At 40.6% G+C, this 41,490-nt stretch carries 46 protein-coding genes (1 of these 46 cut by a window edge); 31 read left to right on the top strand and 15 right to left on the bottom strand.

What is annotated here, in order from left to right; genetic code table 11:
• The 6 genes in view from ACIQXR_RS09225 to ACIQXR_RS09250 are tightly spaced (at most 35 nt apart) and all read left to right on the top strand, a layout consistent with a single transcriptional unit that may run on beyond the window.
• On the top strand, window positions 1–373 hold the 3' portion of the coding sequence (locus tag ACIQXR_RS09225) for an acyl-CoA thioesterase (RefSeq protein ID WP_402867940.1). It extends 29 nt beyond the left edge of the window; 373 of the gene's 402 nt are visible here — the last part of the coding sequence; the start codon falls outside the window, past its left edge; its stop codon occupies window positions 371–373.
• A 30-nt stretch (window positions 374–403) separates the two neighbouring features.
• The gene (locus tag ACIQXR_RS09230; RefSeq protein WP_402956084.1) at window positions 404–1,462 is read left to right on the top strand and encodes a phosphotransferase family protein; all 1,059 of its coding nucleotides are present in this window, start codon (window positions 404–406) and stop codon (window positions 1,460–1,462) included.
• A 4-nt stretch (window positions 1,463–1,466) separates the two neighbouring features.
• On the top strand, window positions 1,467–2,228 hold the full coding sequence (locus ACIQXR_RS09235; RefSeq protein ID WP_402956086.1) for a 2-phosphosulfolactate phosphatase: 762 nt from the start codon (window positions 1,467–1,469) through the stop codon (window positions 2,226–2,228).
• A 35-nt stretch (window positions 2,229–2,263) separates the two neighbouring features.
• Complete coding sequence (locus tag ACIQXR_RS09240; RefSeq protein ID WP_402867943.1) at window positions 2,264–3,043, top strand: SDR family NAD(P)-dependent oxidoreductase; 780 nt, start codon at window positions 2,264–2,266, stop codon at window positions 3,041–3,043.
• 14 nt (window positions 3,044–3,057) lie between these two features.
• Complete coding sequence (locus ACIQXR_RS09245; RefSeq protein WP_402867944.1) at window positions 3,058–3,837, top strand: enoyl-CoA hydratase/isomerase family protein; 780 nt, start codon at window positions 3,058–3,060, stop codon at window positions 3,835–3,837.
• A 15-nt stretch (window positions 3,838–3,852) separates the two neighbouring features.
• Window positions 3,853–4,830 (top strand): quinone oxidoreductase family protein, encoded by a 978-nt coding sequence (locus ACIQXR_RS09250; RefSeq protein ID WP_402867946.1) that lies wholly within the window; start codon window positions 3,853–3,855, stop codon window positions 4,828–4,830.
• A gap of 50 nt (window positions 4,831–4,880) precedes the next feature.
• Here ACIQXR_RS09250 and ACIQXR_RS09255 read toward each other — a convergent pair whose 3' ends face one another.
• Window positions 4,881–5,216, bottom strand: coding sequence for a DUF3905 domain-containing protein (locus ACIQXR_RS09255; protein ID WP_402867948.1), 336 nt, complete (start codon window positions 5,214–5,216; stop codon window positions 4,881–4,883).
• Window positions 5,217–5,336: 120 nt separating this feature from the next.
• Here ACIQXR_RS09255 and ACIQXR_RS09260 point away from each other — a divergent pair, with 120 nt between their 5' ends.
• Together ACIQXR_RS09260 and ACIQXR_RS09265 are read left to right on the top strand one after the other, a co-directional pair.
• Window positions 5,337–5,495, top strand: coding sequence for a hypothetical protein (locus tag ACIQXR_RS09260; protein WP_402867950.1), 159 nt, complete (start codon window positions 5,337–5,339; stop codon window positions 5,493–5,495).
• Window positions 5,496–5,636: a hypothetical protein gene (locus ACIQXR_RS09265; RefSeq protein ID WP_402867952.1), complete on the top strand. Its 141-nt coding sequence runs from the start codon at window positions 5,496–5,498 to the stop codon at window positions 5,634–5,636.
• Between the two features lie 39 nt (window positions 5,637–5,675).
• Here ACIQXR_RS09265 and ACIQXR_RS09270 read toward each other — a convergent pair whose 3' ends face one another.
• Together ACIQXR_RS09270 and ACIQXR_RS09275 are read right to left on the bottom strand one after the other, a co-directional pair.
• The gene (locus tag ACIQXR_RS09270; protein WP_402867954.1) at window positions 5,676–7,436 is read right to left on the bottom strand and encodes a B12-binding domain-containing radical SAM protein; all 1,761 of its coding nucleotides are present in this window, start codon (window positions 7,434–7,436) and stop codon (window positions 5,676–5,678) included.
• Between the two features lie 172 nt (window positions 7,437–7,608).
• The gene (locus tag ACIQXR_RS09275) at window positions 7,609–8,661 is read right to left on the bottom strand and encodes an acyltransferase family protein (protein WP_402867956.1); all 1,053 of its coding nucleotides are present in this window, start codon (window positions 8,659–8,661) and stop codon (window positions 7,609–7,611) included.
• A gap of 266 nt (window positions 8,662–8,927) precedes the next feature.
• Here ACIQXR_RS09275 and ACIQXR_RS09280 point away from each other — a divergent pair, with 266 nt between their 5' ends.
• The 3 genes from ACIQXR_RS09280 (at window position 8,928) to ACIQXR_RS09290 (ending at window position 12,215) form a co-directional block, all read left to right on the top strand.
• Complete coding sequence (locus tag ACIQXR_RS09280) at window positions 8,928–11,087, top strand: PAS domain-containing protein (protein WP_402956088.1); 2,160 nt, start codon at window positions 8,928–8,930, stop codon at window positions 11,085–11,087.
• Between the two features lie 273 nt (window positions 11,088–11,360).
• The gene (locus tag ACIQXR_RS09285) at window positions 11,361–11,585 is read left to right on the top strand and encodes an aspartyl-phosphate phosphatase Spo0E family protein (protein WP_402867960.1); all 225 of its coding nucleotides are present in this window, start codon (window positions 11,361–11,363) and stop codon (window positions 11,583–11,585) included.
• Window positions 11,586–11,657: 72 nt separating this feature from the next.
• Window positions 11,658–12,215 carry a PilZ domain-containing protein gene (locus tag ACIQXR_RS09290; RefSeq protein ID WP_402956090.1) on the top strand — a complete coding sequence of 186 codons (558 nt, stop codon included), beginning with the start codon at window positions 11,658–11,660 and terminating at the stop codon, window positions 12,213–12,215.
• 52 nt (window positions 12,216–12,267) lie between these two features.
• On the opposite strand, the gene ACIQXR_RS09295 is transcribed toward ACIQXR_RS09290, so the two are convergent.
• The 3 genes from ACIQXR_RS09295 to ACIQXR_RS09305 form a co-directional block, all read right to left on the bottom strand.
• Window positions 12,268–12,999: a ZIP family metal transporter gene (locus ACIQXR_RS09295; RefSeq protein ID WP_402867963.1), complete on the bottom strand. Its 732-nt coding sequence runs from the start codon at window positions 12,997–12,999 to the stop codon at window positions 12,268–12,270.
• Window positions 13,000–13,112: 113 nt separating this feature from the next.
• On the bottom strand, window positions 13,113–14,342 hold the full coding sequence (locus ACIQXR_RS09300; RefSeq protein ID WP_402956491.1) for an MFS transporter: 1,230 nt from the start codon (window positions 14,340–14,342) through the stop codon (window positions 13,113–13,115).
• Window positions 14,343–14,459: 117 nt separating this feature from the next.
• Window positions 14,460–15,962, bottom strand: a complete 1,503-nt coding sequence (locus ACIQXR_RS09305; RefSeq protein ID WP_402956092.1) for an ATP-binding protein — start codon at window positions 15,960–15,962, stop codon at window positions 14,460–14,462.
• A gap of 159 nt (window positions 15,963–16,121) precedes the next feature.
• Here ACIQXR_RS09305 and ACIQXR_RS09310 point away from each other — a divergent pair, with 159 nt between their 5' ends.
• From ACIQXR_RS09310 to ACIQXR_RS09320, 3 genes are all read left to right on the top strand, one after another.
• The gene (locus tag ACIQXR_RS09310; RefSeq protein ID WP_402867969.1) at window positions 16,122–16,559 is read left to right on the top strand and encodes a MarR family winged helix-turn-helix transcriptional regulator; all 438 of its coding nucleotides are present in this window, start codon (window positions 16,122–16,124) and stop codon (window positions 16,557–16,559) included.
• A 239-nt stretch (window positions 16,560–16,798) separates the two neighbouring features.
• Window positions 16,799–18,493, top strand: coding sequence for a M3 family oligoendopeptidase (locus ACIQXR_RS09315; protein WP_402867971.1), 1,695 nt, complete (start codon window positions 16,799–16,801; stop codon window positions 18,491–18,493).
• A 171-nt stretch (window positions 18,494–18,664) separates the two neighbouring features.
• On the top strand, window positions 18,665–19,708 hold the full coding sequence (locus ACIQXR_RS09320; protein ID WP_402956094.1) for a YkvI family membrane protein: 1,044 nt from the start codon (window positions 18,665–18,667) through the stop codon (window positions 19,706–19,708).
• A gap of 42 nt (window positions 19,709–19,750) precedes the next feature.
• Here the strand turns inward: ACIQXR_RS09320 and ACIQXR_RS09325 are convergent, their stop codons facing one another.
• Both ACIQXR_RS09325 and ACIQXR_RS09330 read right to left on the bottom strand, forming a co-directional pair.
• On the bottom strand, window positions 19,751–20,380 hold the full coding sequence (locus ACIQXR_RS09325) for a hypothetical protein (protein ID WP_402867975.1): 630 nt from the start codon (window positions 20,378–20,380) through the stop codon (window positions 19,751–19,753).
• A 202-nt stretch (window positions 20,381–20,582) separates the two neighbouring features.
• Window positions 20,583–20,759, bottom strand: a complete 177-nt coding sequence (locus ACIQXR_RS09330; RefSeq protein WP_402867977.1) for a YkvS family protein — start codon at window positions 20,757–20,759, stop codon at window positions 20,583–20,585.
• A 425-nt stretch (window positions 20,760–21,184) separates the two neighbouring features.
• Here ACIQXR_RS09330 and ACIQXR_RS09335 point away from each other — a divergent pair, with 425 nt between their 5' ends.
• The gene (locus tag ACIQXR_RS09335; RefSeq protein ID WP_402867979.1) at window positions 21,185–21,379 is read left to right on the top strand and encodes an abortive phage infection protein; all 195 of its coding nucleotides are present in this window, start codon (window positions 21,185–21,187) and stop codon (window positions 21,377–21,379) included.
• Window positions 21,380–21,428: 49 nt separating this feature from the next.
• Here ACIQXR_RS09335 and ACIQXR_RS09340 read toward each other — a convergent pair whose 3' ends face one another.
• The 3 genes from ACIQXR_RS09340 to ACIQXR_RS09350 form a co-directional block, all read right to left on the bottom strand.
• Window positions 21,429–21,917 (bottom strand): sigma-70 family RNA polymerase sigma factor, encoded by a 489-nt coding sequence (locus ACIQXR_RS09340; RefSeq protein ID WP_402867981.1) that lies wholly within the window; start codon window positions 21,915–21,917, stop codon window positions 21,429–21,431.
• A gap of 233 nt (window positions 21,918–22,150) precedes the next feature.
• Window positions 22,151–22,510, bottom strand: coding sequence for a PilZ domain-containing protein (locus ACIQXR_RS09345; protein WP_402956096.1), 360 nt, complete (start codon window positions 22,508–22,510; stop codon window positions 22,151–22,153).
• A gap of 85 nt (window positions 22,511–22,595) precedes the next feature.
• Entirely contained in the window at window positions 22,596–23,426 is an 831-nt protein-coding gene (locus ACIQXR_RS09350; protein WP_403079845.1) for a thermonuclease family protein, read from the bottom strand.
• 183 nt (window positions 23,427–23,609) lie between these two features.
• On the opposite strand from ACIQXR_RS09350, the gene ACIQXR_RS09355 reads away from it, so the two are divergent.
• The 7 genes from ACIQXR_RS09355 (at window position 23,610) to ACIQXR_RS09385 (ending at window position 29,680) form a co-directional block, all read left to right on the top strand.
• Window positions 23,610–24,239: an ABC transporter ATP-binding protein gene (locus tag ACIQXR_RS09355; RefSeq protein WP_402956101.1), complete on the top strand. Its 630-nt coding sequence runs from the start codon at window positions 23,610–23,612 to the stop codon at window positions 24,237–24,239.
• Window positions 24,239–25,024: an ABC transporter permease gene (locus ACIQXR_RS09360; RefSeq protein WP_402956104.1), complete on the top strand. Its 786-nt coding sequence runs from the start codon at window positions 24,239–24,241 to the stop codon at window positions 25,022–25,024. The genes ACIQXR_RS09355 and ACIQXR_RS09360 overlap by 1 nt, the downstream gene beginning before the upstream one ends.
• Before the next feature lie 214 nt (window positions 25,025–25,238).
• Window positions 25,239–25,505, top strand: coding sequence for a phosphocarrier protein HPr (locus tag ACIQXR_RS09365; RefSeq protein WP_402867991.1), 267 nt, complete (start codon window positions 25,239–25,241; stop codon window positions 25,503–25,505).
• Window positions 25,505–27,223 carry a phosphoenolpyruvate--protein phosphotransferase gene (gene ptsP / locus ACIQXR_RS09370; RefSeq protein WP_402956106.1) on the top strand — a complete coding sequence of 573 codons (1,719 nt, stop codon included), beginning with the start codon at window positions 25,505–25,507 and terminating at the stop codon, window positions 27,221–27,223. Before ACIQXR_RS09365 ends, ptsP begins: the two co-directional genes overlap by 1 nt.
• A gap of 327 nt (window positions 27,224–27,550) precedes the next feature.
• Window positions 27,551–28,336 carry an SDR family oxidoreductase gene (locus ACIQXR_RS09375; RefSeq protein WP_402956108.1) on the top strand — a complete coding sequence of 262 codons (786 nt, stop codon included), beginning with the start codon at window positions 27,551–27,553 and terminating at the stop codon, window positions 28,334–28,336.
• 39 nt (window positions 28,337–28,375) lie between these two features.
• Window positions 28,376–29,248: an NAD(P)-dependent oxidoreductase gene (locus ACIQXR_RS09380; protein WP_402956110.1), complete on the top strand. Its 873-nt coding sequence runs from the start codon at window positions 28,376–28,378 to the stop codon at window positions 29,246–29,248.
• A 66-nt stretch (window positions 29,249–29,314) separates the two neighbouring features.
• A complete protein-coding gene (locus ACIQXR_RS09385) occupies window positions 29,315–29,680 on the top strand; it encodes a hypothetical protein (protein ID WP_402868000.1) in 366 nt (121 codons plus the stop codon).
• Window positions 29,681–29,768: 88 nt separating this feature from the next.
• Here ACIQXR_RS09385 and ACIQXR_RS09390 read toward each other — a convergent pair whose 3' ends face one another.
• Complete coding sequence (locus tag ACIQXR_RS09390) at window positions 29,769–30,911, bottom strand: aminotransferase A (RefSeq protein WP_402956112.1); 1,143 nt, start codon at window positions 30,909–30,911, stop codon at window positions 29,769–29,771.
• Between the two features lie 166 nt (window positions 30,912–31,077).
• Here ACIQXR_RS09390 and corA point away from each other — a divergent pair, with 166 nt between their 5' ends.
• The 3 genes from corA to ACIQXR_RS09405 all read left to right on the top strand — a co-directional run bounded on the left by corA (window position 31,078) and on the right by ACIQXR_RS09405 (window position 33,817).
• A complete protein-coding gene (gene corA / locus ACIQXR_RS09395; RefSeq protein ID WP_402956114.1) occupies window positions 31,078–32,052 on the top strand; it encodes a magnesium/cobalt transporter CorA in 975 nt (324 codons plus the stop codon).
• Between the two features lie 106 nt (window positions 32,053–32,158).
• Window positions 32,159–32,665: an RDD family protein gene (locus ACIQXR_RS09400; RefSeq protein WP_402956116.1), complete on the top strand. Its 507-nt coding sequence runs from the start codon at window positions 32,159–32,161 to the stop codon at window positions 32,663–32,665.
• A 246-nt stretch (window positions 32,666–32,911) separates the two neighbouring features.
• Entirely contained in the window at window positions 32,912–33,817 is a 906-nt protein-coding gene (locus tag ACIQXR_RS09405) for a chemotaxis protein (protein ID WP_402868006.1), read from the top strand.
• 49 nt (window positions 33,818–33,866) lie between these two features.
• Here ACIQXR_RS09405 and ACIQXR_RS09410 read toward each other — a convergent pair whose 3' ends face one another.
• Entirely contained in the window at window positions 33,867–34,373 is a 507-nt protein-coding gene (locus tag ACIQXR_RS09410; RefSeq protein WP_402868007.1) for a YkyB family protein, read from the bottom strand.
• Window positions 34,374–34,688: 315 nt separating this feature from the next.
• Window positions 34,689–35,066, bottom strand: coding sequence for a hypothetical protein (locus ACIQXR_RS09415; protein ID WP_402956118.1), 378 nt, complete (start codon window positions 35,064–35,066; stop codon window positions 34,689–34,691).
• A 118-nt stretch (window positions 35,067–35,184) separates the two neighbouring features.
• Here ACIQXR_RS09415 and ACIQXR_RS09420 point away from each other — a divergent pair, with 118 nt between their 5' ends.
• Both ACIQXR_RS09420 and crcB read left to right on the top strand, forming a co-directional pair.
• Window positions 35,185–35,565 (top strand): fluoride efflux transporter FluC, encoded by a 381-nt coding sequence (locus ACIQXR_RS09420; RefSeq protein WP_402868010.1) that lies wholly within the window; start codon window positions 35,185–35,187, stop codon window positions 35,563–35,565.
• On the top strand, window positions 35,562–35,918 hold the full coding sequence (gene crcB / locus ACIQXR_RS09425) for a fluoride efflux transporter CrcB (RefSeq protein ID WP_402868011.1): 357 nt from the start codon (window positions 35,562–35,564) through the stop codon (window positions 35,916–35,918). The genes ACIQXR_RS09420 and crcB overlap by 4 nt, the downstream gene beginning before the upstream one ends.
• Window positions 35,919–36,061: 143 nt before the next feature.
• On the opposite strand, the gene ACIQXR_RS09430 is transcribed toward crcB, so the two are convergent.
• A complete protein-coding gene (locus ACIQXR_RS09430) occupies window positions 36,062–36,922 on the bottom strand; it encodes a metallophosphoesterase (protein WP_402868013.1) in 861 nt (286 codons plus the stop codon).
• Window positions 36,923–37,082: 160 nt separating this feature from the next.
• On the opposite strand from ACIQXR_RS09430, the gene ACIQXR_RS09435 reads away from it, so the two are divergent.
• The 4 genes from ACIQXR_RS09435 to ACIQXR_RS09450 all read left to right on the top strand — a co-directional run bounded on the left by ACIQXR_RS09435 (window position 37,083) and on the right by ACIQXR_RS09450 (window position 41,343).
• On the top strand, window positions 37,083–38,939 hold the full coding sequence (locus ACIQXR_RS09435; protein WP_402956120.1) for an SLC13 family permease: 1,857 nt from the start codon (window positions 37,083–37,085) through the stop codon (window positions 38,937–38,939).
• Between the two features lie 200 nt (window positions 38,940–39,139).
• Complete coding sequence (locus ACIQXR_RS09440) at window positions 39,140–40,345, top strand: EAL domain-containing protein (protein WP_402868016.1); 1,206 nt, start codon at window positions 39,140–39,142, stop codon at window positions 40,343–40,345.
• Window positions 40,346–40,417: 72 nt separating this feature from the next.
• A complete protein-coding gene (locus ACIQXR_RS09445; protein ID WP_402868018.1) occupies window positions 40,418–40,648 on the top strand; it encodes a hypothetical protein in 231 nt (76 codons plus the stop codon).
• Window positions 40,649–40,842: 194 nt separating this feature from the next.
• The gene (locus ACIQXR_RS09450) at window positions 40,843–41,343 is read left to right on the top strand and encodes a DUF3993 domain-containing protein (RefSeq protein WP_403079847.1); all 501 of its coding nucleotides are present in this window, start codon (window positions 40,843–40,845) and stop codon (window positions 41,341–41,343) included.
• Window positions 41,344–41,490 lie beyond the last annotated feature (147 nt).

Genomic DNA, 41,490 nt, shown 5'->3' on the forward strand with positions numbered 1-41,490 from the left:
TTCTGAAACGGATGCATTGGGACATATCAATAACACCAGTTATTTTATTTATCTTGAAGAGGCCCGAATGAAATTCTTTGAAGCGCTGGGATTGGCCTCGAATATCGAAGACTGGAATTTCTTACTTGCTTCGACAAAATGCGATTTTATTACCCAAGGGTACTTTAACCAACTCTTATCCGTTCGAACATATTTGACAAAGGTAGGGACGAAAAGCTGTGAGATGAGCCATGATATTATTTGTTCGCAAACGGGAGAGACCATCGCAAAAGGAACGGCGATATTGGTTTGCTTTAATTTCGGGGAACAAAAAAGCGAACCCATTCCTGAAACGATTAAAGAAAGATTAGTCTCGCATATTGTCCATAGCTAGTTTACTAAAGTACAAGGGGTGAAGGGAACGATGGATGATACCATTCCTGTTCGTTCAGGGGAGGAGCTCGGTGTTAAAAGACTAGAGGCATTCCTCCAGGAAAAGATAGTGGATTTGCCAAATGATCCATTGGAAGTGCAACAGTTCTCGACAGGATATTCCAATTTGACCTATCAACTTAAAGTCGGTGAGTGGGAAGCAGTATTGAGGAGACCTCCACTTGGTCCGGTCGCTCCAAAAGCCCATGATATGAAACGGGAGTACCATATTCTTTCTTCCATCCATCCGTATTTTCAAGCAGCGCCTGAACCCATCCTGTTTTCGGATGATGTCTCGGTTGTGGGCTCCCCTTTTTTTCTAATGGAAAGAAAACATGGAATAGTAATAGATTCCATGTTTCCTAAAGATATTGTCCCGACTGTGGAAAAGTGCCGTCAACTATCCACTATCATGGTGGATCAGCTTGCGGATCTTCATTCCATTCCATATGAAAAGACGGGATTAGCTCAAATTTCAAAGCCTGATGGATTTATGGAGAGACAGGTACACGGGTGGATTTCCCGATATGAACGGGCAAAGACGGATGAAATCAAGGAAGTGGGACCGCTCGTTGCTTATTTACAAAAGAATATGCCGCGTTATAGTCAAACCTCGATCATTCACTATGACTTTAAGATCAATAATGCGATGTTCAACCAGAATTTAAGCGAGATGGTCGGTCTTTTTGATTGGGAAATGTCGACGGTCGGTGATCCGCTGGCTGATTTAGGCGTTGCCTTAAGCTATTGGACGGAAAGTGGCGACCCAGAAATGGTCAAATCCGGTTTGGGCCAAGCATCGCTTACTACTATGGATGGTTTTTTATCAAGGAATGAATTTATCGAAGCCTATGCTGTGAGAAGCGGTAGAGACGTTTCTACCATCGATTATTATTTGACATTTGGCTATTTCAAGTTAGCTGTGATTCTTCAGCAAATCTATTATCGGTATGAATTGGGGCAGACCAAGGATATACGCTTTTCTTCATTGGGGAAAATGGTGAAAAGTTTAATTACTCATGCTGCCCACGTAGCCGCAAAGGAAGCCTGATTAGATGAAACAGACGATGCAGCATATACACTTGCTATTGAAAAAAGAAGAAATCAACAGGGACAAGCTTCTAGATGGGGAGAAAGTCGCCATCGTACTAGATGTGCTATTAGCAACCACGACCATCGTGTCTGCTCTTCATAATGGAGCGGAGCAGGTAATCCCTGTCCTGAGCCCTGCCGATGCCGAATTGAAAAGCAAAGATATGACTCAAGGGGAATGCCTCCTTGCCGGGGAAATGAGGGCCCAACCTATTGAGGGCTTCATCTATCCGAGTCCGACGCTGTTGAATAAGCTAGTTCAGGGTAAAACGCTTGTCTTATCGACAACTAATGGCACAGTGGCCCTACAAAAATCAAGTTCGGCCAAAAAGGTGTATATTGCCTCTTTACTGAATAATCCATCCGTTGCAGAAAAAATCAAAAACGTTCACCAAACGGAAACCATTGTTATTGTGTGTTCGGGCAATTCGGGTGAATTCAGTATGGAAGATTTTTATGGGGCCGGCCATTTGATTCATTGTTTGGTCAATGGGACACAAGATGCGTTCCTGTTAAATGATGCAGCGAAAGCAGCATGTGCCTTTTATAGCACGAATATCAACAGTGCCTTTGAAATCCTCCAAACTTCGCATGTTGGTCAGCTGTTTGAAGATCATGATTTAAATGGCGATTTGAGGTTGGCAACTCAAAAAGGGTCGATAACCCTTGTTCCGGAGTTGATAAATGGAAAAATACAAACTGTGAAGAATAGGCAGCAGACATAAAGGGTCGATAAGGTAAGAAGGAAAGGTGTGAAACAATGAGATTCTCACAATCCATTGCTGTAATAACAGGTGCAGGTTCGGGTATTGGGAAAGCGACAGCATTAAGGTTAACGGATGAGGGTGCACAGGTTTTATTAGTAGGAAGGACGAAAAGGAAGCTGAAAGAAGTGGCGGCTGAGATCAATGCCCGCCATACTATCCCGCTGGCTGACATTTTTCCTGCTGATGTTACGGATGAGGAAGACGTTAAAGAGCTGGCCATGTATGTTACCGAACAATACCGGGATCTTCATATTTTGATAAACAACGCGGGAGGATCGAGGTCCTCCAAACTTTTAGATACCTCCACAGAAGTCTGGGATATGATCCAAGATGTCAATTTGAAAAGTGTCTTTCTTGTCTCAAAATATTTAGGGAAGGTGATGAAAGAAGCGGCAAGCCATGAACTTGACTCTGCCGGCAATCGGGCCATCGTCAACACGGCCTCACTATCCGCCCATCAAGCAGGGGCCCATATCCCGCATTACAGTTCTGCTAAAGCTGGTGTACTTAGTCTGACGAAGTCATTGGCACTTGAACTGGCTCCATACGGAATCCGGGTTAATTCGGTATCACCGGGATTCATTGAAACTCCATTAACGGAGGATGGCTTGCAGAATGAGAAATTCCTGAAGTCGATACAAAGAAACACGGTCCTCGAAAGAGTAGGGAAGGCAGAGGAAATCAGTAACGTCATCGCATTTGTCGCTTCACCTGAAGCCTCATACATGACAGGCACCGATATTTTAGTGGATGGTGGATGGTTAATCAAATAAAGGGGGATGAAGACATGTTAAGAGAACATTTATTAACGGAGGTTTCCAATCATGTATTGCTGGTGACTTTGAACCGGCCTGAAAGTTTGAATGCCTTTAGTCCGGATATGATAGCGGACTTAACCAATACGATTGTTGATGTTCGGCAGAATTCTCAAATAAGAGCCATCGTAATCAGGGGAGCCGGACGGTCATTTTCCGCCGGAGGGGATGTCAAATCGATGGGCCAGGCCACTGCCGTACAAATGTATGACCATGTCGGTAAACTGAATGATTGTATATTGGCGATGGATTCCTGCGAGGTTCCCATTATTGCCGCGGTACATGGATTTGCTGCAGGGGCTGGTTTTAATTTGGCACTTGCTTGCGATTTAATCGTGGCTGCAGAGGATAGCCAATTTGCTATGAGTTTTTCAAAGGTAGGGTTAATTTCGGATGGAGGTGGTTCATACTTTTTACCCAAATTAGTGGGACCGCATCTTGCCAAACAACTCTTTTTCTCGGCCGAACCGATTTCGGCCGAACGTTTACATCAGTTAGGCGTTATCAATCATGTATTTCCATTGAATCAACTTGAAGAAGAAGTGTTAAAGATAGCCGACAAGCTGGCACATGGGCCAACAAAAGCCTATGGAATGATGAAAAAACTTGTGAGTCATTCGTTTACGGCTTCACTTGAGGAAATACTTGAACAGGAACGGATTACCCAAACCCTAATGGGGACAACTGAAGATCATATAGAAGGGGTTACTGCATTCAAAGAGAAACGAAAGCCGAAATATACGGGGAACTAAAAGAGGGGGAAGAAGATGAAAGCCATACAATTTGAAGCCTATGGTGGACCTGAAGTTCTAAAGTTGACAGAAAAGGAAAAACCCACGCCTACCGGATATGAAGTGTTGATTGAAATTGACTGTGTCGGGGTTAACTATGCCGATACAGCCCGGCGAGAAGGGCAATATGTCGTACCAACGCCGCTCCCGTTTATTCCAGGTGCAGAAGTGGCAGGGGTTGTGGTGGAAGTAGGCGAAAAAGTAACCAAGATCAAGGCTGGAACTAGGGTTGTGAGTTTGATTGAATCAGGCGGCTATTCCGAATATGCCTTGTCCAATGAATTCTCCGCCATTCCATTACCGGCTGAAATCTCTTTCCATGATGCGGTTGCTTTACCCCTTCAAGGGCTAAGTGCGTATCACATCTTAAAGACGATGGGACGCCTGCAGGCTGGGGAAGCGGTACTTATCCATGCAGCAGCCGGGGGCGTTGGAACGATTGCAGTCCAGCTTGCAAAGATTTTCGGGGCAGGGAAAGTAATTGCCACAGCTAGCACCGAAGAAAAACTGGAACTCGCAAAAGAGATGGGGGCGGACGTACTCATTGATTATACGAAAGAGGGATGGGAGCTCGAAGTGAGAGAGGCGACAGACGGTAAGGGCGTGGATGTTGCCCTTGAAATGGCAGGAGGGGACATTTTCAATAAGACCCTGAAATGTCTGGCTCCTTTTGGTCGCATAGTCGTTTTTGGCAATGCTAGTCGTGAGCTATATACGATGAATCCTCAGAATTTAATGCGCCGTAATCAATCCGTCATAGGTTTTTTCCTACCCCAGATCATGAAAAGACCGGATTTGCTTGTACCGAGTATCGAAGAACTTTTCTCTTATGTAGCCTCAGGTAAACTAAAGATGACCATCGGAGGTATTTATCCAATCGAACAGGCTGCAGCGGTTCATGAAGAAATGAACGCGCGTCAAACGAAAGGGAAATTGATTTTGCAGATTAAATAAGGAAAAAGGGTGTCCTTGAAGTTTCAGGATGCCCTTAAATTTGCGAGAGCTTAATCCGTTTCCGAGCTGACATCTTTATCGGGATGGAAAAAAGGGGCTTGAGGATCTCGTTTGGCTTCTAATAGTTCCCGATTTTCAGTCGAGTTCCAGCCAATATCATTTGTCGGGTGGACCCATTCATCACCAGCCATGATTTCCGGGTCTGTATCCTCACTCCAATTTTCAAGCGGTGAATTGTCTGAGGCGTACTTGCTGTCCCCAATGACCACTCCATACTCATTCACAAATGGTGCTTCTGGTTTTATTCCAGTGTTTTTGAAGCTAGGTGCATTGATTTGATGTGGCTGAGTATCTGATAAAATTGGGTTATCAAGTTTTTTCTTCATTATATCCTCCTCCGTTTTTAGTCTTAATGTACGCGAATGACGATATATTATCCGTGAATAATTTTGAACGGAATTACCCCATTCTATAATGTTAACTTTTTTTATAGAGGTGGAATGAAAATGAAAAGGAAAGCCAATGTTGATGGGGCTGTAAAAGCCAGTAAAACGCCGAAGAAGAATCAAGGAATAGATGAATTTTCAAATGAATTTGCAGCCGATGAAAATGTCATGAAGGGTGCAAACCGTAACTCTAAACAAGGCAGAAAAGGAAGAAGTTAAATGAATAAACAAACACGTAAACAACCAGAGAAAAAAGATAAGGCCCAGTACGTACGAACGGAATTCGGTATGGAATTTAGTGAAGATATGAATGCAACCGAGATCTATGAAATACTGGCCGCGAAAAATAACAAAAAGTAAATAAGGACGGACCCCACAAACAGGGGTCCGTCCTTATTCTTATTGTATTGTGCTTTCAGCCTTAGATAGTGAAAAGATGCGAGAACCTTTACCACTTGGATCAAAATAGGCAAGCATGATGGAAGGTTGTTCAATTATGGTCCCATCCGTTAAGTAGGTTTCTAAATCAAACGGAAGTTCTTCAATCAAGGTATGCTTATATATTTCCTTTTCGTTCAGTTGTAAATCCCTGAAATCGGTTCCTAGGTGCTCGGGATGCTTAAGAATTTCTTCATAAATCTTAGAACGGCCATGTTTATCTAAAGAGGCTTCCCACCAAGGTTTACGTGGCTTATATTTTTGATTCTTAAAGTAATCCAATTTCATGAGACCGATGACATTATTCAATTGATCGGTTTCCCTTTTAATCAAAAATAGCTCTAATCGCTTGAATAAATCTTCAAGCTGATGCCCAATGCGTGACCAGCCCTGCTCATCCCAATAGGTGCCGAATTCCTGGAAGAAGTCGAATGGGGAGGTAAATACCGTTTCTACAAGAAACTCGGTTGTATGGTTCATTCGATGATCGTTCCAGTATTTTTCAAGGACATCTTCGACTTGTTTAATGCGGACAATATCATCAAAGGTTAAAACATTGTTTCCCAGGATTTCGTAAGGGGCATGATCACTGTAAATATAATCGTGTTCATCCGCTCTAATTCGCAGCCCAGTGCCACGCAACATTTTTAAGAATCCGAGTTGCATCTCTTCGGGGCGTAGTGCAAAAACATCATTGAAGGTCTTTCTGAATGAAAAATAATCTTCTTCAGGCAGGCCAGCAATTAAATCGAGATGCTGATCTATTTTCTGTCCGTCTTTTACCATCGTGACAGTTCGGGTCAACTTTTCGAAATTCTGTCTTCTCATCACGAGATCATTTGTATGATCATTCGTAGACTGTACACCGATTTCAAAACGGAACAATCCGGCAGGCGCATGATCGTTCAAGAATTGAATGACTTCCGGGCGCATGATGTCAGCCGTGATTTCGAACTGAAAAACGACTCCAGGTTGATGCTCATCAATTAAAAACCTGAACATCTCCATCGCATAGCTCCGGCTAATGTTAAAGGTACGATCGACAAACTTAATCGTTCTTGCCCCATTATCCATCAAATACCTGATGTCTTCTTTAATTTTTTCGCGGTCAAAATAGCGCACACCCACTTCAATCGATGATAGGCAGAACTGACAGCTGAACGGACAGCCACGGCTTGTCTCGATATACGTCACCCGTTTGGATATCTCATTACGATCTTCCTCTAAACGGTATGGTGAGGGAAGGGATTTCAGGTCCACCTTGCCATTCTGGGGCTGAATCACCTTTTTACCATCTTGCCGATAAGCAATTCCACTAACTTTCTTATAGTTGTGTTCCCCTTCAATTTCGGAAAGCAGGTCCTTGAAGGTTACTTCCCCCTCGCCAATGACAATAAAATCAGCACCTGGAATTTGATCTAGCCAATCATGAACATCGTAGGTCACTTCAGGACCACCGAGGATGATAACCAGTTCAGGATTGATCTTTTTAAGCATCGCCACGACTTTCATGGTTTCTTCGATATTCCATATATAACAACTGAATCCGATTACATCCGGCTTTTTGGAATAGAGGTCGCCGACGATGTTCATAATCGGATCTTTGATGGTGTATTCCGCAAGCTGTGCATCGTATTCCGGTTGGGCATAAGCCTTCAGGTATCGTATGGATAGAGATGTATGGATGTATTTTGCATTAAGAGTACTAATAATTATATTCATAAAAAATGGCGCAATGAAAGCGCCTATCTCCTTTCGTGTACATGTTATCTAAAAGCCAACAAGCACTAACGAATAATTGTACCATAGTCTCTTGGTTTTGGAAAACCACTTACAGTATAAAATGTTAAATAGAAGAAATTAAAAGGACAACCCTATGGCTGCCCTTTTTGTTCTAAAACCTGGTAGTAGATTGTTTATGTTCTTTACTAGGCTTTATATATTCTTTAACTTTACGAGCGAACTGTTTGGTCCTGGATATTTTCAATTCGATAATGGGCTGTGCCATGGAACCTATGATTTCGCTTGAAAGCATAACTGTAATCAAGAAGGAAAGCCCGGCTAGCATGATGAAGCTTTCGGTGTTACTAAAGTATTCCTGAAGGGTGCTTTCACGGAAAAAACGAATGAAGAAGCCGTGAAGCAAGTACACATACAGGGTTTGCTTACCCCAGTTGGTAAAGAAATATTGTTGTCTTGGGATAAAGGATAAAAAGCTAAACACTGTAATGACACTTAATCCGTAAAAACCAAGACGTTTAAACATGGATATGATGGACGCTTCCTCTAGCTCGGAATAGGGCTTAGAGCCAAGCAACCATTTATAATTGATATCTGCTTTTAAATAAAAACCGATGAAAACAACAAGGATGATAGAGAGTGATGCTATATGGACTTTAGGTGTAAATAGTCTTTTTAAATGATCTTTGTTTAAATGATACCCAATTAAAAACATGGGGAAAAATACAAACGTTCTCGATAAGCTTAGGAAATTGGAAATGAAGTCCACATATCCAATTAGCAAGGCGATTAGGAACGATAAACCTATACCGACAAGCGGCTTCAGTTTAGAGAAACCGAGAAGCATGATATTCCAGCAAAATAAACTGATCAAGAACCACAAAGACCAATGGGGGGTGAGCATGTCTACATTGAAGGAAGAACGATCATAAAGAAAATAATAGTACACTGTGTAAATGATTTGGAAAATGATATAAGGTACGATCATTTTCATGGTGATTTTCGCTAAATACCCTTTTTGATAAAATCCTTTTGCAAAAAAACCGGAAACAAGGATGAAGGCCGGCATATGGAAGGAATAAATGGTTTTGTAAAGTGCATAAATCGTTTCACTATCGTTTATATAGGTGTTCAACAAGTGTCCAAAAACGACAAAGCCCATGAGAATGAACTTAGCATTGTCAAAGAAAAAATCACGTTGTTTCATAGTTGCCTCCAAATATTTATTTTTAGGAGAAGAAATCATTGTATCTCTATACCCTAAAAATAGAGATTGAAATCCATTATCATGGAAAGAGCTTAAATTTCCCTTAATTCAAAAATGAATTAAGAGAATGGCAATATAAATTTTACACGCATGACTAATTCTATTCTACTGTTTTTTTTGGAATAGCGAGGGAATTTGGGGTGGATGTCGAAAGAGATAGGTGTCGAAAGAAATGAATGGAAGTAGGTTAGGAAAGGGGTTTGAATATGAATGTAGAGTACGAGGCTGTCTGTAATGAGGAGATCATCAGGTTGAATAAACACATCGAAGAATATAAAGAAATCTTTAATTCCATTATAGAGCCCCATATAATGATCGATGAAAACCTGAGATTCACCTATGCGAATGAGGCGGCATGCTTGTTGTTCGATCAGCCCAGAGAACAACTGGCTAAACTGAAGCTTAGTGATTTTCTTCAAGCAAGTACCTTACTTGCAGTTGATGTGGAGGGATTAAGCAGGCATAAAAAGCCTCTTAAGAAAAGGAAAGCGGTACAACTCCATAATGGAAACATGAGGGAGTTTGAGTTTATACAGGTTGGGACACTTTCAGGTGGAAAGAGGATTTTTCGTTTGGAGGATGTGTCTGAAATCGATCAGGTCGGGAATTTGATGCCAACGCAAATGGTTTTGGATAATTTCGATACAGCAAAAGAGGGTATTCTCCTTTTAAGTCGTAAAGGACTTATACTAGAGGCAAACTCCGCATTCATGAATGGTTTGAAAATCAATAAAAGAGATCTTATTGGGAAAAGACTATCAGATTTGGTGACACATGATGATAAGTCACAGCTAGACGAAGGGGTTAGTGAAATTTTTACAACATTGAATTCTATGGGTGAATTGGAGGTAACCCTACATGGGAAGCCTTGTCGTTTTACTTTTTCAACCCGTACACCAGTCGGAAATGAATTATTCATAACGACGTTTTCGAAGATCACTGAATCGAATATTATTGAAAAGAAATTAGAGTCGAGCGAAAGGATTTTTGCCGAGTTATTTGATCAATCGATGGAAGGAATCGTTTTTTGGAATGAGGCCGGTGTTATTTTTCGAGTCAATCAATCAGCCTGTAAAATATTTGAATCCACTAAGGAAGAAATGATTGGCAGTGACATATGGAAATTCATCTATAAGGAAAATCGTTATTTTAAAAGAATGCTTGCTACTTTTGAAAGAGACGGCCAAGTCAGGGATGATATTTTTTATAAGATGCCAAACAATCAAATCAAATTACTTGAATTAACGGCAAAGAAACATGAGGGCGATGGGTATAATGTAACCATCTTTCGTAATGTAACCGAACGCTGGGAAATAGAAAAAGAATTAAGGAAAAGTGAAGAGAAATTCAGGAAAATTTTTGAGGGGTCACTTGATGGGTTGATCTTATGGAACAAGGATGGATTTACGGACTTTAATGAATCAGGCAAGGCAATACTGGAAATCTCTAAGGAAAAACTCCTTTCTCTAACCGTAAAGGAATTCATCGGAAAAGTACCGGAAAATGCAATTGATTTGAATGCACATGTGGAAGCGGTATATAAAAAAGGAGTGTATTCTTCCATCATTCCACTAAAATTCGAAGATGGAAGGATTAAGCATATTGAATTTTTAACAAGAGGCAATCTGTATTCAAACCTGAATTTAACCATTTTTCGCAATGTAAGTGAAAGGCTTGAAATGCAAGAACAAATCAGGAAATCGGATACCTTACATGTTGTTGGTGAACTTGCCGCCGGAATCGCCCATGAAATTAGAAACCCCATGACAGCTTTAAAAGGTTTCATCCAACTGCTTGAAGATTTGGTCAAAGAGGATTTCTCTACTTATTTTCACATAATCACTTCAGAAATACAGCGCATCGAGACGATTATTACAGAGTTCCTGGTTTTGGCTAAACCGCAGGCCCTTCAATATTTGGAACAAGACTTGCACATCATCCTGAAAGAGACACTGGAGCTTTTAGCGGCACAAGCTTTACTTAATAATGTCCGCTTTGAGACAGATTTTGAGGGAATTGCATGCAACATATTCTGTGAAGCAAATCAGTTAAAACAAGTATTTATCAATATTATTAAAAATGCACTGGAAGTCATGCCGGATGGCGGCACAATTCGTATCCAATCGAGCCAAGTATCAAATAGCCACGTTCGCATCTCGATTATTGACCAAGGAAACGGGATATCCAAAGAAAAGTTAAAAAAGTTAGGTGAGCCATTTTATACGACAAAGGAAAGAGGGACCGGCCTCGGATTGATGGTCAGCTATAAAATCATAGAAGAACATAATGGATATATCGAAGTGGAAAGCGAAGTCGATAAAGGGACAGTTTTTCATATCTATTTGCCCATTAAAAGTGAAGCTTAGAGGATGATGCCAATTGGGTAACTGGTTCTTTTCACAAGGTTGGGTACTTGAAATCTTTCATAAATTGAAGGGTTTTTTTTTGTTTGAAAAGGTCATAAGGGTTCCCGTCATTTTCTGTCTTCTGTTGCTTTGAATTTTATCGCAATATAAGAAGTTTTGTCTTTTTTTGCGAACCTATTTACATATAAGGTATATTTTGTAATAATTCTTAAATATAATCAAACTCTAAAAAGGGCAGGAGTAGTGAATATAGGTATGAATTGTCGGAATGCAATGGAAATTTGTAACGAAATACGAATAAAACGGTGGGAAATGATGGATTTTGCGCAAATACACGGAATGAGTCATAATCATACCATTCGGATCAGTGAGGAGCTTGATAAACTGATTAATGAATATTTGATTCTGCAACATCATACGCCTATTGAAATGAGAGTGGAAACAAAAGACTTGGTCGTCATCTTACAGGAACCTTTCTACAATGATTACTTCCTTTAATAAAATATATAAGAAAATGGATCGTGAATTTATCTTTGGATAGCAGTGACTATGAAGAAATAGAGGTCAAGAATGGAATATATTCAACTAGTAAAACGAGGGGAGATTAGCCAGGCGGCATTATTTTTTATCGAAGGGGAACTGATGAATGTCATTGTTATGGATCCTGATCGATTTAATTCCGGTGATGCCGTTATCTGCCTGCATAAATCCCAAACATTCGAAACGAATATCATAAAAAAACAAGAGAATAATCTATACTTATTTGTTCCATGGTACGATACCCTTCAGGATAGTGAAAGAAGACGGGCTGCAAGGGTATCGTATGTTGCTCAAGGAAAAATCCAGTCCCCCCAAAAAAGTGAAAGGGTTCAGTTGATTGATTTGAGCATCAAGGGCCTAGGATTTTCGTGTGAAAACAAACTAATGAAAGCAGAGTTGCATACCATCACCTTTATGATTGATCATGCCAGGAATCATTTTACCATCAGGATACAAAATGAGCGGGAAATGGAAGATGCATATCGGTATGGAGTCAGTTTCATAGGAGTGCCTGTCAAAGATTTGTTTTATGTCAGGAGATATATTCTTAACAGTCAGCTTGATAAATTATCATCTGCGGCTGTTTAAAAAGGAAAAAGGCTGACTCACATAAGGAGCCAGCCTTTGTCATGTTCAATTATCATAGAATTTCCAATAAGATGACCATAAATAAGAGTCCGACTATGAAGGAATAGGTGGAGGTGCGCTCATTCCCATCCCCGTGACTTTCGGGAATCAATTCTTTGTAGACGATGAATAGCATAGCCCCAGCGGCAAATGCAAGACCATAAGGGACCAAGAATTCAATATAAGAGGTTAAGTAATATCCTAATAGACCCGTGACGATTTCTATGGCGCCAGTTAAGGTGGCAATTATGAAAGCCGTGAATCTCCCAATTTTTTGATTGATTAGAAACAATGCGACGAGCAAGCCTTCGGGAGCATTTTGGAGACCTATTGCAAAAGCTATCAAATTCCCTGTATCAGGCGCATTTGAGGCATAACTGACCCCAACGGAGAGACCTTCAGGAATATTGTGCAATGTGATGGCCGTGATGATGAGCAAAGCTTTCTCATCAAATTGAATACCACTTTTCGTATGGCCGAGATCAATGTGTGGAATATTTTTTTCCATCATCGTTAAAGTTAAGACTCCGAGGAAAACCCCGATGATAAGTTGGATATACCCCCCGGTTGCCAATGATTCTGGAATGAGGCTTAGCAAGGAAGCAGCCATCATGATTCCAGCTGTAAATGCTAAAAGTGTATCCCTGAATCGATGGGTCATGGACCCTTTAATGAAAAGAATCGGTAGCGCACCGGCCCCTGTAGACATAGCAGAGAGGATACTGCCTAATAAAACTCCACTCATAAATTTCTCCTTTGCATGGTTGTTCTTTTTTCATTCTTTCTTTTTTCTTCTTCTCTGGGTAAAACAATAATGTATTGTATTTTTGATTATCCAAATTGGTTACAGTGTGAAACCTATTTTTCGGGATACCATTGTTTTAACATGAAATCACTTGGTAGGAAGACACTGAGGATCCCTAGCAAGGGCAAAAATCCTACGATTTTAATCATGGCTGCAATCCCGATAATATCTGCAATCGCCCCCAATGAAACGGATCCAATCGCCCCCATGCCAAAAGCGAGTCCTACAGTTAGACCAGCCATTGTCCCCACTTTACCGGGAACTAATTCCTGTGCATATATGACGGTAACGGAAAAACTGCTCATGATGATGAATCCGGCAATCAGTAATAGAATGAAAGCTGCAATCGGTGGTACGAATGGCAGAAGACCGGTTATCGGCGTACTTGCAGCAAAGGAAAAAAGTATCACGTTTTTCCGCCCAAAGCGGTCGGCGAGCGGGCCACCGAAAAATGTCCCGACTGCCCCAGCGGCTAAAAAGGCAAAAAGGAAGATCTGTGCCGCTTTTATTGTGAATGAGTGCTGTTCGATTAAATAAAAACTATAAAAATTTGTCATGCAGGATACATACCAGGAGCGGGCGAAGATAATGAATAATATTAAGACCAAGGCTTTGGCCACTTTATTGGAACGCTCTTTATTAACGACTTTAGCCGCCAGAGTTTTTGGCTGAAAATGCACGAGCCTTTGGGAATACCACTTGGCTATGTACAGTAATAGCATGACCGCGGCAAAGGCAACGAAAGCAAACCAGAGAGCGCCCTTCTGCCCGAACGGGACAAGAATGATGGCCGTGATGAGCGGAGCTAGTGCCTGCCCACTGTTTCCACCCACTTGATAAATTGACTGGGCCAATCCACGCTTGGGACCTCCAGCCATATAGGCGACTCTGGATCCTTCTGGGTGGAAAATGGCTGATCCAAAGCCCATTAAAACGACAGCACCGAGTATAGTTATATAGTTTGGTGCAAGAGCCAGGATGATGACTCCGATTAATGTGCTGGTTAATCCAACTGGCAAAGCATAAGGCAGTGGCTTTTTATCGGTATAAAATCCGACAGCTGGCTGTAGAAGTGATGAGATGATGTTCAGGCAGAAGGCAATCATGCCCAACTGTGTATAAGTTAAAGACATGGATTTTTCTAGGATGGGAAACATGGCCGGTACCACGGCCTGAAGAGAATCATTCATTAAGTGGCATATGCCAATAATAATCATTATTTTGAGGGTCATCTCTTGATTTTTTGGTATAGGTTTAGTTGCTGTGGTACTTGCCATATGTATTTGCCTTCTTTCTAAATTAGAATCTTATTCTAGTGACCTTTTATTTAAGGTCCGTCAAGATGATTATCTTAGGATAGAAGGGTTTACTTTACTGAAACGTGATTCTTTCCATATAGATTACTTACTCACGTTCTCTTTTAGGATTGGTAAGCGAATCATGACCGTCGTACCCTCCGAAAGCTTGCTTGTAATCTCGATTGTTCCATTGAAGAGTTCGATGATTCTCTTGCAGACGAAAAGTCCTAAACCGGTCCCTTCCTTTTTGGAAGTATAGAATGGCTCAAATACTTTCTGGATGTCGTTCGATTCCAACCCGTGTCCAGTGTCAATGATTTCTATAATAGCTTCTTGTTTTTTTTGATAAATATGTATGGTCAGGTTTTTGCCTTGTTCCATGGCCTCAAAGCCATTTTTTGCTATATTAAGTATGACCTGCTTGAGTTGGTCCTTCGTACAGTATACAGGAAGTGGTGACCTAACTATATCCCATTCGACTTCGATACAGTAAAAACGAGCTTCAGATTCTATTATCGGTCTTAATTCAGCAACGATACCGCGTACATCATATGAGGATAAGTTTTGCACCATCGGCTTACCTAGAATCAAGAACTCACTGACGATACTGTTTATCCTTTCTATCTCTTTCATGATGATGGAATAATAAAACTGGTCTTGTTCATCTGGATGCTTCTCATTTAGCAATTGGACAAGTCCTTTTATGCCCGTGAGTGGATTTTTGATTTCATGTGCAGTACTTGCTGCAAGTGTACCTACGAAATTCAACTTTTGGTCATCAATGAGTTGTTTTTGTTTTTTTGAATTCCTACGATAGAGGAACTCATATACAATAATATAAATCACATGGGTGATGATGAAGGTGAAAAATATAAAAGAATAGAATATATGGATGTTTTGGGTATCCTTTTTTTCAAGCATTTTAACTGATATGGACCATTCGGCTTCTGTCAAGGGGAGGGTCATCCATCTTGAACTTGGGTTTACATTCCCGATATTTATATCAACGACCTTTTCTCTCTCATTCGTTTGAAGTTTTACTGTTTGTTCAGGTGAAAGTGTATTCAAGATATTCTTTAAATAATCGAATTTGATCTGAACCAATAAAAATCCCCGTACTTCCTTATCCTTTTCCAATATTGGGGCGAAGATGGTGAAGCATGTACAATTCAAATCATCAATTCCTGTTTTGTGGGCCATCACCGCTTTTTGAGTATTTATAGCTAAGTCCATATCTTCATGATTAATTAATTTGGATTGGGGGGGCTGCTTGCTTGTACTATGTATGGTCATTCCTTCTCGATCCAGTAGATAAATGTCAGCGTATCTGGGGTCTGTATCTTTGATGGAGTCTAACAATTGATTCTTTGATTTTTCGTCCATATATGGAATAGAACGGTTACGACTCAACCATTCCACATTTCCCTTGGTTTCCCTGATTACTTGGTCTATCGATTTTTGATAAACGGATCCAATCCATTCAGCCTTTGCTTTCCGTTCTTCTTGGATGGAATAATCAAAATATAACCAATAAGTGATAGTTAAAATGATTAATGGTAAAATGACAATAAGTATGTATTTCGAAAATCTCTGCCTTGAATTCATGTGGTCACTACTTTTATTTTTTCTTTTAGTATATCAAACTGGAGAATTAAACAATAGCAATAGCCATGCCCTATAGGCAAATTGACAAAAAAGGCGCAATAGAATATAATAACCTTCAATTCAAGATATTTTAATTAAAAATTTTAAGGTTGTGAAGTTATGGGGAATGATAGCATCCAACAGTCATTAAAGCTGTTTATCGTGATGTCAAGAGCTCACCGTTCGATTAATGATATAGTGAATAAACATATAGCTGAAGCGGGCTTGAATCCTACTGAATTTGCCGTACTTGAACTGTTATATCATAAAGGTGATCAACCTCTTCAACAAATCGGTGGCAAGATCCTGCTTGCAAGCGGTAGCATTACTTATGTAGTGGACAAGCTTGAACAGAAGGAGTTTTTACAGCGGATAGCTTGTAAAGATGACCGACGTGTAACGTTTGCCAAAATTACGGATAAAGGTAAAGCCTTTATTGAGGATGTCTTTCCTGATCATGAAAAAAGAATCGATGATGTGATGAGCGTCCTTACGAAAGAGGAAAAAGAAACGGCAATAGAATTACTGAAAAAGATTGGTTACTCCGCAAAAAAATAATCCAGTAAACCAGCACCTTAATTTAATTGAGGTGTTTTTGTAGTTTTATTATGATTCGTCCGAAACTGACGGTCATGCCCACTAAAGGCGGAGAACCCTATTACTTTTTTCGTAAATAGGAAGGCTTTACATAAGAATATGGCGAATGTAATTATGTCCTATTTTAACTGGCAACCAATGAACACGATAGGTGTTTTTTGGGGAAAAAGGGATACAAATGATGAAATTGGGGTGTAAGTATGAAATTTAATGAGTATAAATATGAACGGCCTGAATTGGATGACATTAAAGGGAAGTTCACGAAAGCTCTTAAGCAGTTTGTGGATGCGACTGAGGTTGAAGAACAAGTAGAGGCCATAAGTGAAATAAATGCCATTCGAAACTATGTTGGTACGATGAGCAATCTGGTCTATATTCGGCATACCATTGATACGACTGATGAGTTTTATAAAAATGAAAATGATTATTTGGACGAATTCTCACCTGAAATGGAGGAAATGACTTCCGCGTTTTATACAGAACTCGTTCAATCGAAATTCCGTCGGGAACTTGAGTCCAAGTGGGGAAGGCAACTATTTGATTTGGCTGAGGCACAGCTCAAAACGTTCTCGCCGGAAATCATCCCGCAACTGCAAAAAGAAAATAAGCTGGCAAGTGAGTACTCACAGTTAATAGCTTCCGCGAAAATTGAATTTGAGGGAGAAGAGCGGACATTGGCACAGCTTCAGCCCTTCATGGAGTCTGAGAGCCGTTCCATCAGAAAAATGGCAAGTGATGCTTACTATGGTTTCTTTGCAGAGAAGCAGGACGAACTGGATCGGATTTTTGATGAGCTGGTAAAGGTGCGACATGGCATAGCAACGACATTAGGGTATGATAACTTCGTCGAGCTAGGTTATTATCGCATGACACGGACCGATTATAATGCAGAGATGGTGGCAGCTTTCCGTAAACAGGTGAAAGAGGAAGTGGTCCCGCTCGTTACCCGCTTGAAGGAACGTCAGCAGAAACGCCTAGGTCTGGAGAAACTCTATTATTACGATGAGAATTTCCAATTCAGTACGGGGAATGCCGTTCCTAAAGGCGAAGCGGAGTGGATCGTGGAAAATGGTCAAAAAATGTACCATGAACTTTCTGCCGAAACGGATGAGTTTTTCAATTTTATGATTGAAAATGATTTAATGGACCTGGTTGCTAAAAAAGGAAAAGCAAGTGGTGGATATTGTACATTCATTGAAGATTATAAAGCTCCCTACATTTTTTCCAACTTCAATGGGACATCTGGTGATATCGATGTTCTTACACATGAGGCAGGACACGCTTTCCAGGTGTATCGAAGCCGTGACCTGGATATTCCGGAATATAATTGGCCAACCTATGAGGCTTGCGAAATCCATTCGATGAGCATGGAGTTCCTTACATGGCCTTGGATGGATCTGTTCTTCAAAGAAGATACAGAAAAGTATAAGTTCTCCCATTTAAGTAGCTCGCTCGTGTTCCTGCCATATGGGGTGGCTGTGGATGAATTCCAACATTTTGTCTACGAAAATCCAAACGCATCGCCACTTGAGAGAAGACAGGCATGGCGCAAAATCGAGAAGGAATACTTACCTCATCGTGATTATGAAGAGAACGGATTTTTAGAGGGCGGAGGCTATTGGCAACGTCAAAGTCATATCTATCAGTCTCCATTTTATTACATTGACTATGCTTTGGCTCAAATATGTGCTTTCCAATTTTGGAAAAAGTCTGTGGAAAAAGATGAAAGTGCGTGGAAGGACTATTTAAACCTTTGTCAACTTGGAGGAAGTAAATCATTCCTTGGGCTCGTGGAATCGGCCAACCTTGATTCCCCATTTGCAGAAGGTACTGTGCAGTCTGTCGTAAGGGTTATCGATGAATGGCTGAGTTCGGTCGATGACCAAGCTTTATAAGTTGTGAAATCTCGTGAATCGTTAGCGGGTCTTCTATAGAAAGGCGCTCCCTTTAGAGGGAGCGTTTTTAAAATGGGAGGACCGAAGCTTTCCCATTAATTTAGGTTAAACTGACTTGGACTGTCTTAAAATTCTCCCTCTTACATATAGATGTAGGGAGGAGGGGTGTACATGCTTTCTAGGTGGTCAGGAATCTTTCAGGTTGCAGCCGTTTATGTAGGTACAGTTGTCGGAGCGGGTTTTGCAACTGGAAAGGAGGTTGTTGAGTTCTTTACCCGTTATGGCTTTTATGGCTTTATCGGGATTTTAATAGCAGGCTATATTTTCATTTTCAGTGGTACGAAGATCATGTTGATTTCCTCAAGGATCAAGGCAGCTTCCTATGAAGAATTCAATCAATTTTTATTTGGGAAGAAATTAGCGGGCGTCATCAATGTTTTTTTCCTTATCATGCTGCTAGGTGTTACAGCGGTCATGATTTCGGGATCAGGTGCCGTTTTCGAGGAACAGCTTGGCATCTCGAAAAACGTTGGGAGCTGGACAACGGCCCTTCTGGCTTCATTGGTTTTGATGCTAGGAATGCGTGGGCTTTTTACAGTGAATTCTTTTGTTGTTCCCATCATGATTCTATTTAGCTTGATTCTGTTCTTCTCGACTTTAGGCACGGGTGAATTTTTATCTTCTCTAACGCAATTCCCAGAAGAACGGATCAGCTTGAAGATGATATTCTCCCCGTTTGCCTATACCGCTTTTAACCTGGCTTTAGCGCAGGCGGTGCTTGTTCCGGTGGCGTTTGAGGTTAAGGATGAAAGGATTATAAAGCAAGGTGCTATTTTGGGTGGGGTATTCCTTACGATTATTCTACTCACTGGGCATTTATCACTTATGACCCTTCCGGATGTGATGAGCTATGAAATTCCATCGGCGGTCCTTATGAAAATGGTGGGCGGTCATTTACATTGGATGTTCATCTTGGTGATATACGGCGAAATCTTCACTTCAGTCATCGGAAATATTTACGGATTGCAGAGGCAAATCAGCAACTATATTAAAGTGCCTGGCATATTCATCATCGCCTTCAGCTTTATTGTGGCGTTGATTATCGGCACGTACGGATATGGAAGACTCCTGGGTTATCTCTATCCGGTATTTGGATACATAAGTTTACTGTTTTTAATCCTCGTCTGGAAAAGTGATGCAGGCAAAAAAATTTAAAACGAGGGAAAGGGCTTACGTGCCCTTTCCCTCGTTTTGATATCAGGATTCTTTCAGGATTGTTTTAGCCATCTCTAGAAAGGCATCCCGGTAATCTTTGTCCTTCTTTGTAAACATGGTTAAGCGGACAGGGGACTTCTCATCTTTGAGTAAGACAGAAGTAACCACATCATCGCCGTTCACGACTTCATAGCCGGAACCATTATCTATGTTAAGTGCCGGGTCCTCTATCTTCTCTGAAATGCTTTTCAGTTGGGTTTGGACATTTTCCTCTACTTCGTCCCATTTGACATCGCCCGTTAATAATTCAATCCTCATGGATACAGAGTCGTCATCGGTCAGGAAAAGGACATCCTTTCCAGGCTCCTCGGCAGTCAACTCGAACTGTTGTAAGACGTATAGGCTGAATGGTTGATTATCACTATTTTTCAGGAAGGCTGTTTCTTCTTTTGCTTCACCATTACTTGTATATTGCAAATTCTGTTCCATAAGCCTAACCTTTTTTGTCCCTTCAGAACTATCAGTAGCTCCATTTGTTGAGCCTGCTGTATTCTCTTCTTTTACCGTATCTTCTTGTGGTTCAGCCGTCTTGTCGTCCGTGGTTGTCCCACATCCGCTCAGCAATAGGGCCGCCATTGTCGCTCCGCCTAAATATTGCGTCCATTTTTTCATCGTTTTCCCTCAACTTTCTGTTGAATTTCTCATATGTGTAGAAAGGCATGACCTATCGACGCTCTGGAGAGAATCATCCCTTTTATATATAGACGAATGAAAAAGAAAAAAGTTACAAATAATATCATGGTAACCAAATGAACCATAAAGTTCCTGCATAGGAAAACGGAATGGTCAAAAACCATTCCGTCGTTCAGTACCTTCATCCGATGATCTTATAATTTTTATGATTGACAACTGTCTTCTGTTCAAGCTCCAAGTCAAGGTAATTTTCCATATACGTGACGTCCACGATTACAGAGTTCTCATTCACTTTCTCGACGATTCCTTGTAAGCCTTCTCTAAATTCAATGATATTTCCAACTTCCGCTTTCTTCATGGTAATCATCCTTTCCCATCTCGTTTTCAATGATAATCAGTAACTATGAATAAATGGATTATTCGAACACCTTGCTGTTTAGATTTTGACCTGGGAAGTGCAAGTAAAAAGATATAGAGTAGTTATAATGACTGGTTAGAAAGTACAGGTATGTGTTTTTTACATATTATGGAAATCAATATAAGCACACTTACTCTTACTTGTATGAGTCTGGATGATACTTATGTACGAAAAATACCAATCAATTTACAATGTGATATTTTACTTTACAGTTTGCACTATTTTTATGTATTCGTAAAGAATAATATAGTCAAGAGACCACAAAAAGTTCTGATTGATAATAAGCGTTAAGGTTATGTTAAAATAGAAACGGAATTTCTCCTATACAGGTAAGGAACAGAAACAACTAATAAGGAGGAAATAGAATGGATTCCGAAGAAGCAAAACTAGTCCTGAATAAACTGGCTAATCGGGAAATGGAAGAGTTCAGGATCAATAAGGAAGAATTTTTGAGTTTTCGTGAAGTGCTTGTTCAAAGAGCGGATTTCAAACATTTCCGAGGAAATGCCCAACATAATGGGGAAGTCATTTATACGTATTTAGAGGAAGCAAGAAGTTAAAATAGGAAAAGGACGGTTCGAATCGATGAACCGTCCTTTTCCTATTTTTTTATGGAATATCCATCTCCTTCCTCAATTTAAGAAGGGTGGTTTTTCGCCATGATTTCACGGCTGCAATCGAGACATTGAATGTATTGGCGATTTCATTTTGATTTTTATTTCCGATGAAAGTAAAGATGAGCCAGCGTTGCTGGTTCAATGTCAAGTTTTCTGTGTAGGCTAAGAGGTTCTCTGTCACGAGGGCCTCTGTGTGCATAGAAAAGGGATCTTCTATTTCAAGAACCGCTGCGTCAACTGGCTGGATATGCGTGTCGTATTTATGGAGGCGTTTTAATTCATTGATGATTCTCCCTTTTATGACTGTATATGCGAAGTTGGAGAATTGTCCGTTTGCTTCCTTGTACTTGCCTTGAGCTTCCCATAATGCAATTAATCCAATTTGAAAGAAATCCTCTTTGTTTTTATAAATGGATAGTGAGCGGATAACATGATGAATCATCGGAGTGAATTGTTCTGATAAACTTGTAAAACCGTCCATTTTCTACGCCTTTTTAAAAAGTGCACTTTTCGTATATTCCCGGGTGCTTTCACCTTAAATAATTTCATGGAATATATCGAAATGGAAAAATGCATAAAATAAAGGGGAGAAAATTGAATTTTGCGACGGAAAAACGTAAAAAAGCACCATCCATTATCGATATTTCGAAGTTTTGATTGGGTTAGACAAAATAAATAAAGGCACACCCGGCTTGCCGGGTGCGCCTAATGAAACTATTGATTATTTTTCCGATAGATTTTCAGTTCCTTGATTATCGTTTCTTTCAAACTTTCATTTTCATTCATAATGAAACCGTACATATAAGCGGATCCACTTTTCTTTTTCCAGAGAATTCGTCCACGTAAATCAATCTCGTCTGCATTTATGATGAAAGTTAGCAAAAGCTCGAGGTCCGCTTGCTCCGGAAGGTCAAGATTGGACTGGAACTTGAGCCCTCCGGCACTGATGTCCAGAACGGACATGGCCCCATTTCGGCTTTTATTTTCCAAGTTGTTTACTCTAATGATGCTAAAAAAACCAGAAAGCGGACGATCGAAAATAAAACGAAATGCTTCATCCCTGTTATATTTCACAATATGTCCCCCTGGAAATTCAGTATCTTTTCCGTTTTCTATTTTATCCATTTACAAGAATGAACGGATGGATACGTGTATGACCTTAACTCTGTGATTTCCGGAAGCCGGCCTTCACTGCATCCTGTTCTGTACAAAACATTTCTTCTTCTTTTGTTATATCATAGTATTGTCCACTTGGTATGTGGTAGATCTTATCACCTTTTGAATTGATATTTCCTTTAATGTTCGGATTGGAGCACGATGATTTTTCGGTGGTTTTTTCTGTTGTTCCTTTATCCGTTTTCGAATCATCGAATCCTTTCGAAGTGGCATAGTTTTCAATCGACCAAATGCCGATTTCCTCTTTTTGAGCTTGTTTCTGGATGGCTTCCAGTTCGTCAAGATATTTTGTATTGGGTGCATATACGTATGCGACCCGTGCGAGCCCTTTTTCTAGCAGAAGTTTATTTACCATTTTTCCATCTACATAAAAATAGGCCAGCAGACGCCCATATTTGTCTCGTTCACCGATTCCTGTCTCCACTTCCACCTCCGAACCGGCAGGCATTAGCTCTTTTGAAAACTTGCTAGCTTCAGGACCAAAGGGTTGTACGGGCTTGGAAGGATGGACGGTTTCAGGGGTATCGATTAAAAGAAGCCTGACCGTTTCTTCCTTTCCATTAGACGTCTTAATTTTCACCGTGTCGCCATCGACCACGCGAACTATTTGAGCTGTGAAGGTTTTTCCTTTTGATTCATTGGAGACTTGGTCTGTAGAAAGGGAGTTTTCCTTGGTGGAAGTATTCGTTTCTTCTGTGGACTTTTCTTCTGACAAATCGTCGGTTATTTCCTGGCAACCTGTTAATGTAAACGCACATAACGAAATCAGTAAAAATACATATTTTAAAAAAGTACTATATGTCGGTGTAGTCACCATAAATCCTCCATTCAAGTTGTTTTCCATGGTGTCATGGATAAGTAAGGGTCGCAAATAATACTACCTTATAAAATGATGAAAGAAAATGAAAAATATTCTATTTTCACCATATCCACTGTCCTCTCTGATGGTTTATTCTTATTAAGAAATCGTGAAGCAAGAAAGGTAGGAACCGGAAATATGTTCAGGTTAGAAAACATAACGTTTAAAGGGATTCTAAATATTGACCATCTTGAAATCCCGGCAAGGAAAATAACTTGTTTGACTGGGGAGAGCGGAGCTGGGAAAACGTCACTGCTTAGACTATTAAATAGAATGAATGAGCCGGACACCGGGTCGATTTTTTATCAAGAGCAACTCCTTGGAACATTTAACCCGATAGAGCTCCGTCGCCAAGTTACGATGCTATCTCAAACAGCACTCACCTTACCTGGAACCATTGAAGAAAACCTCCAATTTGGATTAGAGTTGACCGAAAGAGAAAAGGAATCAAAGGACGAGCTACTAAACGTACTTGAAACGGTATTGTTAAAGAAGCCATTATCAGCTGATGTAGAGAAATTGTCGGGTGGGGAGAAGCAAAGGTTGGCATTGGCAAGATTGCTTCTATTAAAGCCTGACGTATATTTATTGGATGAGCCAACATCCGCTCTTGATGAAGAGTCAGAGTTGGATGTCATGAACCGGTTTTTAACTAAAGTGAAACAGGAAATGGGAACCGTGGTCATGATTACTCATTCCAGGCAACTTGTGGATGAATATGCTGAGGAAAGGATCGTTCTTAAAAAGTCAAAGGAGGGGGACTATTAATGGAGAGTAGTGGGATAATAAATATTGAGCTTTGGCGTTTATGTGCGGCCTATGTATTCGTGGTTCTCCTGCTTATCATTGTAAAATGGCGAGGGATATCGAGGGAAAAACAAATTTTGCTCGCTACAGTACGCATGACGGTCCAACTTATTCTTGCAGGGTATGTATTGACGTATATATTCGAGAATCCCCATCCCTTGCTTTCAATAGGATTTTTATGTTTGATAGCCTGGTTCTCTATCCGAAATATTTTTAAACAAATATCCTTTACGCTCAGCAAGAAAATCAAACGAATGGTCATTTTGAGTATGCTCACAGGTCCGATAGCCGCTTTGCTTTATTTTAACTTGGTCGTCATCCATTTCACGCCATGGTATGAACCACGTTACTTTATCCCGATTGCTGGTATGATTGTGGGGAATGCGATGACCGGCGTTACGTTAGCTTTAAAGAACCTGCACGACGGCATCACAAGTAACCGCGATAAGGTGGAGGCGATGTTGATGCTTGGCGCCACGCCGCAGAAAGCCGTCAAAAAATATGTGGATGCCGCTTTCGATTCGGCAGTGCTGCCGACTTTGAATAATATGTTGGGTATGGGGATCATTTTCCTTCCGGGAATGATGACTGGGCAAATTCTATCGGGAATCAGTCCGCTCATCGCCATAGAATATCAAATTGCCATACTTATTGGGATTCTTGGTAGTGTCTCCATAACGGTCATCCTCTTTATCTTACTGAGTTTTAAGGCGTTTTTCACAAAGTCTGCACAACTGTCCATCTAAAACTTTTTAAAGGAAATAAATTAATTGTTGCAGTTTTATCCTAATTTTTGTACGATTCTTTAGAAACAGGATAGTTATGGTTTGTTTGTTGAGAATGATAATGATATTCTGAAAAGGAAATCGTAGATTTTCGTATCTTTCTTAAATGAATAGGGAAAAACCTTACATATCCTATTCTTGTTAGTTTATTTTATATTAAAGGAGAATGATTTATATGGTAGAAAAAACGTTTACAGTAACTGCAGAAACAGGAATTCATGCTCGTCCCGCTACATTGCTTGTACAAGCAGCTGGTAAATTTGATTCAGAAATTAACCTTGCATATAAAGAGAAAAAAGTGAATCTTAAATCCATTATGGGTGTTATGTCTCTTGGAATCGGTAAAGGTGCAGAAATCACGATTACTGCAGAAGGCAGCGATGAAAATGATGCTCTAAAAACACTTTCTGACACATTGAGCAGAGAAGGTTTGGCAGAATAATGTCCACGCTGATAAGTGGAATCGCAGCGTCAAGCGGCATAGCCATCGCGAAAGCCTATCGTCTTATCGAACCGGAATTGTCGGTTGAAAAAAGGAGTATTGAGGATGTTGAGGCTGAAGTAATCCGTTTCAAGGAAGCCATCCAAAAATCTACTTCAGAATTGGAAATCATCAGGAACAAGGCCGAGCAGGATTTGGGGGCCGATAAGGCAGCCATTTTTGATGCCCATTTACTAGTACTTTCCGATCCGGAACTTTTGAACCCTGTTCAGGATAAAATCAAGTCCGAAAACATAAATGCTGAATCTTCTTTACATGAAGTTGCAAGCATGTTCATTACGATGTTTGAACAAATGGATAATGAGTACATGAAGGAAAGAGCCGCTGATATCCGTGATGTAACAAAACGTGTCCTATCTCATCTTTTGGGTATACATATTCCGAATCCAAGCATGATTGCAGAAGAAGTGATCATCATTGCCGAGGATTTGACGCCTTCTGATACGGCCCAGTTAAATCCGATGTATGTTAAAGGGTTCACGACTGATATCGGTGGCAGAACATCACATTCAGCCATTATGGCTCGTTCATTAGAGATTCCGGCAGTTGTAGGAACTAAAACGGTGACCGCTTCCATCGAAAATGGGGACTTGGTCATCATAGACGGGCTTAATGGCGAAGTGCATATTAACCCGACCCCTGAACTTGTGCAACAGTACGAGGAAATGCAGAAAAAATATGCCTTGCAGAAGGCTGAATGGGCAAAGTTGGTCCATGAACAAACGGTTACAAAAGATGGGCACCAAGTAGAGCTGGCAGCCAATATTGGGACACCAAAGGATTTAGATGGTGTTCACAAAAATGGTGGGGAAGGAATCGGTTTGTACCGGACAGAATTCCTCTACATGGGAAGAAATGAAATGCCTAGTGAAGAAGAGCAGTTTGAAGCCTATAAGACGGTGCTGGAAGGGATGGCCGGAAAGTCGGTTGTCGTCAGAACACTTGATATAGGCGGGGACAAAGAGTTACCCTACTTGCAGTTACCTAAGGAAATGAACCCATTCCTTGGCTATCGGGCAATTCGTTTATGCTTAAATGAGCAAGAAATTTTCCGTATCCAGTTACGGGCGTTGCTACGGGCAAGCATATACGGAAACTTGAAAATCATGTTCCCAATGATTGCGACCTTAACGGAATTCCGCGAAGCCAAAGCTGTGTTGGAAGAAGTGCGGCAGGAATTACTTGAAAAGGATATCCCGGTGGCAGAAAAGATTGAAATCGGCATCATGGTTGAGATTCCTTCCACTGCGGTCATGGCAGATATTTTTGCCAAAGAGGTCGATTTCTTCAGCATTGGTACGAATGACTTGATTCAATATACAATGGCAGCGGACCGGATGAATGAGAGAGTCTCGTATTTATATCAACCATATAACCCGGCAATATTACGACTTGTTAAAATGGTAATTGATGCTGCCCATAAAGAAGGAAAATGGGCAGGAATGTGCGGCGAGATGGCGGGAGATGAAGTGGCTGTCCCTATTTTAATTGGGTTGGGCCTTGATGAATTCTCGATGAGTGCCACCTCTATCTTAAAAGCTCGATCTCTAATCAGGAAACTTTCACTTGAAGAAATGAAAAAACTATCACAAGATGTCTTGGTGATGGATACAAACGAACAAGTGAAAGAAGCTGTACTTGAAAAAGTGAATAAATAGCATGACAAACGGCGCTTTCGTCCAATGAAACTTCAATGGATGAAAGCACCGTGTTTATTTTTTTGAAATCTTCCAAAAGATGTTTAACAACGTTATACATGGGTAAATAAAGGACAAGCACAGTTGTTTAGCTCGATATGAGCAACTGACATTCTCATTTCCCCCTTTTAAAGCCGGCTGGGTTTTCCAGCCGGCGATTTTTTTTGGGGGGATAGGATAAAACTCTCCGGGGAATTGGGATATTGATAATTCAGATTTTTCACTTTATACAATAAAGGATATAATAAAATCATGTTTGGTATTTTTTATGAAAAAGGGGGAAGTACAGTGGATTTATATTTACAAAAGAAAAATGCTTTAATTCTGGCCTCGAGCCAAGGGTTGGGAAAAGCAATAGCGGAAGAGCTTGTTAAAGAAGGTGCCAACGTCATGCTCGCTGCGAGAAGTGAAGAAAAATTGGTGGCAGTTCAAAAGGAATTATCAAAGATCGGCAAGGGGAAAGTGTCGTATAAAGTGACGGATATTACAAAACCTGATGATATTAAGTCGTTGGTGGAGAAAGTGGCTGAAGAATTTGGCGGGCTAGATATCCTTATCAATAATGCCGGAGGTCCTCCAGGGGGGACATTTAATGATTTTAGTGATGCAGACTGGCAACATTCATTTGAACTGAATTTATTGAGCTTTATCCGAACCATTCGTGAAAGCTTACCGCTTCTAAAAAAACAAGGCGGCAAGATCGTTAACATTGCATCGTCTTCTATTAAAGAGCCAATACCTGGCCTATTGCTATCGAATACTTTCCGCACGGCAATCGTGGGATTGGCGAAAACATTGGCTACTGAGCTAGCACCAGACAAGATATTGATCAATACGGTTGGACCGGGTCGAATCTCAACCGAGCGCATTCAACATCTGGATCAATTCAATGCCGAGAAACAGGGTGTCTCAACTGCAGATATCACAGGGAAAGCCCTTAGTAACATCCCGCTTGGGCGTTATGGCGAACCAGAGGAATTTGCGAAGTTCGTAACCTTCCTCGTTTCTGGGGCCAATACATATTTAACCGGCCAATCTTATTTGGTAGATGGAGGGATGGTTAAATCCATCTAGTTTGCATTAATTCACAGATGATTCGAAGGGAGAATGAACATGAAAGAGAAAAACACAGTAATCGGATTTATTGGTACAGGGGTTATGGGAAAGAGTATGGCGGGAAACTTGCTTAAAGCAGGTTACAAGGTACATGTTTATACCAGGTCCAAGGAAAAGGCAGAAGAGTTGATTGGTAAGGGGGCAAAGTGGGCAGCAACACCTAGGGAGATTGCCCAACAAACGAATGTGATCATTTCCATGGTCGGGTATCCGAGTGATGTCGAGGAAATTTATCTGGGGGAACAGGGACTTATTGAATGTGCAAAAGAAGGGACACTTTTAATAGATATGACAACCTCCACACCCTCCTTGGCCATGAAGATAGCGGGAGAAGCACGGAAAAAGGGGCTGGAAGCTCTTGATGCCCCAGTTTCCGGAGGAGATGTGGGTGCCCGTGATGGCAATCTAACCATCATGGTGGGCGGAGATCCTGCTGCATTTGAAACAGTACGCCCAATTCTTGAGTGCATGGGAAGCAATATTGTTCATCAAGGCCCTGAGGGTTCAGGTCAGCATACGAAAATGTGCAACCAAATAGCGATTGCCTCCAACATGATCGGGGTTACGGAAGCCATCTCATACGCTACAAGGGCAGGGCTTGATCCGGAAAAAGTCCTCCAAAGCATTTCCTCGGGCTCTGCCGGCAGTTGGTCCCTATCCAATCTTGTCCCACGAATGGTCAAAGGTGATTTTGAACCAGGGTTTTATATCAAGCATTTTATTAAAGATATGAAAATTGCACTTGATGAAGTGGAGAAAATGGGGTGGGATGCGCCTGGATTAACTTTGAGCAAATCTCTGTATGATGGGCTTGCAGAGGCTGGTGAGGAGAACAGCGGCACCCAGGCTTTATATAAACACTATAATTAAAAGTGCTATCCGCTCCTTTTTTGAATAAGCTGTAAGCGACAGCCTTTACAAAAAGGAGAGATACGTATGGGTGACTTTGACGATATCCACATGAAGTTCCAGGAACTTGAAGATGGCATATATATTGTCCGAATCGAGGGGTATAAACGGGAAAAAACGATTCACCAAACAAAGCCCATTCGTTGGGAATTGAAATTGATGAATGAGAGCCCCTTGATCTTACCGGTGAAATTCAGTCATATCGAGACCGATGCTGGTTTTCAAATATTAATGAGGGAGTTAAAAAACCTAGGGCATTCGAAACCGCGAAACGCCAGGGAATTTGAAGAGGTGATGACGGATCTATTGGGTTCAATAGTCGAGGTCAGCCTTACGACAACCAATAAGGAAGAAGGCTATCGCGAAGTGCGATTCTTACGAAGGTTGTATTAATATTGCCATACTCTCTTTTTTACAAAGAAAATGGCCTCAACGGTTCCTACTGTTGATGGCCATTTTTTTGTGCATACTATATTCACAGTTATTTTAAAAAGGCTGCGATACGATCCAATCCTTCTTTAAGTGTTTCCATGGAATAGGCATAGGAAATCCGGAAGTATCCTTCCCCCAGTGGCGAGAAGGCATCTCCAGGAACGACAGCTACCTTTTCCTGTTTTACTAGTTCCAGGCAGAACTCCAAGGAGGATGGGTAGCCTTCAGGCAGTTTTACGAAAAAGTAAAAGGCACCATCCGGTTTGACCACATCCAGATCCATTGCTTGTAATCGGTTGTACACGTAGTCCCTCCTACTAGCATATTCCGTTTTCATGGACATGCTATCGTCTTTTCCAACTGTTAACGCAGCTAAGGCAGCACGTTGCGAGATGGAGGAGGCACAAGTTACGTTATACTGATGGACCTTTAACAAATGTTTAGAAATCGACTCGGGAGCAAATAACAGACCAATCCTCCAACCAGTCATTGAATGGGATTTTGATAAACCATTTAACACAATGGTTTGTTCCCTTAAAAAAGTGGCGATTGAAACATGATCCTGGTCAAAAACCAACTCGCTATATATTTCATCGGCTAAAATGAAAATATCCTTGCCACGCACGAGCTCTGCGATGTCCTGTAGCTCTTCTGCCGTTAGTGTGACCCCGGTTGGATTTGAAGGGTAAGGCAAAACGATGCAACGGGTTTTTTCGGTTATGTATGCTTTTAGGATATCAGCGGTCAAACGAAAACCGTTCTTAGTCGTGTCAGCGTAAACAGGCTCGGCCCCGCTCATTTTAATGATCGGCTCGTAGCCTGGATAGACAGGGCCTGGGAGGATCACTTCATTTCCAGGGGTGAGGATGGTCCGAAATGTAATGTCGATTCCTTCGCTTGCTCCCGAAGTGACGATGACTTCATTGACTGGATTGTATGAAAGCTGGTATTTATCTTTTACATAAGCGCTCGCGGCTTCCCTTAATTCCAAATATCCGGCATTATGGGTGTAAACCGTATAATCATCATCAATCGCCTGTTTTGCGGCTTCCTTAATATGTCGCGGTGTAGGGAAGTCGGGCTGACCTATCGTTAAAGAAATGGTCCCTTTAATATCGGCTACTAGATTATAGAATTTTCGGATTCCAGATATTTGAACCTCTTTTACAAGCGGGTTTACTAAATGTTCCATTTGAATATCCTCCTTGTTCTTATCAGTTTGTGAATGGTTATATGAATGTATCAAATCCATTCTATTTTATCATTTTGTAAGGGGAGAGGAAAAAATACTTTTTGTGATTAATGTATTGAAGGTATAATGAAGTTCAAGATCAAGAAAATTTTGAGGATTGATATAAATGATTAGAACCTGTGCCATAACAAAAGAAAAAGAGGTCATTTTTGATTTAGAGCTAAAAAAATTAGGTGATGATTATATTGAATGGTATTGGGTGGATTTTTCAAAACCTACTGTAGAGGAAATAAAGGTGCTATCGAGCCATTTCCACTTTCACCATTTAGCCATCGAAGATTGCCTTGATGACTATAACCAGCGGCCAAAAATGGATTTTTATGAAGGCTATCAATTCCTCGTGATACATGCCATAAGGCAGAAAATCTTCAAGGCTGTCGAATTGGGTCTTTTTATCGGGGAAAAATGGTTAGTCACATTTCATAAGGAAGAACTCCAGGAACTAGAAGAGGTTTGGAGGGAAATCCCTGAGTTGGAAACCTTAAAGCAAGGGCCGTTCTTCTTGATGCATAGACTGATTGACCGGGTCGTCGATGAATTCTTTCCTCCTGTTTATAAAATGGAAAGCGAGCTTAACAGTATCGAGGATAACACGGAGAATGAAACGATATCGGAATTGATGAATCAGCTATTCGATTTGAGAACGGATTTGTCGAAGCTTCGTCGTACAATCCTGCCCATGCGTGACTTATTGTATCGGATGATTACTTCTGATAGGTTGAACTATTTAAAGGATCAGCATCTATATTTTCATGATGTATATGATCATCTTATTAAACTAACGGAGATGCTTGAATCCTATCGGGATTTTTCTTCAGATATTCGCGATAGTTATCTATCGGTCAATTCGAATAATATGAATTCTACGATGATGACTTTGACTGTCATTACGACCATTTTCATGCCACTCACTTTCATAGTGGGCGTGTATGGTATGAACTTTAAGTATATGCCTGAATTGAATTGGCACTATGGCTATTATGTAATCCTTGGGATGATGGGTGGCATTGCTTTTATGATGTTTTTATATTTCGTCAAAAAAGGCTGGTTGGAAATAGGTAAAAAGTCTCGTAATAGGTAAAATCGATTAAGCGATCTGCCATATTGATGGAACAATGATAAAAGTCTTTGTTATAATGGATAGGTTATCATTAATTTCCAAAAATGTGAAAGGGAGGTAGTTTATTATGGAAAGATTAGTAGAGGTTTATCCAGATGAAGGAAGAGAGTATGCAGGTTTTTGGATACGATTTGGTGCCAATATCATTGATGGAATCATAATCGGTATCCCCACAGGAATCCTGATGACCATCGTGAATCTAATTTGGCTCGGCAGCATGTCAAGCGTTCAGGAAGACATGCTTGATCCCAATTATGAGCCGGGAGGCGGAGAAATCTTGGCCTTCATGGGCGGGACTTTCATCACCTTATTTTTAGCTATACTTATTAGCTTTCTATATTATACTCTATTACACTCTTCGAAATGGCAGGGGACTGTCGGGAAAAAACTGCTTAATATTAAAGTGGTGGATTTAAATGGAAATCGTATCGGTTTCGGCAAGGCTGCGGGCCGCTATTTCGCTACGATTATTTCAGGAGTCATCCTTTATATCGGCTATATCATGGCCGGGTTCACGGAAAAGAAACAAGCGCTCCACGATATGATAGTCGGAACGCTTGTCGTAAAAAAGTAAATGAATCAAAGTAGGGAGGCTCAAAGGTGGGCCTTCTTTTTTTCGTGTGCCTCGGTAATTCATTTTCACAATATTATTTTTTGCCCAGGATTCTAAACAATCGGCGTAAATAACCGAATTATTAGGTAGAAGTCATTTATCTATAAGGTATAGGTCTTTTTTGCTAAAATGTATTATTTTTCAATCTAGAAAAGTAGTATATTGAATAAATAAATGATAGATGTAAGGGAAGGGCGAGATAAATAAATGGAAGCCAATAAAGGAATATTACTTGAAAGCGGTACGAATGAACTTGAAATCGTCGAATTCGGGATTGGAAAGAATAAATTCGGCATAAATGTAATTAAAGTGAAGGAAATCATAAATCCTGTACATATTACCCTTGTGCCTCACTCCCATCCGAATGTGGAGGGGATCATTGAGCTTCGTGGTGAAGTGCTTCCTGTCGTTAATGTAGCTGATGCCTTAGGGTTTCCTGCATCGGAAAATCCAGAACAGGATAAATTCATAGTCGCTGAATTCAATCAGCAAAAAGTCGTCTTCCATGTCCATACGGTGACACAGATCCATCGTATCTCATGGACACAAATCGAAAAGCCTTCGGATATGTATCAAGGCTTGGAAAGCCAGATTATCGGCGTTATCAAACTAAACAGTGAAATGATATTATTGCTGGATTTTGAGAAAATCGTCGTCGAAATCAATCCTGAGTCAGGAATCAATGTTCAGCAGGTTAGAAAACTTGGTCAACGTCAAAATTCCGAAAAGAGAATCTTGATTGCTGAGGACTCGCCATTACTGCGTAAGTTGCTGTTCGATACATTGACTGAAGCCGGATTTAAGCAATTGGAGTTCTACGAAAATGGTCAGGATGCCATCAATTATTTGGAAGGGCTCGTAGAAGCCGGCAAAACGATTGTGGAGGAAATCCAACTGGTGATTACGGATATTGAGATGCCTCAAATGGACGGGCATCATCTTACTAGAAGAATTAAGGAGAATGGCAAACTCGCTGAATTGCCGGTCATTATATTTTCATCGTTGATTACAGATAGCCTACGCCATAAAGGGCAGGTAGTCGGTGCGGATGCACAGATCAGCAAACCGGAGATTGCGGAACTGATAAGATTGATCGATCAATTTGTTTTATAACCTATGAAAATGGGACGAGGATATTAGATCCTCGTCCCGTTTTTTTCTTTTAATACTTTGAACCTTTTCCTAAAAAAGAAGAGGGGAATGGATTATGAAAGGGCTGTTTAACTTGACTCCGTCCATATGACTTTTTTTCGGCCTTTACAGGGCTGGTTTGTTTTTCGCCAGCTTGTCCAACGTAAGTTTGTAAAATTTGCTTTGCTTTTGATAGTGACAAGGCAGCTTTAGGATTTCGTATGGACGCTGCGCGACTGCCGAGATGGGGGAGGGTTTTTAAGTCTTCCTTCGTAGGCGGTAGGTGAAAGACGTATGATCCACATTCAACAATGACATCGGATTGTTGCGCGGCAAAGCGAGGGTTGTCAGAAAAATGGAGTCCCATCTTCTTCGCTTTTCCTTCTTGCATGAGCTTATTTAATGCGAGCTTCTTTAGATTGTACAGATTTTTAGGCTCCAATGCAGTCTTAGCATGTTTATTTACTATAAACACGGCTTGGGCAAGGGAGTTTATCGAAAACTCATCCATTTCAGAATGTCCTTTCGTTTGATTCATAGTAGAAACTCCTTTTCATCATAGGTTTAGAAGTAATGCTATTGAAATAGATTTCTTCAATCAAGTCTACCGTTTATTTATATTGGTGTGATATTAGGCTTGTAAGGTAGAGTCGGATGGAAAATAGTTCAAAAATTTATAATTTAAAGTTATTCCCAACACTTTACCATCTATGCATTTCATATTATACCACTACAAAATATATAAGGAAGCAAATTCTAATACTGTGACGCTTTAATTTGTGAAAAACTATAAGGTAAAGAACTTGTATCCATTAAGAAAAGAAGGCGGTTCATTCCGCCTTCTGTGCAACCCTTATTGGGTGTAGATATTAATATTTTCATTGACTGCGGCTTGTGCGCCGAATTGTTGTGGGTAGCCCTGAAAACCTTGGTACCCCGGATATCCCTGATTGCCTGGATAGGGAGGGGCAGGATAAGGAGGGTAAGCGGGCGGATAGGGAGGATACGGCGGATACGGCGGCGGGTACGGTGGACGGTTGTTGAATAATAACGGACCTACTGCTAATCCAGCCACAAATGATAAAGGGAGCAATAAAGGAAAGAATGGAAAGAAGCGTTCATCGTTCCCATATTCAATTCCCATTTCATCCCCGTATCCGTTACGATATACATTTTGCGGATGTGGATATTGTTGGTAGGGATAGAAAGGATAATAATATTGTGTTTGCATGGTTGGCCTCCTTTTCTCTATGTCTTTACATAGTATGGTTTATTTTATGAAAAGAGCCTGTTCCAGCTGAATCTGTTATAATGAATCTATTCGTTTTTCAAATAGTTGAGGTGGTTTTATGGAGCCGTTTAAGAAGGTTTTGGCCGTAGGTTTTGGAGGTGCGGGTGGAGCATTAGTACGCTATTCAATTAGTGCCTCGACATCCGTTTTTTTCTTTCCATTTGGGACGCTCCTTATAAATATAGTAGGGTGTTTTTTGCTTGGAACGATAAATGGGTATTTCGCCTCTAAAAAAAAGTCACTCGTTTTTTTAGCTCTTGGTAGTGGGTTTTGCGGAGGGTTTACCACGATGTCTACATTTTCTCAGGAAATGGTAACGCTTATGCGGCATTCCATGATTCAAGCAGCGATTTATCTAGGAGCTACGCTTGTAATGGGACTGTTTGCTGGTTTTATAGGGCTGCGTCCTTTTACTGACAAAAGAGGTGAGACCTTGTGATTCATGTTTTCTCCGTTTTGATTGGAGGGTTTTTCGGTGCAGCCTTCAGATATATGTTTCAGACTTTATTTAATAAGCTTCTGCCTTCGAAGCCCATACCATTTAGTATTTTGCTGATTAATCTAATTGGGTGTTTCGGGTTAGGATGGATCTTTCCAAGAAAGGAAGAATGGGAACTTTCTATGCAGTTGATGCTTTCAATGGGATTTTTCGGTGCTTTTACGACTTTCTCCACTTTCAGTATGGAAGCTCTTGACCTTATGAAAAAACACCGCTACATAGAATGTCTTATCTACATAACGGTATCGGTTATTGGTGGCATCTTGGCGTTCCTATATGGTTATATGCTTTAAAGGTCTTATCCATTAACACTTTTGCAGGATGGTAAAATTATCGAGGTGTTTCCATTCACCATCTAATGCTATAATTCACTACATAGGAATTTTCACGCACAGGCTTTGTTAATGAGTCTGGCGATTTTCCCCTGTATTTCTTGTTATTCTGCTCTTAGTTCATAAATGGTCAATTCAGGGCGCGATAAAAAGCGATAAGGAAGTCGGGTTGTGCCAAGACCTCGGTTAACATGTAGAGTCAAGGAACCAAGATCAAAGGTCCCCTCCGTATACTTTTCGGCATATGGGGGAGTGACAAGGGCACCAATCAAAGGAATTTGAACTTGCCCGCCGTGACTGTGCCCGCTAATCTGATAGTGGATATCATAAGTGCTAGATATATCTGCCAGGTCTGGAGCATGGGAGAGCATAATGGTGAACCCCCCTTTTGGTATACCTGAGAGAGCCTTTTCAAAGTCAGGTTTTCCGAGCATCGCATCATCCACACCAGTTAGGAATATTTCTTCTGCTGAAAGTAATGAAACCCGGGCGGAATTATTTTGCAACATGGTGAAATTCGATTTTTCCATGATATCTCGATATATCTCGGAGCCATACCCACCGTGATCATGGTTACCGAAAATGCTGAACTTGCCCAAGGGCGCTTTAAGTTGATTCAACACAGGTGGGATTTCATTTTGAGCATTATATTTATTGGGCTCGTCCATCAAATCACCGGTAAATAAAACAATATCCGGATCCATTTGGTTTATCTTCTCGACTATCGCTTGCAAGTCACTAAGCTGAAATTGAAAGCCTAAGTGGGTATCGCTGAACTGTATCATCTTCATACCATCAAAACCTTTAGGAATAAGAGGGTGGCTGATAAAATTGTGCTTTATTTCTAACCACTTTGGCTCTAAGTTATGGGCGTAATATCCGCCCCCAACGCTTAAACCAGTTACAGTCGCCAGCGTACGCAGGCCATTTTTTATAAATGTTCTTCGGGAAATACTTTTACTCAAATTAATCAACCTATCTACATTAAGAATGTTACTTCCTCATATTAACAAACAATGTACATAATTAGAAGAAATCTCTTCTATAGGCAAAGGGAAACCTAGTTTATTGGAGTCGAATGGTTAATATCCAGTTTAAAACTGACATTTACACGGAGGTAGCATGATGACCGAACCAATGTTTATTACACTGATTATACTTCTATGCGCGTTCGCGCTTTTTATACAAGGTAAATTTCGTGCGGATTTAATCGCTCTTTGTGCCCTTGCTGTTCTGGGGCTGACTGGCATACTTACATTTAATGAACTGGTGGCGGGGTTTGCCAATCCCGTAGTGATTATGCTAGCGGCCCTATATATCGTCGGGGCAGGATTATTCAATACTGGAATCATAGAAAAGATAGGAAACAAATTGCTTAACTATTGTGGTGGGAATGAGTGGAAGTCACTATTGATCGTCATGGTAACGGCAGGCCTATTAAGTGCACTATTAAGCGGTACCGGTATTGTTGCCATTTTGCTTCCACTTGTAATGAGCATGGCTTTGCAACAAAAAACAAGTCCGACCCGCTATTTATTGCCACTGGCCTATGCATGCAGTATTGGCGGACTCATTACACTAACCGGTACCCCGTCAAATATGATTGTAGCCAATGTATTGAGGGAAAATGGGTTAGAGACATTTTCTTTCTTTGATTTCGCACCAATCGGTTTGATTGCATTTATAGCTGGGCTTTTCTTCATGCTCACACTGGGACGTTTGCTATTACCGGAAAAAACAATTGCAGCCAATAATAGTGTGAAGGGCTTATCCGCGGGGGAACTGGCTGGGATGTACAAAGTGTATGATCTTTTGCATTACCTACACATTCCTGCTTCATCGGATATTGTCGGAGAAAGGCTATCCGACCTTCAGCTTCCCATTCAATATGAATTGACATTAATTGAAATTCAACGGAAATCCAAAGACAAGCAGTTGCCGTTGCTTCAAAAGCAACAAACGATATCTGCCAGGGCCAATGAGGTACTGCATCCGGATGACATCATTTTGGTTTTTGGTGAAGAAGACGCCGTTCAGAGATTAGCGGAGCACTATGAATTGGAATTCAAACACTTTAATACGGAACAAATTAAGAAACATTTCCTTAGCAGTAAATTTGGTTTGACGGAAATATTGATCGTCCCGAACTCGGACTATGAAAATCAAACTCTTATTGATGTTCATTTTCGTGAAAAATACCAATGTAACGTGCTTGCAATCAATAGGAATGGTGAATATATCCAGGCGGATGTCGGAACAGAGCGTTTGAAACCTGGCGATGCGATATTGATTCACGGGGAGTGGGAGAATATCGAGAGGATTTCTTCCGATCTAGAGGATGTGATAGTGATAGGTACAACCTCAGAAGAAAGTTCCGCTGTGGATCCAAAATCCAAAACGTGGATTGCCTTGACCATAATGGGCATAATGATCGTTCTATTATCGATTGATTCAATTCCTCCTGCTTTGTCGGTCCTTACCGCTGCCTTGCTGATGATCGTAACTGGCTGTGTCCGTTCCATGGAAGATGCCTATCAAAAGATAAATTGGGAACCTATCCTATTAATTGCGGCCATGCTGGGGCTGACCGCTGCTTTTGATGATACAGGTGGTGTCAGGATGATAAGTGATTGGATGGCTTTATTATTCAATAATATTGGTGCACATGGATTATTGGCGGTCTTTTATCTCTTGACCCTGATCCTGAGCCAATTCATCCCGTATGGGGCAGCTACAGTCGTTATGACGCCCCTGGCATTAACCTCGGCAGTCAATCAGGGAATCGATCCCGTTCCGGTTTTCCTCTCACTGGCGGTTGCAGGGAGCCTGGCCTTGGCGACACCAAGAGTGGCGACTACAAATGCGTTGGTCATGACTGCGGGCGATTATAAATATGAAGATTTCACCGTCATAGGCATTGCGACACAAATCTTCATCGGTGTCATCGTGGTCATAACGATTCCATTGTTCTTCCCATTTTAATCGTGCATTAAAAAGGCCATTGTTCGATTTTAGAACAATGGCCTTTTACTATATCCGAGTAAAATAATAGAGATTCCTTCCTATATTTTTACCCATATAAAGGGTGAAAAGGGAGGATTGCGAAAGTTAGTATTATCAACGCCAACAACTAATGGTATAATTTTTGCATATTGATGTTTCGTAATTAGGGGGAATACATCATGGATGCAGAAAAAATATTAAAGAATTTAGACAGGGTGACACCTTTTTTTCAACCCATTTTCAGTGCAGATCAACATCAGGTCATCGGGTATGAAATACTAGGGCGCTATGAGGAAAAGGGCGAATATGAAAGTCTTGGTACTTTTTTTCACGATTCTTCCGTGCCTGAAGAATATCGGATAGAAGTGGATAATTATGTGTTGGAAATAGCTCTCGAACGAATAAGGGATTATGGTGAGGATTTTCTCATTTTTATTAATCGCGATCCCAATTTGCTTATGCTCGATCATGGCGAAGAATTTATGGAAATTCTCCATCGTCACTTTCAACCGGAGGAAATGAATAGAATCGTTCTTGAACTATCGGATACGATCAGCCCGGAAAACTACGAACCATTACAACATGTACTCGCCTATTTTAAAACATACGGCATTAAAATAGCATTTGATCATCTTGGGGAAGATAGTCAACTCGATCATATTGCTCAGATTTCTCCGAATATTTTAAAAGTGAATTTGAATCAACTTCGAATATCAGGGGGAGACGCATACCAGGTCATTCTCTTCTCGCTCAGTATGCTAGCACGTAGGATAGGGGCCAATTTACTGTTTGAAAATATCGAGTCTGAGTACCAGCTCCGTTTCGCTTGGAAGAATGGGGGGCGTTATTATCAGGGGTATTTCTTAGCAAAACCTGACGGGGAATTTATTGATAAAGATTTACTTCGAGAAAAATTTCATCAGGAATGCCAATCTTTCATATCTCTGGAAACAAAAAAGATGGAAGCCGTTTATCAAAAAACCCTGCAGTTTAATGAAGGGATGCAAGATTTCATCAAACAACAAAAAGGAAAAGGTTCGCATGAGGAATTCCTCGGAATCCTGGCGAAAAAATTGGATTCAGTATGTTTTCGGTTATATATTTGTGATGAAGAAGGGTATCAGAAATCGCCTAATATTCTTCATAAAGACGGACAATGGGTGGTCCAACCTAAATATATGAATCATAATTGGAGCTGGCGCCCTTATTTCCTTGAAAATATCGTTAAAATGCGCAATGAAAAAAAAGGCATTTTATCTGATCTGTACAGTGATATCGAAACGGGGGAGACGATTAGAACCTTTTCATATCCGCTGAATAATAAAGAATATATTTTCTTTGATTTGTCCTATAGCTTCCTCTATGAAAACGAAGCCTTGTTATAAAAGCGGATGCAGGTATAATATTGTTCAAAATGTGTAACGATAAGCAAAAATAATGCTTGGAGGAGACATATTTTGAGTACATATATTTGGATTCTACTCATTGTCGTAATCATCATGTCGATATATTTACTCTTTTATACCTATTCTGTTGCAAAAGGGCAGAAAGCGGTCAAAGGGAAGTACGATTCGTCTCTCGATGATTCAGTAAAAGAGCATCCATATTTGTGGAATCCGATTTTTATTTCTTTATTGGTTGCAACGGTCTTGATTGCTGGTTTCATTTTTTATTATGCATTTAAATAATTCATAAGAAGGAAGATTTCGGAAATTATGAAATCTTCTTTTTTTTATGGAATAGCGAGAAGAAAACTACCAATATTCGGGTGGTTTTCCAATATGGTATTTTTTTTCAGTTTGGTCTTATCCATGGCGGGTAAGGAAAAGTATAGACAAAAACCGGTATGATTCGGATATTATACTACCTAGGAGATGAAACTATGAAAAAATATTTAGTTGCTTGCGTCGTTAGTGCCCTTCTTTTAATCGGAGGCTTACCTGTAACTGCAGAAGAAGGCATACATAGGGAACAAGTATTTTCGTTAATGCAGGAAGCATTAAATAATCAAGGTTCACTCAGTGAGGAAATAAGAACGGAGAAAGACATTAAAGGAAAACTGAATGATCACTTCACGGAAGAGTTCATAGATAAGTTTTATAAAGCCAATGTCGTGCAAGTCGAGGGAGGTTATATGGCCTTCGGTTCGGATTTCGCACCCTATTATATTCCTTTCTTTAGCTATGATGATCATACAGAAGTAATCTATGGGGAAAACTCGGACTACATTTATGTACAAGAGTCATTTGAGGTGTCAGAAGGGGGCCCTGTCACTTCCGGGAAACATGTAGAGACAGTTACCTTGAAAAAAGAAAATGACGTCTGGAAGGTTGCCGACGTTTCATATGAAAGCGCAAATCAAAAAGAACAGGCAGATAAGTAATATATTTGATTGGATAATCGAATATCCAGCATGAAAAAAGTCTAAAGAAGGATAAAGTGTACCCTGTGTAAAGGACATTTTAAAAAAGCCTAAGCAATTTTTAAAAGATGATCTCTGTATTGAACAGGGGTCATCTTTTTTAGGTTC

It is taken from the genome of Peribacillus sp. NPDC097224, assembly GCF_044761985.1.
Classification (GTDB): Bacteria; Bacillota; Bacilli; order Bacillales; family DSM-1321; genus Peribacillus.

Coding starts and splice junctions, on each gene's coding strand:
- ACIQXR_RS09230 (WP_402956084.1), top strand. CDS start 404: ATGGATGATACCATTCCTGTTCGTTCAGGGGAGGAGCTCGGTGTTAAA.
- ACIQXR_RS09235 (WP_402956086.1), top strand. CDS start 1,467: ATGAAACAGACGATGCAGCATATACACTTGCTATTGAAAAAAGAAGAA.
- ACIQXR_RS09240 (WP_402867943.1), top strand. CDS start 2,264: ATGAGATTCTCACAATCCATTGCTGTAATAACAGGTGCAGGTTCGGGT.
- ACIQXR_RS09245 (WP_402867944.1), top strand. CDS start 3,058: ATGTTAAGAGAACATTTATTAACGGAGGTTTCCAATCATGTATTGCTG.
- ACIQXR_RS09250 (WP_402867946.1), top strand. CDS start 3,853: ATGAAAGCCATACAATTTGAAGCCTATGGTGGACCTGAAGTTCTAAAG.
- ACIQXR_RS09255 (WP_402867948.1), bottom strand. CDS start 5,216: ATGAAGAAAAAACTTGATAACCCAATTTTATCAGATACTCAGCCACAT.
- ACIQXR_RS09260 (WP_402867950.1), top strand. CDS start 5,337: ATGAAAAGGAAAGCCAATGTTGATGGGGCTGTAAAAGCCAGTAAAACG.
- ACIQXR_RS09265 (WP_402867952.1), top strand. CDS start 5,496: ATGAATAAACAAACACGTAAACAACCAGAGAAAAAAGATAAGGCCCAG.
- ACIQXR_RS09270 (WP_402867954.1), bottom strand. CDS start 7,436: ATGAATATAATTATTAGTACTCTTAATGCAAAATACATCCATACATCT.
- ACIQXR_RS09275 (WP_402867956.1), bottom strand. CDS start 8,661: ATGAAACAACGTGATTTTTTCTTTGACAATGCTAAGTTCATTCTCATG.
- ACIQXR_RS09280 (WP_402956088.1), top strand. CDS start 8,928: ATGAATGTAGAGTACGAGGCTGTCTGTAATGAGGAGATCATCAGGTTG.
- ACIQXR_RS09285 (WP_402867960.1), top strand. CDS start 11,361: ATGGAAATTTGTAACGAAATACGAATAAAACGGTGGGAAATGATGGAT.
- ACIQXR_RS09290 (WP_402956090.1), top strand. CDS start 11,658: ATGGAATATATTCAACTAGTAAAACGAGGGGAGATTAGCCAGGCGGCA.
- ACIQXR_RS09295 (WP_402867963.1), bottom strand. CDS start 12,999: ATGAGTGGAGTTTTATTAGGCAGTATCCTCTCTGCTATGTCTACAGGG.
- ACIQXR_RS09305 (WP_402956092.1), bottom strand. CDS start 15,962: ATGAATTCAAGGCAGAGATTTTCGAAATACATACTTATTGTCATTTTA.
- ACIQXR_RS09310 (WP_402867969.1), top strand. CDS start 16,122: ATGGGGAATGATAGCATCCAACAGTCATTAAAGCTGTTTATCGTGATG.
- ACIQXR_RS09315 (WP_402867971.1), top strand. CDS start 16,799: ATGAAATTTAATGAGTATAAATATGAACGGCCTGAATTGGATGACATT.
- ACIQXR_RS09320 (WP_402956094.1), top strand. CDS start 18,665: ATGCTTTCTAGGTGGTCAGGAATCTTTCAGGTTGCAGCCGTTTATGTA.
- ACIQXR_RS09325 (WP_402867975.1), bottom strand. CDS start 20,380: ATGAAAAAATGGACGCAATATTTAGGCGGAGCGACAATGGCGGCCCTA.
- ACIQXR_RS09330 (WP_402867977.1), bottom strand. CDS start 20,759: ATGAAGAAAGCGGAAGTTGGAAATATCATTGAATTTAGAGAAGGCTTA.
- ACIQXR_RS09335 (WP_402867979.1), top strand. CDS start 21,185: ATGGATTCCGAAGAAGCAAAACTAGTCCTGAATAAACTGGCTAATCGG.
- ACIQXR_RS09340 (WP_402867981.1), bottom strand. CDS start 21,917: ATGGACGGTTTTACAAGTTTATCAGAACAATTCACTCCGATGATTCAT.
- ACIQXR_RS09355 (WP_402956101.1), top strand. CDS start 23,610: ATGTTCAGGTTAGAAAACATAACGTTTAAAGGGATTCTAAATATTGAC.
- ACIQXR_RS09360 (WP_402956104.1), top strand. CDS start 24,239: ATGGAGAGTAGTGGGATAATAAATATTGAGCTTTGGCGTTTATGTGCG.
- ACIQXR_RS09365 (WP_402867991.1), top strand. CDS start 25,239: ATGGTAGAAAAAACGTTTACAGTAACTGCAGAAACAGGAATTCATGCT.
- ptsP (WP_402956106.1), top strand. CDS start 25,505: ATGTCCACGCTGATAAGTGGAATCGCAGCGTCAAGCGGCATAGCCATC.
- ACIQXR_RS09380 (WP_402956110.1), top strand. CDS start 28,376: ATGAAAGAGAAAAACACAGTAATCGGATTTATTGGTACAGGGGTTATG.
- ACIQXR_RS09385 (WP_402868000.1), top strand. CDS start 29,315: ATGGGTGACTTTGACGATATCCACATGAAGTTCCAGGAACTTGAAGAT.
- ACIQXR_RS09390 (WP_402956112.1), bottom strand. CDS start 30,911: ATGGAACATTTAGTAAACCCGCTTGTAAAAGAGGTTCAAATATCTGGA.
- corA (WP_402956114.1), top strand. CDS start 31,078: ATGATTAGAACCTGTGCCATAACAAAAGAAAAAGAGGTCATTTTTGAT.
- ACIQXR_RS09400 (WP_402956116.1), top strand. CDS start 32,159: ATGGAAAGATTAGTAGAGGTTTATCCAGATGAAGGAAGAGAGTATGCA.
- ACIQXR_RS09405 (WP_402868006.1), top strand. CDS start 32,912: ATGGAAGCCAATAAAGGAATATTACTTGAAAGCGGTACGAATGAACTT.
- ACIQXR_RS09410 (WP_402868007.1), bottom strand. CDS start 34,373: ATGAATCAAACGAAAGGACATTCTGAAATGGATGAGTTTTCGATAAAC.
- ACIQXR_RS09415 (WP_402956118.1), bottom strand. CDS start 35,066: ATGCAAACACAATATTATTATCCTTTCTATCCCTACCAACAATATCCA.
- ACIQXR_RS09420 (WP_402868010.1), top strand. CDS start 35,185: ATGGAGCCGTTTAAGAAGGTTTTGGCCGTAGGTTTTGGAGGTGCGGGT.
- ACIQXR_RS09435 (WP_402956120.1), top strand. CDS start 37,083: ATGACCGAACCAATGTTTATTACACTGATTATACTTCTATGCGCGTTC.
- ACIQXR_RS09440 (WP_402868016.1), top strand. CDS start 39,140: ATGGATGCAGAAAAAATATTAAAGAATTTAGACAGGGTGACACCTTTT.
- ACIQXR_RS09450 (WP_403079847.1), top strand. CDS start 40,843: ATGAAAAAATATTTAGTTGCTTGCGTCGTTAGTGCCCTTCTTTTAATC.